We start from the raw sequence: 57,671 nt of genomic DNA on the forward strand, positions 1-57,671 counted from the left end.
AAGTGTTTTTTGTAACTAGTACCATAAGTGAAAATGGTTATCAATTACAACACCCAAATCATACTATGAGGATATTTTAAGTGTCAATATATTTTTAAAATTTTGACGAAAAATAACGAACTATACGGATTTTTATATATTATAGTCGCTATTTATGAAGAATAAGCCTCTTTACTAAAAATATTGGCGAATGTGGAAAGTTTAAATGGGAAAGTGGCTGTGTACGATAGTGTAATGTGTATTGTTAATAGTCTGTGGAGATAAGGCGAAAGTACAAGCAAAAGGAGAATGAATCGCATGTAATAATTACTAGAATGTATGGAGGAAATCTGTGTTTTATCCCCAACTAGGCAAAGTATTTCTTTGTTATTTAGATAGGTGTTTTTTAAGTCGGTGATTGCGCTAAAAAGATCGAATGTAAAGGAAGTGATCAACATGTCTTCATGGAGCAATAACGTAAATGGATATTGTGGGTGTAATAATCAAAATGGTGTACATGTTGATTCATGCTGTTTTAGTTGCGATGGGACAGTTCCTAAGGTTGGTCCAACCGGTCCGACGGGGGCAACAGGAGCAACAGGTGGCACAGGCCCAACGGGAGCAACAGGAGCAACAGGTGGCACAGGCCCAATGGGGGCGACAGGAGTAACAGGCGACACAGGTCCAACGGGAGCGACAGGAATAACAGGAGCAACAGGCCCAACGGGAGCGACAGGAATAACAGGGGCAACGGGTCCAACAGGAGCGACAGGAATAACAGGGGCAACAGGCCCAACGGGGGCGACAGGAATAACAGGGGCAACGGGTCCAACAGGCCCAACAGGAGCGACAGGTTCAACCGGGGCAACAGGAGCGACAGGTTCAACCGGGGCAACGGGAGCGACGGGTTCAACAGGTCCAACGGGAGCGACAGGAATAACAGGAGCAACGGGTCCAACGGGAGCAACAGGTTCAACCGGGGCAACGGGAGCGACAGGTTCAACGGGTCCAACGGGAGCGACAGGAATAACAGGAGCAACGGGTCCGACGGGAGCAACAGGTTCAACCGGGGCAACGGGAGCGACGGGTTCAACAGGAGTGACAGGCCCAACGGGAGCAACAGGCTCAACCGGTCCAACAGGTCCGACAGGAGCAACAGGAGCGACGGGCTCAACGGGTTCAACCGGGGCTACAGGTACAAGTATCACGGCGACATATGCATTTGCAAATAATACGTCGGGAACAGCGATATCGGTAGTTCTTGGTGGAACGAATGTCCCGCTTCCAAATAATCAAAACATCGGTCCAGGAATTACTGTTTCTGGTGGAAACACAGTATTTACGGTTGCAAATGCTGGTAATTATTATATTTCATATACAATTAATATAACGGCTTCATTATTAGTCAGTTCACGGATTACAATTAATGGAGGGGCACTTGCTGGGACGATAAATTCTCCTGCGGTAGCAACCACATCATTTAGTGCAACAATTATTACAACTCTTGCAGCAGGAGATGCTATTAGTTTACAATTATTTGGTTTGTTAGCTGTCGCAACATTATCAACAACTACCCCAGGAGCAGTGTTAACGATAATAAGATTAAGCTAAGCCATAACTCTCTTACTCTTTTAAGATTAAGAGAGTTTCTACATATAATAAGAAGTTAATGAAGTAAAGCATAGTTATATAAAAGTCAGAATATTATGATTGTAACGCTATGGTGACTATAATATAATGAAAATAACCATCATGAATGAACATTCATTTATTTTTTATGTATTTGAAGGGGGAATGAAGGTGGAAAAACCATGGTTGAAAAGTTATCCAGAGGAAATTCCGAGTACGGTTTCTTATGATATTCAGCCGCTTCATAGATATGTAGAACAGATGGCTTCTCGCTACCCAGAAAAGAAAGCGCTTCACTTTTTAGGGAAGGATATTACGTTTTCGGACTTCCATGATAAGGTGAAGCGGTTTGCAAATTATCTTCAAAAGCTCGGTGTGGAAAAGGGTGATCGAGTTGCTATTATGTTGCCGAATTGTCCGCAAGCTGTAATTGGTTATTACGGTACATTACTTGCGGGAGGTATCGTAGTACAAACCAATCCACTGTATACAGAAAGGGAATTAGAATATCAGCTTCATGACTCGGGAGCAAAAGTAATTCTTTGTCTCGATTTAGTGTTTCCAAGAGTAACGAATGTTCAATCTGCTACAAAAATTGAGCATATTATCGTAACTCGTATTGCAGACTTTTTACCATTCCCTAAAAATCTATTGTATCCATTTGTGCAGAAAAAGCAGTCGAATTTAGTTGTGAAAGTATCAGAGAGTGAAACGATTCATCTTTGGAATTCAGTAGAAAAAGAAGTGAATACGAATGTTGAGGTGCCTTGTGATCCTGAAAATGATCTAGCTCTTTTACAGTACACAGGAGGAACAACCGGATTTCCGAAAGGAGTTATGTTAACGCATAAAAACCTCGTCTCTAACACGTTAATGGGAGTTCAATGGTTATATAATTGCAAAGAAGGAGAAGAAGTCGTTCTTGGGGTTCTTCCATTTTTCCATGTTTATGGTATGACAGCTGTTATGAATTTAAGTATTATGCAAGGATACAAAATGGTCCTTATTCCAAAGTTTGATATGAAAATGGTTTTTGAAGCGATTAAGAAGCATAAAGTGACATTGTTTCCAGGGGCACCAACTATTTATATCGCTCTTTTAAATAGTCCGCTTTTAAAAGAATACGATATTTCTTCTATTCGTGCTTGTATTAGTGGATCAGCACCACTGCCAGTAGAAGTACAGGAAAAGTTCGAAAAAGTTACAGGTGGTAAACTAGTAGAGGGATATGGTTTAACAGAATCCTCTCCGGTTACACATAGTAATTTTTTATGGGAAAAGCGAGTGCCAGGTAGCATCGGAGTTCCGTGGCCAGATACAGAAGCAATCATTATGTCGCTTGAAACTGGTGAGGCATTACCGCCAGGAGAAATAGGTGAAATTGTAGTGAAAGGCCCTCAAATTATGAAAGGATATTGGAATAAGCCAGAGGAAACAGCGGCTGTATTGCAAGATGGCTGGCTCCATACAGGTGATGTTGGCTACATGGATGAAGATGGATTCTTCTATGTAAAAGATCGTAAGAAAGATATGATTGTCGCGAGTGGATTTAATGTGTATCCTCGTGAAGTTGAAGAAGTATTATATGAGCATGAAAAAGTGCAAGAAGTAGTGACAATTGGAGTTCCAGATCCATACCGAGGAGAGACGGTTAAAGCATTTGTTGTGTTAAAAGAAGGTACGGAGTGCTCTGAGGAAGAATTAAATCAGTTTGCACGTAAATATTTAGCGGCTTATAAAGTGCCGAAAGTATATGAGTTTAGAGATGAATTGCCAAAAACGACAGTAGGGAAAATTTTACGCCGTGTTCTAATAGATGAAGAGAAGAGAAAGAATGAGGATGAGCAAACGGGCTAAGGCCCTTTCTTTTTGAAAAAATAGGATTGACACTTTTCTAAATAGTCAGTATTATAAGAATATGAATGACTATTCATTCAGTCATCTTCTTGAAGGGGACAGTAAAGTGAAGAAAAATAGACCGAAATACAATCAAATTATTGATGCGGCAGTCATTGTGATTGCGGAGAATGGGTACCACCAAGCGCAAGTTTCTAAAATCGCAAAGCAAGCTGGGGTAGCTGATGGCACGATTTATTTATATTTTAAAAATAAAGAAGATATATTAATATCCTTATTCCAAGAGAAGATGGGAGAATTTGTCGAAACAATTCGTCAAAAAACAGCAGGAATTGAAAGCGCTGTATCGAAGTTATTCATGTTGGTAGAAACGCACTTCTTGCTGTTGTCGCAAAATGATCCTCTTGCTATCGTTACGCAATTAGAGCTAAGGCAGTCCAATCAAGACTTGCGCCTTAAAATAAATGAAGTATTAAAAGGCTACTTACAAGTTATGGATGAGATTTTAGAGACTGGTATAAAACAAGGTGAATTTCAAGCAGATTTAAATGTTCGCGTGGCAAGACAAATGATCTTTGGAACAGTAGATGAAGTTGTGACCAATTGGGTAATGAGCGATCATAAGTATGATCTGGTCGCACTTTCAAAAACGGTACACGGGCTACTTATTGCAGCTTGTGGTTATCGTCAATAATGGGAGGGATCATGTTGAAATTCCTATCTGTAAGAGTTGAAGATCATATCGCGGTGGCGACATTAAATCACGCACCAGCGAATGCGATGTCTTCACAAGTTATGCATGATGTTACTGAATTAATTGATCAAGTGGAAAAGGATGATAACATTCGTGTTGTTGTTATTCACGGTGAAGGACGTTTCTTCTCAGCGGGAGCAGATATTAAAGAATTTACATCTGTTACTGAAGCGAAGCAAGCAACAGAATTAGCACAGCTTGGACAAGTTACGTTTGAGCGTGTTGAAAAATGTTCAAAACCAGTTATTGCGGCAATTCATGGAGCGGCACTGGGCGGCGGCCTTGAGTTTGCTATGTCTTGCCACATGCGCTTTGCAACTGAAAGTGCAAAACTTGGTTTACCTGAATTAACACTTGGATTAATTCCTGGCTTTGCAGGTACACAGCGCTTACCACGTTATGTTGGGAAAGCGAAAGCTTGTGAAATGATGTTAACAAGTACACCAATTACTGGTGCAGAAGCATTAAAGTGGGGACTTGTTAACGGATTGTTCTCTGAAGAATCTCTTTTAGATGATACGCTTAAAGTTGCAAAACAAATTGCTGGAAAAAGTCCAGCAACAACTCGTGCTGTACTAGAGTTATTGCAAACGACAAAATCGTCTCATTACTATGAAGGTGTACAACGTGAATCACAAATTTTTGGTGAAGTATTTACGAGTGAAGATGGAAGAGAAGGTGTAGCCGCATTTTTAGAAAAGCGTAAACCTTCATTTAGTGGCAGGTAGTTCAATTATTTTTTTAATATAAATTAACAGAAAATTAAAATTGATAGAATCTTTCTGAAAAACAAGGGGGTAAATGGAATGAACATCTACGTACTCATGAAACGAACATTTGATACAGAAGAAAAAATCGTAATTAAAAACGGTGCAATTTACGATGGCGAAGCGGAATTCATCATCAACCCTTACGATGAATATGCAATTGAAGAAGCAATTCAAGTAAGAGACGCACAAGGTGGAGAAGTTACAGTTGTAACAGTCGGTGGCGAAGATAGTGAGAAAGAACTTCGTACTGCATTAGCAATGGGCTGTGATAAAGCGGTATTAATTAATATTGAAGATGATGTAGAAAATGGTGACCAGTTCACGACAGCAAAAGTGCTTGCTGAATATTTAAAAGATAAAGATGCAGATTTAATTTTAGGCGGAAACGTTGCAATTGATGGTGCATCTGGACAAGTAGGACCACGCGTAGCTGAAGCGTTAAATATTCCGTATGTAACGACAATTACAAAACTTGAAATTGACGGTACAAATGTGAAGATTGAGCGTGATGTTGAAGGTGATACAGAAGTGATTGCAACTTCATTACCAGTTTTAGTAACAGCACAGCAAGGTTTAAATGAACCGCGTTATCCATCGCTTCCAGGTATTATGAAAGCGAAGAAAAAGCCGCTAGAAGAATTAGAATTAGATGATTTAGATTTAGAAGAAGATGATGTGGAAGCAAAGACAAAAACAATTGAAATCTATTTGCCTCCTCAGAAAGATGCAGGAAAAGTGTTACAAGGCGAGCTGCAAGATCAAGTAAAAGAACTTGTATCGTTGCTCCATACAGAAGCGAAAGTAATCTAATAAAATACGAAATTATATATGCAGGAGGGAAAATCTATGGCTCGTAAAGTATTAGTAATGGGTGAAGTTCGTGATGGATCGCTACGTAACGTTTCTTTTGAAGCGGTAGCAGCAGCAAAAACAATTGCAGAAGGCGGTGAAGTAGTAGGTCTTCTAATTGGAGACAGCGTTGCCTCTTTTGCAAATGAATTGATTCATTACGGTGCAGATCGCGTTGTGACAGTTGAAAATGATAAATTAAAATCATATACATCTGATGGTTATGCACAAGCGTTTTTAGCTGTACATGCTGAAGAAAATCCAGAAGGTATCGTTTTTGGACATACAGCACTTGGTAAAGATTTATCACCAAAATTAGCAGCGAAGCTTGAAGCTGGTTTAGTTTCTGACGTAACTGCTTTAGAGGTTGAAGGTGGAAATGTTATCTTCACTCGTCCAATTTACTCTGGTAAAGCATTCGAGAAGAAGATTGTAACAGACGGCATCTTATTTGCGACAGTGCGTCCAAATAATATTGCAACTCTGGAAAAAGATGAGTCTCGCAGCGGTGACGTATCTTCTATTACAGTTGATGTGAAAGATTTACGTACAATCATTCAAGATGTTGTCCGTAAAACAGCAGAAGGTGTGGATCTTTCTGAAGCAAAAGTTATTATCGCTGGCGGACGTGGTGTGAAGAGTGAAGAAGGCTTTAAGCCATTAAAAGAGTTAGCAGACGTACTAGGCGGTGCTGTTGGGGCATCTCGTGGTGCTTGTGACGCTGAATACTGTGATTACTCATTACAAATTGGTCAAACTGGTAAAGTTGTTACGCCAGACTTATACATTGCATGTGGTATTTCTGGTGCGATTCAGCATTTAGCAGGTATGTCTAACTCAAAAATAATCGTTGCGATTAATAAAGATCCAGAAGCAAGTATCTTTAAAGTAGCTGACTATGGTATTGTCGGTGACTTATTCGAAGTTGTACCTCTTTTAACAGAAGAGTTTAAAAAGTTAAAAGTACATTCATGATTTAAGTACCCTTGAGTTCCAAGTGAAGTACCCCTATATATAGAAAAAGGTGAGAGATCCCCTGTCTCTCATCTTTTTAGTATTTAATCCGTATTTTTATATAGTATAAAGGAACATTTTTTTGTTACAATACATAACGATACATATTATTCGCCACGTATATAAGTTAATGATATACTCTTGGTAGAATATACTTGAAGGAGGAAATAAAATGGCAATTGTAAACGCAAATGACCAAAGCTTCGCAGCAGAAACTAGCGAAGGTGTTGTATTATTAGATTTCTGGGCACCTTGGTGTGGACCTTGTAAAATGATCGCTCCTGTATTAGAGGAAATTGATGCAGAACTAGGCGAAAAAGTAAAAGTAGTAAAAGTAGACGTTGATGAAAACCAAGAAACTGCTCGTCAATTCGAAGTAATGAGCATTCCAGCTCTTTTCGTATTAAAAGACGGTAAAGTAGTTGATCAAGCGTTAGGTTACAAACCGAAAGAAGCGTTAGTAGAATTAGTTTCTAAACACTTCTAAAATAAAAAAAGCTACCATTTGGTAGCTTTTTTTATTTTCTTTTTTACAGTCTTTCCGTTACAATAAAAGAACGTATGTTGGGTGTTTGGGCATAGTATGTTTTCAAGGGAAAATAAAAATGCTAAGTATGTAGAAATGGAGGGAGATGAGTGCACGAACATTTGAAAGAGAAGTTGGCTATTTTACCAGATCAACCTGGTTGTTATTTGATGAAAGATAAGCAAGGAACGGTTATATATGTCGGAAAGGCAAAAGTGCTTAAAAATCGTGTGCGCTCGTACTTTACTGGTTCACATGATGGGAAAACACTGCGGCTTGTAGGAGAAATTGTTGATTTTGAATATATTGTAACCTCTTCGAATTTAGAAGCACTTATTTTAGAGTTAAATCTAATTAAAAAATATGATCCGAAATATAATATTCAATTAAAAGATGATAAAACATATCCTTTTATTAAAATTACGGCGGAGAAGCAACCGCGCTTACTCATTACTCGAAACGTAAAAAAGGATAAAGGGAAATATTTTGGTCCTTATCCAAATGCACAATCTGCTCATGAAACGAAAAAACTGCTAGATCGTATGTATCCACTTCGGAAATGCACGAATATGCCAGATAAAGTTTGTTTGTATTATCATATGGGTCAATGTTTAGCGCCTTGTGTGAAAGAAGTGACGGAAGAACAAAATAAAGAAATTGTAGATGAAATTATTAAGTTTTTAAATGGTGGACATAAAGAAGTTCGTTCAGAACTAGAAATAAAAATGTATGAGGCCTCAGAGAAACTAGAGTTTGAACGTGCAAAAGAGTTGCGTGATCAAATTGCTCATATTGATGCGATTATGGAAAAACAAAAGATGATTATGAGTGACTTAGTAGATCGTGATGTGTTTGGATATGCAGTGGATAAAGGATGGATGTGTGTTCAAGTTTTCTTCGTTCGAAAAGGAAAGCTAATTGAACGTGATGTTTCTATGTTTCCAATTTACGATGAACCAGAAGAGGGTTTTTTAACGTTTATCGGCCAATTTTATGAAAACAGTAGTCATTTTAAGCCGAAGGAAATTGTCGTTCCAGGAAGTATAGACTCGGAATTAGTAGAGCGCTTTTTAGAAGTGGAAGCGACGCAGCCGAAACGTGGTAAGAAAAAAGACCTTGTAGAATTGGCAAATAAAAATGCGAAGATTGCTCTTGAAGAGAAGTTTTACTTAATTGAACGTGATGAAGAACGAACGATTAAAGCGGTAGATCATTTAGGGAAGCAGCTTGGGATTGAAACGCCGTATCGTATTGAAGCGTTTGATAACTCAAATATTCAAGGAACAAATCCCGTTTCTGCAATGATTGCTTTTATCGATGGGAAACCGGCGAAGAAAGAGTATCGAAAATATAAAATTAAAACGGTTCAAGGGCCAGATGATTATGAGTCTATGAGAGAAGTTGTGAGGCGCCGTTATACAAGGGCGCTTAAAGAAAATTCACCTTTACCTGATTTGATTATTATTGATGGAGGAAAAGGCCATCTAGCGGCTGCAAGTGATATTTTAGAGAATGAGCTCGGATTATATATTCCGATGGCAGGTCTTGTAAAAGATGATAAACATAAAACCTCCCATTTAATTATTGGGGATCCACCGGAACCTGTGATGCTTGAGAGAAATAGCCAAGAATTTTATTTATTGCAGCGTATTCAAGATGAGGTGCATCGATTTGCGATTACATTCCATCGTCAATTACATGGGAAATCTGTCATTCAATCAGCATTGGATGATATTCCAGGAATCGGTGATAAACGGAAAAAGGTATTGTTAAAACATTTTGGTTCATTAAAGAAGATGAAAGAAGCTTCTATAGAGGAATTTGTCGAAGCGGGTATGCCGAAAAATGTCGCGGAGACGATTTATACGTATTTAACAGATAAGAAGACGTTGTAGTTTACAACGTCTTCTGTTTTTTGGTATAATTTCTGAAGATTTAAAATAAACTCATCTGAATGAAAATACAAAAAAGTCAACTAAACTGATATGTCTAGTTGACTGTAGGTAATGCTTACACTTCAATGAGATCTTTTATATCCCATTTTACAAGAAATGTAATAGAGTCAGAACGTTTTTTCTTTTCTTCGTATGACTCTGCAACGACGTTCCGTTGCTTTTGGATTTGTTCAGCGATGAATCCGGCTTCTAGTTGATAAGAAGAATGTCGTTTTTGTTTTTGACGTTCTGCGATGAGTGTGCCTTTAAGTTGGAACTGCATTTCACGACGCTTATGTTCAACAATGCTTAAAGTGCCCCAGCCAGCCTTTTCAAAGAACTGAATGACTTCTTCAATTGTTTCTAGCGGATATTTTCTTGCAAGGTTTCTACCAGACCAGTATAAAATACCATCTAAATCGTTGCCGATTAAATCAGGTAGTAATTCTTCACGTAGCAATTCATAAGCGAAGGCGTTCAATGAAACATCTTCTAAAGATGTTGTATCGATTGTATTTTTACTCACAATATTCCCCTCTTTCTATAGGGATTATTATATAACATTTCACATTTATAAAAACAGATTTTTCTTTAGGAAAATCTGAATATATAAGAAGAAAAAAAGAATTGGCAAATTATATGCAAATTATGTATACGTTTTCTTGACGCTTCGACAAAAATAGGAGTAAAATGAACTTGGTATCAAATTATGCTGAAATATTTCGAATAATTTTTTCAGTTTTTCTTATGCCAATAGTGAAAAAACATTATTGTCATAAACTAATCTGAAAACAGCAGTCAAACATTCAAGGGGGGTAATGGGGACATGAAAGGCCGCGAGTATACGTTTCGTAAGTGGCACTCATTAATGGGGGTCATCCCGGTTGGTGTCTTTTTGACGCAACATTTAATTGTAAACAACTTTGCAACACGAGGAGCAGAGGCTTTTAACAAAGCTGCAGGCTTTATGGAGCTCCTTCCATTCCGGTATGCGCTAGAAATTTTCATCATCTTTTTACCGATACTGTACCATGCTATATATGGCTTATATATTGCATTTACAGCTAAGAACAATGCGGTTTCTTACGGTTATTTCCGTAACTGGATGTTCGTCTTCCAAAGAATTTCAGGTATCGTTACGCTGATCTTCATTTCTTGGCACGTCTGGGAAACTCGTATTCAAGCAATGTTAGGTAAAGAGGTAAACTATGATATGATGGCAGATATTTTAAACAATCCAGCTATGTTTGCATTCTACTTAGTTGGTGTTGTTTCAACAATTTTCCACTTTGCAAATGGACTATGGACATTCTGCATCAGCTGGGGAATTACAGTATCTCCACGTTCACAAAGAATCTCTACTTATGTAACATTAGCTATTTTCTTAGGTTTATCTTATGTAGGTGTGAGTGCATTATTAGCGTTCATCGATCCACAGCTAGCAAACCAGTAAGGAGTGGGAGAGCATGAAAGGGAAACTTATAGTAGTCGGCGGTGGCTTGGCTGGCTTAATGGCAACGATTAAAGCGGCAGAAGCAGGAGTAAATGTTGAACTGTTTTCTTTAGTACCAGTAAAACGTTCACATTCTGTATGTGCTCAGGGCGGAATTAACGGTGCCGTAAATACGAAAGGTGAAGGGGATTCTCCATGGATCCACTTTGACGATACAATTTATGGTGGGGACTTCTTAGCGAACCAACCACCAGTTAAAGCAATGTGTGAAGCAGCACCTGGTATCATTCATTTAATGGACCGTATGGGTGTTATGTTCAACCGTACGGAAGAAGGACTTCTTGATTTCCGTCGATTTGGTGGAACGCAACATCACCGTACAGCATTTGCTGGTGCAACAACTGGACAGCAATTACTTTACGCATTAGATGAGCAAGTACGTCGTCACGAAGTAGCAGGACTTGTAACGAAATATGAAGGTTGGGATTTCTTACGAGCTGTTGTTGATGATGAAGGTGTGTGCCGAGGAATCGTTGCACAAGACTTACAAACTATGGAGATTAGAAGTTTCGGAGCAGATGCCGTGATTATGGCAACAGGGGGTCCTGGTATCATTTTCGGAAAATCAACAAACTCCATTATCAATACAGGTACAGCAGCTTCTGCTGTATATCAACAAGGCGCATATTATGCAAACGGTGAGTTCATTCAAATTCACCCAACGGCAATTCCTGGAGACGATAAATTACGTCTTATGAGTGAATCTGCACGTGGTGAAGGTGGACGTGTTTGGACATATAAAGATGGTAAACCATGGTACTTCTTAGAAGAAAAATATCCGGCTTACGGAAACCTTGTACCTCGTGACATCGCAACGCGTGAAATCTTTGATGTTTGCGTAGAGCAAAAACTAGGTATTAACGGTGAAAACATGGTGTACTTAGATCTTTCTCATAAAGATCCAAAAGAACTAGATATTAAACTAGGTGGAATTATTGAAATCTATGAGAAATTTACAGGGGATGATCCTCGTAAACTACCGATGAAAATCTTCCCAGCTGTTCACTATTCAATGGGCGGACTATGGGTTGATTATAAACAGATGACAAACATTCCAGGTTTATTTGCAGCAGGTGAGTGTGATTATTCTATGCACGGTGGTAACCGTCTTGGTGCGAACTCACTATTATCAGCAATTTATGGTGGTATGGTAGCAGGACCAAACGCAATTGAGTATATGAAAGGTCTTTCTAAATCATCTGATGCTGTTTCATCTACTGTATATGAGCAAAATGAATTAATCGAAACAGAGAAATTTAACAATATTTTAACGATGGATGGTAACGAAAATGCGTATGTTCTTCATAAAGAGCTTGGAGAATGGATGACAGATAACGTTACAGTAGTTCGTGAAAATAAAAAATTATTAGAAACAGATGCGAAAATTGAAGAATTAATGGCTCGTTACAAACGTATTAACATTAACGATACAGCAAGATGGAGTAACCAAGGTGCTTCATTTACACGCCAACTTGCAAATATGTTTGAGTTAGCACGTGTTATTACAATTGGCGCATATAACCGTAATGAGAGCCGTGGGGCGCATTACAAACCTGAATTCCCAAATCGTGATGATGCAAACTTCTTAAAAACTACGATGGCAAAATTTGAGGGAGAAGGAAATGCACCAGCATTCCATTACGAGGACGTTGATATTTCGTTAATTAAACCGCGTAAACGTGATTATTCTTCAAAACACGATGTAGCTGCTAAGGGTGAAGAGAAGGGGGATAAACAACATGTCTGAGAAAACAATCCGCCTCATCATTACGAGACAAGACGGGCCAGATGCGCAAGCGTTTGACCAAGAGTTTGAAATTCCATATCGTCCGAATATGAATATTATCTCAGCACTTATGGAAATCCGTCGTAATCCTGTTGATTCAAAAGGGAACCAAACAACTCCGATTGCCTGGGATATGAACTGCTTAGAGGAAGTATGTGGTGCATGTTCGATGGTGATTAACGGAAAACCACGTCAATCATGTACGGCACTTATCGATCAATTAGAGCAACCAATTCGCTTAAAACCGATGAAGACATTCCCGGTTGTACGTGACTTACAAGTTGATCGTAGTCGCATGTTTAATGCTCTAAAACGCGTTAAAGCGTGGATTCCAATTGATGGTACGTATGACCTAGGTCCAGGACCAAGAATGCCTGAGAAAAAGCGTCAATGGGCTTATGAGCTTTCAAAATGTATGACATGTGGTGTTTGCTTAGAATCATGTCCAAACGTAAACAGTAAGTCTGACTTTATTGGACCAGCACCGTTATCACAAGCTCGCTTATTCAACTCACATCCAACGGGTGAAATGCATAAAGCAGATCGCTTACGTGCAATTATGGGAGATGGAGGACTAGCAAACTGTGGTAACTCTCAAAACTGTGTGCAATCATGTCCGAAGGGTATTCCTTTAACAACTTCAATTGCGGCATTAAACCGTGATACAACAATTCAATCGTTCAAAGATTTCTTTGGTAGCGATAATAACTATTAATAAATATTGCCTCTTCATATCGAAGAGGCAATATTTATAACTTTATTTTTCTGTTTATTCTGTTTATTTCAAGGTGAAAAGGAGAGATAACAATGAAGAGGATTTCTTATATTGAAGACTTTGAGCAATGGGAAAGTGGTTTTTCGTTTTACAACCCTGTAAAGGTTCGTTTTGGTGAAGTAGATATGTTTGGACATGTAAATAATGTCGTTGCTTTTACTTATTTTGAAGAAGCTCGTATTGCGTTGTTTAAAGAACTTGGATTTATGCAAGAGTGGACACATGCATCATCAGAAACGATGATCGTTGTTGCGGATTTACAATGTAATTTTATTAAGCAAATATATTTTGATGAACAGCTGAAGGTGTATGTAAAGGCAGGATCGGTCGGGAATTCTTCTTTAGATTTACATTATATGGTGAAGAATGCAGCAGGAGAGGTTTGTTTAGTAGGTCGCGGAATGATGGTTCAAGCTTCGAAAAAAACAGGAAGAGGCGAACCATGGCCTGAAGAATGGAAGAAGAAATTACTACAATAATAGAGTGAAAGAAAAATAAGAGAGCAATTTGCTCTCTTATTTTTTGTCTTCCATCGCTTCTTCTAATGTTAAGTGATGTTTATATAGGTATGTAGCGTATGGATTACCAACGTAGCGTAAGTGCCATGGTTCATAGGCATATTCTGTTGTATCTGTTTTATCTTCTAAGTAACGAATGACAAAGCCGAATTCATGAGCATGTTCCGCGACCCATTTTCCTTCTGCTGTCTCTCCGAAGATAGGCTCTAATTGAAATTTAGCTGATTTTGAACTAATATCCATTGCTAAACCCGTTTGGTGTTCACTTGTACCAGGAATTGCGCTTACCGAATTAGCTTCGGCTTTTCCTTGACGTCTAACGTATGTATCATGCAACGATTTTTGGCGTTTGTATGAACGATAACCAGATACAGCTGTAAGATCAAGCCCTTCTTTTTTCGCAGCTTTGAACATGTTTTCAAGTGCCTCGGCAGCATCTTTGCGCAGCAATGTTTTTTCTTTATCTTTTGGACTAATAAATGGTACATTTGGTCTCGTTAAGTCTTCAGGAATGTATCCATCTGGTAGTTTTCGATGTTTATTAATTAAGACAAGATTAGATTTTGGATTTGTTACAACTGAAAAGTCATTGTCTATTTTCTTTGCATTATGATCAGCTTTTGGAAAAGCAGGAATCTCTTCTTTTTTATGGTTATTATGCTTTTGACTTTCGACAGCTTTTGCTTCATTATGTAGTGGTGTTTTAGAACCAAAGTAAGCGAAAGATGTGATCCCGATTACAATAGTAGTGGCAGAAATAATTATTATCTTTTTCATGATGCCTTGTAATCACAGTCCCTTCTTCATAAAATGTGTATTGTTTTTTTTATTATAAATCTAGTTTGTTGGAAAAGGAATATAAGAGTCATAACGTAATAGAAATGCAAAGAAAATGTCAGAAAATGTGTGAATTTGTAGTATTTTTTTATATAATTCATTTCTTATCTTTCATGATTTGCATTTTTTATGTAATATATATACATAAGAAGATGTAGCGATTATCGAGAATAAAGAACTTCTTGTATAGACTAGGAGTGAATGGGAATGGATTTTGCAACAATTATTGGACTTATTTTAGGATTTGTAGCAGTGGTAGTAGGGATGGTCGTCAAGGGCGCTGACGTAACAGCCTTATTAAATCCTGCCGCAGCATTAATTATTTTTATCGGTACATTTGCTGCAGTATGTATTGCATTTCCGATGAATCAACTAAAAAGGGTTCCAAAACTATTTAAAGTTCTTTTTGGTTCAAATAAAAAGGATTTAAGTTATGAACAGTTGCTAGAATTATTTGTTCATTGGACATCTGAAAGTAGAAAATACGGTATTTTGTCTTTAGAGCAACAATTAGACAAAATTCAAGATGAATTTCTTTTGCGCGGTATGAAATTTGTGATTGATGGCGTATCCGCAGAAGATTTAGAGCAGATTTTGGAATCTGAATTAGAAGCAATTGAAGAAAGACATGCAAAGGGAGCTGCTATTTTTTCACAAGCTGGTACGTATGCACCGACATTAGGAGTTTTAGGTGCTGTTATCGGTCTTGTAGCTGCGCTTGGTAACTTAACTGATATTGAAAAGTTAGGTCATGCTATTTCGGGTGCGTTTATTGCAACGATTTTTGGTATTTTTTCAGGTTATGTATTATGGCATCCATTTGCAAATAAGTTAAAGCAAAAATCTTCAGCTGAAATTGAGAAAAAACGTTTAATCATTGATTGTTTATTAATGTTACAAGAAGGTACATATCCGTTTATTATGAAGAACCGCATTTTAGGTGCACTTTCTGCAACTGAGCGTAAAAAGCTAGAAAAAGGAGCAGAAAAAAATGCGGAGTAAGAAAAATAGAAGAGGCAAAAAGAAAAAACATGATGAGCATATCGATGAAACGTGGTTAATCCCATATTCTGATATGTTAACGTTGTTATTTGCATTGTTTATCGTTTTATTCGCAATGAGTAGTATAGATGCTGCGAAGTTTAAACAGATGGCAGTTGCTTTTCGAAGTGAATTAGCTGGGGGAACAGGTAACAAAGAATTTTTAAGTGATCAAAAGCCAAATGATGAAAAAGAATTATCAGCAAGTAGCCTTGAGGCAGAACAAGCAAAAAAACAAGAAGAAGCTAGAGCTAAAGAAAAAAAAGAGATGGATGAATTGAAAGCATTACAAAAAAAGATTGATCAATATATTAATGAAAAACAATTATCTTCTTCTTTTCAAACTAAATTAACTGAAAAGGGATTAATGGTGACAATATTAGAAAATATACTGTTTGATTCGGGGAAAGCAGATGTGAAATTAGAATCTTTAGGGATTGCAAAAGAGATGTCTAGCTTACTTGTTTCAGCGTCACCTCGTGAAATTACAGTATCGGGTCATACGGATAATGTCCCTATTGCCAATGCGCAGTTTGCGTCGAATTGGGAATTAAGTACGCAGCGGGCAGTTAATTTTATGCAAGTATTACTGCAAAATAAAGAATTACAACCAGAAAAATTTAGTGCGATTGGATACGGAGAATACCGTTCAATTGCTCCAAACGATACACAAGAAGGAAAGGCAAAGAATAGACGTGTGGAAGTATTTATCTTGCCTTTAACAGAGAAAGTAAAATAAAAGAGGATGGCGAATGCCATCCTCTTTTATTTTACATCAAATGATTTTAAGTTGTCGCGACGGATTTTATCTTTTTCTGCATCTGATTTTTTGAAATCATAATCATATAAAGCGCCTTCCCAATCGCCATACATTGGATTCGGGAAAATAATGAATTTCTCACCAAATTGTGCTTTTGAATCTGCTACTGTTTGGTTACGATCTTTTACAGATTTTCCATCAAAACCTGTGAAATCAGATAAGTTATCACCGAAGAATAAGACAATATCATGGGTTTGAGAAACGAGTTCACGGCGTTTTTCTTTTCCTTTTTCTTTCGGATCTTGTAGTAATATATGTTCTTTCGTTGCTTGAGGAGCACCTACACGCTCAAGATTTTTAATTGTTGCATCTAGTTGATTCGTTTTACGATTTGAGATGTAGTAAATATCTACACCTTTAGACTCTGTATATTTTAAGAAATCAATTGCGCCTGGAAGGGCTTCAGCCTCAGCTTTTTTAATCCAATCATCCCATTTGTAAGGATAGCCTTTGCCTGTTTTTACGCTCATTGCCTGATGAGGACTGTTATCTAAAACAGTTTCGTCTAAATCAAGCACGATAGCAGGTTTTTTCTCTGTCCCTTTTGCAAGAATTGCATCAAGCTTTAATTGACCAATGTTGTACCCTTGGTAGTAAAGTGCTTTCGTTTCACCGGCTGTTTGATACCATAAATCAGCCATTAATTGTTGTTCTGTTAATTTTACTTTCTCTTCTTTCGCCACTGTTTTCTCTGGTGTTCCTGAACATGCTACAAGTGATGTAGATAGAACCGCTACAGATAATAAAGTGGTAATGCCCCTCTTCATCTTCATATGTATCCTCCTTGATGTTAGAAAATCATTTTATATTATATATTAAAATATAATATTTTTATATGAACATTTGCATATTGTCTTTTGTATATATAGTAGTATGTCCTATATTAGAAAGATGAGCAAAATAATAATAGCTGTTTTGACAAGTTTTATTGTCGTAATGACAATTATAATTGACAAAAAGAACTTTGTTATTTACAATTTTAACTAAATAGAACAAATGATGGATTCATGACGATGTTTACATATAAGAGGATGAAGCGTGGTGCTATATTTTGTCTTGAATAAACATAGTCTTTGAAAGAGAGTACGAATGATACTAAAGGGGAGGCTTTATACTTGAGTTTACAAATTCAAAACTTAACGAAACAATTTGGGGAATCAAAAGCAGTTAACGGTTTGCAAATTTCGTTACCAAAAGGTGAAGTACTAGGGTTACTTGGACGAAATGGTGCAGGGAAAACAACAACAATCAAAATGCTTCTCGGATTATTAACGCCTAATGAAGGTTCGATTACATGGGATGGAAAAGCATTTGGAAATAGTGGTGTAACAATTGGGTATTTACCAGAAGAAAGAGGTTTATATACAAAAAGTAGAGTAATAGATCAGCTGCGATATTTTGGTAGATTAGAAGGAATGTCGAAGAAAGAAGTGGATCACGCTATTGATCACTGGTTAGAGCGTTTAGCGATACCAGAATATAAATTTAAAACGGCTGGAGAGCTTTCAAAAGGGAATCAGCAAAAAATCCAATTAATTGCTGCTCTTCTTCATAATCCGGAACTTCTCATTTTAGATGAACCATTCAGCGGCCTTGATCCAGTTAATGCTGGGATGTTAGCTAGTATTATTGAAGAACAAGTACAGAGCGGAAAGACGATTATTTTATCAAGTCATCGTATGGAACAAGTAGAGGCTTTTTGCCAACATGTATGTATTTTGAAAAAAGGTGAAGCAGTCGTAAAAGGACAGCTAAGTGATATTAAGAAAGAATACGGTTTCCGTAATTTAACGATTGAAGATACAGTAGAGAATGAAAAGGGATTAGAAGCTATACATGTATCGTATGAAAAACAACAAGGCCTTCTTTATGTGAAAGTACAAGACGATGCGGAAGCTCTCAAGATTTTGCAACAGTTGCAAGAGCAAGGTGTTAGCTTACGACAATTCAAAATGTTAGAGCCGACGTTAAACGAAATCTTTGTAGAGAGGGCGAAATAACGATGCGTAAATTTTCTCACGTATTTTCATTTTATTTTAGGGAAGCGTTTTTATCTAAGAAATCATTAATTACGAGTGCGATTTTATTTTTAGTTGTGTTTGGGATTTTTGCATTTAATCATTTTACTTCAGGCGATGATAAAAATAAGGATAAAGATAAAATTGCAGTTGTAGTAGAGAGTTCCACATATAAAGTACAAAAAGATGAGCTAAATAAGCTATTGCCATCAGCAAAAATAACAATTGGTTCAAAGGATGATTTTGATAAACTGCATAAGCAAGTAGAAGAAGGCGATTTAGATGGTCTATTCCATGTGACGGAAAAGGGTGGGGCTCCATCGATTACATATATGTATAATGGATTTCCAAGCCAAGCAACTTCTGCAATTATGGCAGGATATTTAAAGCAACAATATACGATGGTAACGATTGCCAAAAATAATGTTTCACCAGAAATTGCACAGCAATTACAAACAGAAATTCAAGTGAAGCAAGAAGCGATAAAAGATCGTACATCTTCTTTCGGAATTGCCTATTTCTTTACATTTGCTTTATATATGTTTATTGTAGCGTTCGGAAATACAATCGCAATGAATATTGCATCTGAAAAGGCGTCACGTGTAATGGAAGTAATGCTTCCGAAAGTGAAGCCTCTTACGATGATGTATGCGAAAATTTTAGCGGTTGTTTCAACGGCGTTATTGCAACTTGTCGTATTGGCGTGTGGTTATCTTATTCCATATTTGTTAGGTTGGGTCGATTTAGAAAGTGCCTCACTATTTGGTATTCCAATTGACTTTACAAAATTAGATGCAAAAGTTATCAGCATGTTTCTTGTTTATTTCATTACGGGATATTTACTTTATGCGATGATGTATGCTGCTGCTGGAGCTGTCGTATCTAAGACGGAGGATTTACAAGCTGTATCTTTCCCGGTAATGATTTTAATTATGGCTGCATTCTTTATTAGTATTAAATCATTAAGTGATCCGAATAGTACTATCGTTGTTGTAAGTTCTTACGTTCCATTTTTTACACCGATGGTTACCTTCTCACGTATTGTAGCTGGTGAAGCAGGTATGCTAGAAATTACGATAACATTAGCAGTCTTATTGGCGACAATTGCAGTATTAAATGCTGTTACAAGCCGCATTTACGTAAACGGCGTAATGAATTACTCAGATAAAGTGAAATTTAAAGATTTAGCGAAATTTATAAAGCGTCAATAATGAGAGAAAAGCATGATTTCCTATTGAAATCATGCTTTTTCTTTATGTATAAATTAAAAATAGTATATAATAATAAGAGTCGTCTTTTAATAGAATGAATAAAAAGGAGGGTGTGCAGATGGGGATTAGTAGTCGTTTTACAGTAGGTGTTCATATGCTGACATTACTTGCGATAGATCGAAACTCTCGCTGTACCTCTGAATGGATTGCCGGTAGTGTGAATACAAATCCAGTTGTGATTCGTCGCATTACAGGAATGTTGAAGAGAGCAGGACTTGTTGATGTACAAGCTGGTAAAGGTGGTACGACACTTGCTCGAGATTTAGAAGAAATTACATTACTTGATGTATATAAAGCAGTGGAAGTTGTAGAAGAAGGACAACTATTTTCCTTCCATGAAAATCCCAACATTGAATGTCCAGTAGGAGCTAATATTCAATCAGTATTAGAAATTATTTTAATGCAAGCGCAAGAAGCGATGGAAAACGTACTTGCAAATGTAACGGTAGATCAATTAGTTACAAATTTAAAGTCTAAAATGAAAGAATAAAAAAAGCGAGCTTCCTCATAATGAGGGCTCGCATTTTTTTATTCAGAAATATTGAAAATTCTATTTTTCAGTATTTAAAATGAATTTACCTACGATAGCTGCGAAGATACCACCAAGAATTGGTGCTACGATGAATACCCATAGTTGAGAAAGTGCTTCTCCACCAACAAATAAAGCTGGTGCGATACTACGAGCTGGGTTAACAGATGTTCCAGTTAACGGAATTCCTAATAAGTGAATTAAAACTAATGTGAAACCAATTACTAGTCCAGCTAAAGAAGAACTTCCTTTTTTACCTGTTACAGCAACGATAACTAAAATAAATACGAAAGTTAAAATGAACTCAACTAAAAATGCTCCAGATAAACCAAGAGTTCCGAAACCATTTTGTCCTAAATTATCTAAAGGTGTTTTAGCAGATTTTAAAATTGTTACTAACGTTGCAGTTCCTAATAAACCACCTAAAATTTGAGCTAATACATAATAACAAAGTTCCATAGCGTTCATTCGTTTGTTGATGAACATAGCTACTGATACTGCTGGGTTAATGTGACATCCAGAAATTGTTCCGATGCTATATGCCATAGCTACAATAGATAAGCCGAAAGCCATAGCGATTCCTAATGTTCCAATTCCTTCAATTCCGCCGCCAGTGACAGCTACTCCAGTTCCGAATAATACAAGTACAAATGTACCAATAAATTCAGCGATTGCTTTTTTTAACATAATTTACCTCCTATTAATGCGCATGAAACGTATTATAACATAAGTTTTAGTATAAACAGCCAATGAAATACTATTCTGATAAGGCGAAATAGGGGGACAATAAAAAAGAGTATGGTTCATCTCTATAGAACCATACCCTTTTTTTATGCCGATTTTTTCTGTTTAACGACTGGAACAGAACGGTTTAAAATACTATTTGCAACCATTCCTAACATGATAATAATCATTCCGATGAGAGAAAGTCCTCCAGGGAGTGAACCATTTAAGAAAATGATTTCTCCAAGTACGGTAAAGACCATCGTTCCAGCTTGTGTTGCTTCAACAGCTCCAAGTAGAGCGAGGTTATCTTTTGCTAAGTCAGTAGCAAAGAAAAATGTCATCGTTGCAATAACGCCGGAACATAATGCTAACAAAAATCCTTGAAGCATTTGGTTGGATGTTGGAATGCCAGTAGTGGAAAATCCGTATATACCAAGCAAGATTGTTATAGGAAGACTTCCAATTGCCATTCCTAATACACGTTGGAACGTATCAAGGCGTCCACCAACAAGCTCCATCATTTTTCGGTTACCGAACGGATATAAGAAAGCGGCTAATACGACAGGTAAAAAACCTAAAATGAACTGAGTCATTGTAATATGGCCTGCGGCAGTTGCTTGCATACAAATTACACCAAGTAAAATAAATAATGCAACATATAAGCTACGAAGTGGAATTTTTCCGCGTACAAGTTTCGTACCTGATTTTGTTTCTATTTTCACGAAAAATAGTGGTGATAGTAGTAAACCAGCTAAAATCGTAACTTGCCAAGTTCCAGCAACGAGCCAAGCTGGAGAAAAGACAGCTGAGAAACTTAATAAAGAATAAAAACCAATACCGGCAACAGAACCCCATCCGATCCATGCCAATGGATGTTTTTTTAACTCTTCCCATAATCCCCTAAAGTTTTTGCGAAATAAAACGATAAGGAATAAAATAGGAAGAGCAAATAAAAAACGGAAGGAAGCTGTCCAAGCCCAGCTCGTTCCAGATACATTCATTGCTCTATTAATAATAAAGGTTGCAGAAAAAAAGGCCGATGATAAAAGACCTAATAAAATTGCGCGCATGAAGTATAGCACTCCTTTCGAAAATAAATAATTATGTATAGTATGATATACTTTCGGTTGTTAAAAGTAAACTATTTTATACTTTGAGGTGGTTTTATATATGAAAGAAAATGAAGATATGCAAACGAAAGAAGTCATTCAACAAGTTGGACAGTTATTGAGACAAATTCGAAATGAACAGAAATTAAGTTTAGAAGAATTAGCCCATAAAACAGGAGTTAGTAAATTAACATTAGGAAAGATAGAAAGAGGGGAAACAAATCCGACACTAGCTGTCATTTGGAAAATAACGAAAGGGTTATCAATTCCTTTATCCAGATTAATGGTTGCTGGAGAACCTGTAGCTGTTGCGCGCTGTGGAGAAGGATTTGCAGTAGATGAAGGACAAGCGTGGCATTTAGAAACGATGTTCCGTTATACGAAAGAAACAGGGATGGAAATGCACCGTGCTTGTTTACGATCAAATAGTATATATGAGCCAGAAGCTCATCATGAAGGTGCGATTGAGCTTGTAACGGTAATGAAAGGGAAAGTGTCTATTCAAGTGGAGAATGATGTATACGAATTAAATGAGTTTGATTCCATTCAATTTGAAGCGAATAAGAAGCATATTTATAAAAATGAAGAAGAAGAAGTGGCGGTATTACATTTAACGATGAAATATTCTTCATGAAAAAATCACCTATAGGATTCTATAGGTGATTTGCTCTTCTTAAGTATGTGAAATGATGCCATTAGTACGAACGTGGCATAAGTAATAAACAAATGAAATAAACTAAAAATCCTGTCCCAAAACATAAAACAGCAATAACCCAAATGATACGAATAAGAGTAGAGCTAATATCAAAATATTCTCCTAAACCACCACATATACCAAATAGCATTTTATCAGTTTCGGATTTACATAACCTTTTTGACATATTCCAATCAACTCCTTTTTATATCAAACTGCATACTTTTATTCTATATGGAAATTTATGAGAAGACTATGAGGTTGTATTACATTTTTTTTGTGAGAAGCGATCGTATTAATTGTCTTAATTTTCAGTGGATATTAAACTTGTAGTTATGAGGTGATTTTTAATAAAGGGTGGGGAAATAGAGATGACAGTATATTGGTTGACTAACGTAATGCTTGAATCAGGATATACATATGAAGAAGAGAGAATTTCACAAACAGAAACAGAATTATGCAGTTTACTTATTGAAGATGGTCGAATTAAAAAAATTATAAAAGGGATTGTTCAAGAGGAAGATATAGTAACTTTTGATGCTAAGAACTTATTAATGTTGCCAGCTTTCAAAGAGATGCACATTCACATTGATAAAACATATTATAGTGGCCCATGGAAAGCTTGTATGCCAGCAGAAAGTATTTTTACACGTTTTAATGAAGAAGAAAAAATTTTACCAAAGCAATTAGCGACTGCTCAAAATAGAGCGGAAAATATGCTAGAGTTACTACTGCAAAATGGTGCAACGAATATTAGAACGCATTGTAATGTTGATCCAATTATTGGGCTTGGTAATTTGGAGGCGACGTTAGCGGCATTAGAAACATATAAAAATCGAGTATCTAGTAGAATTGTTGCGTTTCCGCAACATGGATTATTGCGCAGTAATTCTGTGCAACTCGTGAAAGATGCGATGCGTATGGGTGCCAATCTAGTCGGAGGAGTAGATCCAGCTACAGTGGATAATGACATTGAAAAGTCATTACATACAATTATGGATATCGCAGTCGAATTTAATGCGGATGTTGATATTCATTTGCACGATGCGAATAATCTTGGAACGTTTACGATGAAGAGATTGGCAAGTTTAACAGAAGAAGCAGGATGGCAAGGCCGTGTAACGATTAGTCATGCACTTGGACTTGGTGGTGTTACTGATAAAGAGGCTGAAGAAGTGGCAGAAAGACTCGCAAATGTAAATATTGATATTACTTCAACAGTGCCAATTGGTAAACAAGTAATCCCAATTCCGTTATTAGATAAAAAAGGTGTTAAGGTTTCATTAGGCAATGATAGCATTACAGATCATTGGTCACCGTTTGGAACAGGTGATATGCTTCAAAAGGCGAATCGATTAGCAGAGCGTTTTGGGTGGAGTGACGAAAGGTCTTTAGGAAAAGCACTCCGCTTTATTACAGGAGGAAAAGAAACGTTAAATAAGGAAGGGAAGCGAGTATGGCCGAATGTAGGGGATGAAGCGAGCTTTGTTTTGACGAATGCGACATGCGCTGCTGAAGCAGTAGCGCGTCAAACAGAAAAACGTTTAGTCGTGTATAAAGGAAATATTGTTGTTGGAAGTTTAAATGAGGTGGAATTAAATAATCTTGTGTAGAAGAATCGTTTAAATATTTTGAGGAGGGTTCTAATGGTGAGTATAGAACTCTTCTTTTTTATTCTTACAATATATTTTTATAGGAAAGCTAGAAGGGATGAAAAAATTGGACAATCAACATAACCAAAATCATATTATGGGAACTTTACAATGGTTTATATTTTTATTAGCAAATTCAATCGCACTACCAATTGTCGTTGGCGGATTATTTCATCTTACGACGGAAGAAATATTTTATTTAATGCAGCGTACGTTTTTTGTAGTTGGTATATCTTCTTTTTTACAAGGATGGCTTGGGCATAGACTACCAATTGCGGATGGGCCGGCTGGATCTTGGGTTGGTGTATTTACCGTACTTGCTTATGCAACGGCCGGACAAGATCAATTACATAGTACACTGCAAATTTTAGAATTAGGAATGATAATCTCCGGTATTATTTTAATAGGATTAGGAGTAACTGGTTTTATAGGACGTATTTTATTTTTATTTACGCCGCTTGTGACAGGGACGTTTTTACTTTTATTATGTTTACAATTAAGTGGTGTGTTTTTAAAAGGAATGTTAGGAATTACAGCTACTATTTCTCAAATCGACGGATTTACAGCAATGATCGCGTTTAGTATATTTCTGTTCGTTATTATACTATCTAATTTTGGAAAAGGCTTTGTCAAAAGTTATGCAGTTTTAATAGGATTAATTAGTGGGTGGATTATTTTTCTCATTGCAGGAAAAGTGACAATCCCATCTCAAGTAACTCATTTTGTGCAACTTCCACATATATTTGCTTGGGGGCTTCCAAAATGGAATACAGGTATGGCTGTATCAAGTTTTGTTATGGTATGTATTTTAGTTTCGAATACGGTGGCAGCTATTATAGCAATTAATCAAGCAACTATTCATAAAGCGACTATTGAACAAAAACAGTTGAAAGATGGAACATGGGTTGGGGGGATTTCGCATATCATCTCTTCTGTATTTTCAACTGTAGGTGTCGTTCCGTTACCAGCAACGGCAGGATTTATACGTTTAACAAAACAAAAATATATCCGATCGTTCTTAATGGCATGTGCGTTACTAGTCGTAATGTCTCTTTTTCCAAGTATTATTCGTTACTTAGCATCTTTACCATCAGCTGTCGCATCGGCTGTTTTAATGGCTTCGTTCGTACAGTTAATTGGAATTGGATTTAATAATATAAAACAAGTGCCGATGAGTGAAAGGAATGTAACGATTTTAGGCGTTGCAGTATTATTTGGCAGCGGCGTTATGTTTTTACCGTCTGGAGCACTCCAATCCTTGCCGTCTGTTATGCAATATATATTCGGTAATGGCTTATTTGTAGGTACGGTTGTAAGTATATTGCTAGAACAAATATGGCGCGTTGGAAAGTAAGTGGATAAAAAGAGTGTACGCACTGTATAAAAGTCTAAAATAACATAGGAAATAAAGCCCATTTTCATTCACCACCTGCACATTTCGTTCATACAATATCTTGACTAAATAAACACCCAACTTACACATACACAGCTCTGGCTTAAGCAAGGAGGGTTATACCAGTTGAAGGAAAAAGCGTATCAATCTAAACCTTTACTCACAAAGAGAGAGAGAGAAGTATTTGAATTGCTGGTTCAAGATAAAACAACGAAGGAAATTGCAGGTGAACTTTTTATAAGTGAAAAGACAGTTCGCAACCACATCTCAAACGCAATGCAAAAGCTAGGGGTTAAAGGACGTTCACAAGCAGTTGTGGAGCTTCTTCGTATGGGAGAGCTCGAATTATAAGAAAGCAGCCGACTTTTATATAAAAGTCGGCTATTTTTTTGTTTGCTTCACTTGCTATATGAATGATAAAAACGTTTCATACATAAATAGGTAATAAGGAGGGGATATGTTGAAAAGGATACTGTTAGTTTCAACAAGTGCTCATGATATGAATGGACACCCGACTGGTTTGTGGCTTGAAGAGCTCGCAGCTCCTTATCATGTATTAAAAAAGGCTAAGTTTGATGTTGATATTGTGTCAATAAAAGGCGGGAGAGTACCTATAGATAGAGTGTCTATTCCGAATGGTATACCTCGCGAATTCAAGCATGTAGCTTCTTTATTGCAAAATACGAAGCCGATTTCAAATGTTCATTTTTCGGATTATGATGCGGTTTTATTTGGTGGTGGGCACGGGGCGATTGTAGATTTTCCAGGTAATCCATATGTAGCAAATTTGATTGAGAATATGTATAACAATAACCGGATTGTAGCGGCTGTTTGTCACGGAGTAAGCTCTTTAGTCGGTGTGAAAAATAAGGATGGCTCGTTTTTTGTTGCGGGTAAGCGTATAACAGGTTATACAAACGATGAAGAAAGAGCTGTACATTTAGAAAAGCGCGTTCCGTTTTTGCTAGAAAGTAAGTTGAAAGAAGAAGGAGCTTTGTTTTATGTAGCCCCCAATTTTACGCCGCATGTAGTAGTAGATGGTCATTTAATTACAGGACAAAATCCACAGTCTAGCGTGGAAATAGGTAAGGCTATAAAAAGGGCTGTAAATAAATTATAGAAAAAGTACCCGCTACTAACAAAGGTAGTGGGTATTTTTATCCCTCTATTTGCCGGGCAGTAGGACCCCCGATTGGTGAGAGCTAATAATCAGTGGGGATGAACGCCCCCCACTGATTAAAGTTTCACTGTATTCTAAAATTCCCGCCTCGAAATTGGTTTGTAACCGTCCAGTTGGTAATAATTGATTATAGTTTTTTATGTATAGTATATGAAAATGTAATAAACTAAAAAGGCATAGTGAGTATAATAACTTCATTTATAATCATTCGTGAATTTGCTATACTATTTTGTATGGACAAAAGGGGAGGCTCTTTTAAATGAGAAAAGTCGCATGTGCAAATACTTATATTAATAAAATAAAGCCCATTATTAGAAAGACAAGTTTTAGCCAATTGAAAATAGATGAAATTGCGAAATATATGGATATTAGTAAAGCTACTTTATATAAACGTTTTTCTTCGAAAGATGAAATTATTGAGGTGGTAGTAGAGGATTTCATGAACTATCTACTCGAAGGTGATGCGGATAATCAAGATGAAAGTATGTCATTTACAGAACGTTTCCAAAAGACGTTTATCCATTCTTTAAAATGTGTGACATATATTTCGGATGTTTTTTTGCAAGATTTGAAAGAAGCATATCCACATTTGTCGGATCAATTAGTCGCTGCCCAACAAAATCGTAACCATAATTTGCAAATGTTTTTTGAAGCGGGTATGGAACAAGGTTATTTTAATAAAATGAATGCACAATTATTTATGGTACAAGATGATGTGATGTTAAGACGTATTATAGATCATTCTTTTTGTATTCAGTACGATATTACGTTAAAGAAAGCGATACTTGATTTTTATCAATTAAAGAAGTATCAACTTTTTAAACCAGAGTATATAGAAGCAATTGATGATTCTGAAATTGAAAAAGAAGTTATTGCTATTTTGCAAATGATTTCGTAAAAAAGCAGATCTCCCTTAATAGAGGAGAATCTGCTTTTTTAGTACATATTATTTTTGCAACTGTTTTAATACTAATTCGGCTACTAGACCACCTGAAGCTGGGTTTTGACCAGTGATAACACGATTATCTTCTAGAGCATAAGCTTCCCACGGTTGCGCGGCTTTTTCGTAAAGTCCTCCATTTTTAATGAGTTTATCTTCTGTTAAAAATGGAACGAATTGATCTAATTCAGCTAATTTTTCTTCTTCATTTGAAAAGCCTGTTACCTTCTTACCGCTAATTAAACGATCCCCATTGCTTAATGTAATATGAAATAAACCAGCAGCTCCATGACAAACCGAAGAAACAATTCCGCCGTTTTCATAAATATTGCGGCTAATATTTTGAAGTTCTTTATTTTCTGGGAAGTCCCAAATAACCCCGTGGCCACCTGCGTAATAAATAACAGCGTAGTCTTCTGGATTCACTTCACTTGGTTTCATTGTAGAACCGAGGCGATTCATAAACTCTTTCTTTTGATACCATTCCCAATCGATACTCTCCGCCATTGCTAAACTATGTGGATCAATTGGTGTATAACCGCCTTGTGGACTGACGTAATCAACTTCGTAACCCGCTTCTTCTACTTTTTTTACGAAATGTACAGCTTCACCAAGCCAAAGTCCGGTAGCCCTATTTAAATTTGGGTATTTTTCTACGCTTGTTAATACAACTAACATTTTTCTCTTCATCATAATCCTCCTATAATGTCTCTTCTATATAAAAGTTCTGTATGCGTTTCATTTTATTAAGTTAAAAAATGTAAATTTGAATAATCATGCCAGTCCTCCTTATATCGGCTTCGAAATTAGTGTATAATAACTTTCGAACAAAGTAAACTGAAAAGGCTTAATTAGTTTACTTTGTATATTTTTCGTTGACAAACTGTAATGCTGAAACTATGATAGTTCCATGAATATCGAACAACATACGTGTTTCGTTTCGAATTCAATTTACCCCGCATTAACGGGCAGTAAGACCTCCATCTCAAAATTCAGCGGAAGCAAAGAAGTTAGGTGGGGGTTGGGCTGCCCGTAAAAGCCCGATTGGTGAGGGCTAATAATCAGTGGGAGATGAACACAAACCTCACTGATTAAAGTTTCACTTTATCGCGCGATAAATTAGCAACTTTTACACATTTAATGAAGTTGTTTAGTGGTGATACAACATTTAAATAAGTTCATTTTTTTATCTATAGTTTGATAGTTTTAAAATTGCAATCAGGAGAGTGTTACACATGGGGAAAGATATAAGAAACCATTCGAAATGGTTTGTTTTTACATTATGTTTTATTGTTTTGTTAGGACCGATGAACGCTGTGTTATTTAATGTAGCGCTAGAGGATATTGCCAATGATTTATCAATTAGTCAATCGAAAGTAAGTTGGATTGTAGTAGGGTATTCCTTAGTTGTCGGTATTGGTTCGATAATATATGGAAAGCTGGCTGATCGTTACAGTGTAAAAAGACTATTAATTATTTCTATTATCATATTTGTAGCTGGTTCTATTGTTGGATTTATGAATCAATCTTATGAAATTATCATTTTCGCAAGGTTAGTGCAGGCGAGCGGCGGAGCAGCGTTTATTGCGCTTAGTATGATTGCGGTGGCGAAATTAGTTGCTCCAGCTAAAAAACCAGGTGCGTTAGCAATGATTAGTTCTTCTATTGCATTAGCGGTTGGTATTGGACCTTTAGTAGGTGGGGCAATTACAAATACGTTAGGGTGGCCGTATTTATTTTTATTTATGGTTATTTCAATGATTGGTATTTTCTTACTCGTAAAATTTATGCCAGAAGAGGCGCGACATACAGATGAAGTGTTTCGCTTTGATTTCATTGGAGCAATTTTATTATTTGTATTGATTACGACCATTTTATTAGGAGTTAATATTAATAGTTGGCTTTTTGTGTTATCTGTTGTTTTTCTATTTTTATTTAAGGCTCATATGAAGAGAACGGAGTCGCCGTTTATTGATATTGAGTTATTTACAAATAAACCATTACTTCGTTTAATAGCGGTCGGATTTATCATTAATGTGGCGTTATGTGCTAGTTTATTATTATTACCATTACTGTTAGGAAGAGGACATGGATTGTCTCCATTCGTTATTGGAATTGTATTGTTTATTGCATCTCTCTTTGGTATTGTATCTAGTTTTATTACCGGAAAGATTATTCCTTCGTTTGGGAATGTGAAGATGATGTATGTAGCTTCTGTAGTTATGATCATTGGCTTTTTAATTTTAGGGATTATTCCGGACGGGAACTTACTCTTTATTTTATTTGCGGTTATTTTAACATTTATGAGTTATTCGGCAATTCAAGTATCATTAAACACATTTATCCCGAAAACATTAAATCCAGCTAAAGTTGGAGTCGGTCTTGGTTTATATAATTTAATTAACTTTTTCGGTATGGCATTTGGACCAGCTGTAGCGAGCAAAATTATGGAATCTACAAATAGTTATCGATTGAATTTTATTTTGATCGTCATTTTAATTGCTGCTCATTTCTTCTTATTAATGGGAATGTCTTCTTTTCAAAAAAAGATGGAGCAATGAATATGCACTTTATATAGAAGAAACCGACTTTCTTATAGAAGGTCGGTTATTTTTCTATCTTGCAAATTACGAAAAAAAGGAGCAAAATAAAAAAGGTCCTAGTCTATACATGGGAAAATGAAAATTTTCATACAGAAGCATTTGAAGTGAGCGAACTTAAAGTGTGTAAAATATAATGATAAACATAAAAGATGATGAATGAGAAAACGGGTGATGAAGTTGAATAGAGCAATCGGTGTTATCGATTCAGGAGTTGGCGGTTTAACAGTAGCGAAGGAATTAATTCGTCAGTTGCCGAAAGAGCGTATCATATATTTAGGAGATACAGCACGTTGTCCTTATGGTCCACGTTCTCGAGAAGAAGTACGTCAATTTACGTGGGAAATGACAGAGCATTTACTAGACTTAAATATTAAAATGTTAGTTATTGCGTGTAATACAGCAACTGCAGTTGTATTAGAAGAGATGCAAAAACAATTACCAATTCCAGTAGTAGGAGTTATTCACCCAGGATCACGTACAGCTTTAAAAGTGACAAACACGTATCACGTTGGGATTATTGGAACGATTGGAACGGTGAAAAGTGGTGCATACGAAGAGGCGTTAAAGTCTATTAATAACCGTGTTATGGTAGAAAGTTTAGCTTGTCCACCTTTCGTTGAACTTGTAGAGAGTGGGAATTTCGAAAGTGAAATGGCGTATGAAGTTGTAAGAGAAACGTTGCAACCACTGAAAAGTACCGATATTGATACACTTATATTAGGGTGTACACATTATCCGATTTTAGGACCTGTTATTAAAAAAGTAATGGGAGATAAAGTGCAACTAATTAGTTCTGGTGATGAAACAGCACGTGAAGTAAGTACAATCTTATATCATAGTAAAATGTTGAATGAAGGAGAAGAACAAAGCGATCATCTCTTCTTAACAACAGGAAAAATAGGCTTGTTTAAAGAAATTGCATCAAAATGGTTCGGTCAACCGATTGAAAATGTGAAGCATATTCATTTAGAAAAAGAATAATAGTAGAATTTATATAAGTGAGCTCCTGAGAAATCAGGAGTTTTTGTTTTATCTTGCTATTTGCTGGGGAGTAAGACCCCTACTGATTAAAGTTTCAATTTATAAGAGGCGCAGCTTGTTCTAAAACGTGAAACAGCTCGTATACATAATAGTACAAACTTAGATTTTAGGGGGGAATGGCATGCCTAAATCCACTTTTAAATGGGTTGTTGGTGCTACTGTGAGCGCTGTTTTACTAACAGGGTGTGGCTTTATAAATCAAGAGAAAGCAACTGAACAAATTGATCCGCCAAAACAAGTTACGTATACAGAGGGTGGGAAGAAAGAAGTAGCTAAAAAAGATAAGCAAGGGCAAATGGTAAACAGAGAACTATACCTTGTTGATAAAAATGGTTATGTTGTACCACAAACGTTAGCTATACCTACTCCGAAAGCAAATGAGACTGTGAAGCAAACGTTAGAATACCTTGTGAAAGATGGACCGGTAACGAATTTATTACCGAATGGGTTTCGTGCAGTCATTCCGGCGAATACAACGATGACTTTAGATTTGAAAAAGGACGGAACGGCAGTTATTGATTTCTCTAAAGAAATGAAAAACTATGCGAAAGAAGAAGAGCGTCAAATCGTTGAATCTATAGCTTGGACGTTGACGCAATTTACAGAGATAAAACAAGTGCAGTTCCAAATAAATGGTGAGAAATTGGCAAAGATGCCGGTTGGTGGTACACCGCTTGGTGAAGGAGTGAGCCGTGCAAATGGTATTAACTTCGATGATGAACAAGTAGCAGATGTAACAAATACAAAACCAGTCACACTGTATTTTATGGCGCAAAATAATAATAAACAGCAATACTACGTACCAGTCACACGCCGCGTTGCGGAAGGTAAAGAAAATGACTATGCAGCAATTATAGATGAACTTGTAAAAGGTCCGATCCATCAATCGCTCCTGAATGATTTTAATCCAGGCGTTAAGCTTATTACGAATCCGAAATTACAAGACGGAAATCTTACATTAAACTTTAATGAAAATATATTTGTAAACCCAGATAAAAATATGATCTCAAATTACGTATTGAAGTCGTTAGTTTTATCTTTAACAGAAAAGAAAGGTGTGAAAAATATTTCTATTGAAGTGAATGGAAAAGCAAATCTTATAGATGAAAAGGGCGGAAAGTTAATAAAACCTGTAGATCGTCCAGAAAACGTGAATACAGGTAGTTTTTAATCTTGAATAATTTGATATACTTAAGTAAGAAAGGAGAATTGCTTTTTGGGTTCTCCTTCTTTTATTGTATACATATCATACATTTAAATTTGGCTATACTAACGAGTAGTAATTAAGAGGAGGTTATTTTTATGCGAGTAGATGGTAGAGAGAAAACAGAATTACGCCATATACATATTCATACGAATTATTTAAAACATCCAGAGGGATCTGTATTAATTGAAGTTGGGGATACAAAGGTGATTTGCTCAGCAACAATTGAAGAGCGTGTACCACCGTTTATGCGTGGAGAAGGAAAAGGATGGGTAACAGCTGAATACGCGATGATTCCGCGTGCAACAGAACAACGTACGATTAGGGAGTCAAGCAAAGGGAAAGTAACAGGGCGTACAATGGAAATCCAGCGCTTAATTGGACGAGCATTACGTGCTGTAGTTGATTTAGAAGCGCTTGGCGAGAGAACAGTTTGGATTGACTGTGATGTCATCCAAGCAGATGGTGGAACGAGAACAGCTTCTATTACAGGTGCATACGTAGCGATGGTATTAGCGTTTGAGAAGTTATTACAAGCAGAAAAAGTATCTAAAATTCCAGTAAAAGATTATTTAGCAGCAACGTCAGTAGGGATTGTTGAAGAGCAAGGTGTTGTTTTAGATTTAAACTATGCAGAAGATTCTAAAGCAGACGTTGATATGAATGTAATTATGACTGGAAAAGGTCAGTTTGTTGAAGTGCAAGGAACTGGAGAAGAAGCGACGTTTAGTAGAGCGCAGTTAAATGAATTACTTGATGCAGCAGAACAAGGCATTTTCCAACTGATTGATATGCAAAAAGAAGCGTTAGGTGACATCGTATCTCATATAGAGTAGAGGTGGAAAGTATGAAACAAGTTGTTGTAGCGACAAAAAATATGGGGAAAGTACGTGAATTTGCTGAGTTATTTGAGCGATTTGATTTAGAAGTGAAATCATTACACGATTTTCCTCATATTGAAGAAGTCGAAGAAACTGGTGAAACATTTGAAGAAAATGCGATCTTAAAAGCGGATAGTTTGAGTAGACAGTTGAATGCAATTGTAATTGCGGATGATTCAGGTCTTATTGTAGATGCGTTAAACGGGAAACCAGGCGTGTATTCAGCTCGTTTTGCTGGAGAGCCAAAAGATGATCAAGCGAATATTGATAAAGTTTTACAAGAATTAAATGAAATACCGTTTGATAAGCGTAAAGCTCGCTTCTACTGTGCATTAGCAGTAGCTTTCCCTGAAGGTGATAAAAAGCCTGTCATTGTAAACGGGACATGTGAAGGATTTATTTTAGAACAACGCCGCGGAGAAAATGGCTTTGGATACGATCCGATCTTTTATGTGGAAGAATACAAAAAAGCAATGGCGGAATTAAGTTCAGATGAAAAAAATGCTATTAGTCACCGCGGACGTGCTCTTCGTAAGCTAGAAGAAAAAATCCCTGAATGGTTTTTAGGAGAATAAGGGAGAGAGATTGATGAAAGCTTTAATCGTAAGCGATAGTCATAGCTCTGTGAAGGAATTACAGCAGTTAAAAGAGAAGTATGAAGGGAAAGTAGATATCATGATTCATTGCGGTGATTCAGAGCTAACGCCTGCTCATGAAGAGCTGCAAGGTTTCCATGTTGTAAAAGGAAATTGTGATTATGCTAACTTTCAAGATGAAATTGTAACTGATGTAGATGGAATTCGCTTCTTAGTTGTACATGGGCATCGACATAATGTAAAAATGACATTACAAACGCTAGCGTACCATGCTGAAGAAGTGGGAGCGCAAGTTGCATGCTTCGGACATTCTCACGTATTAGGTGTGGAATTAATCGAGGGCGTTTTATTTATTAATCCAGGCAGTATTTTATTACCACGTCAGCGTGTAGAAAAGACATTTGCTTTATTAGAAATGGATGAAAATCAAATGGAAGTTCGTTTTGAAACGTTAGACGGACAACTAGTTGAACAGGCAGTTTTTAAAAGAGGATAAGAAAATTTATCCTCTTTTAAAAAAGGTGTTGACTTTATGTGTGGTTATACATATAATAAATATTGTCGATAGGGCAACGGCGCTAACGAAGAAAAGAAAATAACATATGCGGGTGTAGTTTAGTGGTAAAACAAGAGCCTTCCAAGCTCTGGTCGAGAGTTCGATTCTCTTCACCCGCTCCATGTCCCAGTAGCTCAGCCGGATAGAGCATACGCCTTCTAAGCGTACGGTCGGGAGTTCGAATCTCTCCTGGGACGCTAAAAAAACCTTGTTATCAAAAGATAACAAGGTTTTTTGTTTGTCTAAAATTTGATGTTTGGGTTATAAGTGTAGTTCATGCTTAATATTTGCGACCTTTCCTTTGATATTAAGCAGTTGCATATGTACTTTTTTTCCTTAAATAAAAAGAGCGCCATTTATGCGCCCTATTCATCTTATTTAATTTAAAGAATTAATAGGTCTATGATGGAACTCAAATCCATATCCAGATTCTCTTAATTGTTTACTTGCAATATTATAAAATTCTTTACCATTCTAGTACGGTTGAGCAGCAGTTATCGGAACTTATTCCCGGCAGTGTGTTACAATTAATAGAAGCGGAAAATGAGAATCTCCAATTGACTGGACCTGTGATTGGTTAGATGGTTTAAGAAGGTCGTATAAAAAAGGGAGATGGCGCAAAGATGGCGAGATCAAATGAGAATGATTTAACGGAGAAATTGGCAGAAGGCCACCGAAAATATGGTGATGGCAATTTTACAGTACAGAACATCGGTGATGAAACTAACCCGAATTGGACTGTCGTAAAAAATGTGAGGAAGGGATCGGCAGGCATTCGCGAAGGAGAAGATATATTAAGACTGCGATCAAAATATATAAAATAGTACGGAAATGGGCGGAGCGGGAGCTCGAATCTCTCCTGGGACGCTAAGAAAACCTTGTTATCTCTTGATAACAAGGTTTTTTGTGTATTTTAAATTAGTTGTTAATAAACTTCTCAAATACAAAACCATAATCTTTCACATTATATTGTTTCTTCGTATCAACAAGCCAGTTAAAGGCAATCTCGTTCATTTCTTTAAATTGCTCTGCTAAATTTACTTGTGCGTTTGAAATGCGGCTAAAGGCATTAGATGCCATATCTAAACTTTTATGTGCATATTGTAATGTAATATCGTTGTCGTATGAAATTTCTTCGATTTTAAGTAAAGCCTTATATAAATCTTTTAATTCTTCAATATGTTTTTTATGAACATCAATTGAGTAATGTTCATCGCCCATTTGAAACTTAATTTCTACATCTAAATCAATCGTTCCTGCAGTTTCGAGTGCTACGTTTTTAATTTGATATTTACTATAACGAAAGCGGCGTAGTGTACGTTTTTTACTTGTTGCGCTTGTACCGTCTAAGTGAATTAACCCTTTGTTTGTGAAGCAATATTCATCTGATTTCGATTTAATTAGAAAGTAAATTTTCTCTCCATCTTCATGCATTACATAATCATCGGCATCGACCTTATCATAGTCTTTAGGTGTAATAACAGAACCTACATCGCTTAGTCCTAATACATCTGCGGCCATTTTTTTAAACATATATAATCCCCCTTGTAAATTAAATTCTTAATTGTATAAAAATATATTAACATGATTTTCATCCTTTGTTTTCTTGTAATACGAAAATATCTGAAGGTAAGTTAAGAAAAGTAATGAATAATTATTTTGATCCTAAATTATTTAGTAAATCTATTAGTTTAAGATTGGATTCTCCGAAAAATAACCAAGAGAAAAAAGTTAATTTTGCAAGTGATTATAGAGAAATTCCGTGAAAGCACCTCAAGCTATGTGAGGTGTTTTTCTATCCTCTTTTGAAATCTTACAATTCTGTAAGGTAACTGTAAGGTAGTTCGATGGTAACAAATTGCTAATCTTTTATAATGAAGATAACAACGATAAAACGAGGAGGCAGAAATGATGAAAGGATTAGTTGTAACGGGCTTAACGGTTGCTTTTGGATTTGTAGCATATGAGAAATTAACGTATGTAGTTGATGTTGTGAAACATTTGATTGCTTAGAGAAAACAGCCATGAGAGGGAAAGGGAATGAGTGAATGAATGGAATGGTTATTTGGAATTATAGGTACTTGTAGTGTAGTGTTATTGTTCTTTGTCCCAAGTGGTATACTTAGTTCGACAACAAGTTTGTTCTTCTTAAGTTTGTTTGCTTGTACGATGCTTATTATTATGTTTTTAATGAAGCGAAGTAAACCAATCTTCTATTTTAGCATGATTGTTATGGCAATTATTGTTCTCCAAATTATTACCCTTGTAATATACCCCACAATTATAAAAGCTTTCCATTAATGATGAATCCTCTGCGCTTGTTGCTGGGGATTTTTATTTGTACAATTTTAATTTTTAGTAGAGATTTATTCGTATTGGAATGTAAAAATTAAATATTTTTATATTTCAAACAAATAGTTTTGGGATGTTGTGTTCTCATTACGCATTTGATATATTTACTTTGAACATAATTAAAATCAAGAAAAAGAGGCGGACGTATGGATAAAAAAGAAAATACGGTCGTATTGTTTCCACAACTATCAGAGCGCTATATTGATGAAGGTTTTTTAGCGCTGAAAGAGCGGAAGTTCGAAGATGCATTGCGCTGCTTTGAAATATTACGTCAGTATAATGCGGAAACGGAACAAACGGAATTAGCTTCAGTTATTTGTTTACTCGAATTAAAACGTATGGAAGAAGCGAAAGACAAATGTGAACAGTTGCTTAAAACAGGAGTTGTCTTATTTGGTGATATTCTTGAAACGTACGTGACTATTTTAGTTCAAACAAATGATTATGAAGGTGTTATTGAAACTGTTGAAAAGGTTTTACAAACGAAAGATATAATGCCTGATCAAAAGGAAAAATTAGCGCAACTTGCTTTATTTGCAGAAGGTATGCTCAATGAGGGAGACGCATCGCTAGTGGATTCAAATTTTGAGTTGGATGAGTTTACTAATGAAATTTTTGGAGAAAACTTTGGACAGAAGCTAAGAGCGATTCAGCGACTTTCGTTAAAAGACTTAGATCTTGCATTACCTGTTTTAAAGAAATTTTTAATAGAAGAAGAGCAACACCCCTATTTGAAAACTTCTATTTTGTATAAAATGATAGAAAGTCAGGTAGAAGAGGAAATAGAGGTAGAAAAGTTTGGGAATACGATTAAGGTAATTCCAGCATTTACAGGTCATAATGAGGAGCAATCCAATAACATTATACATAAATTATCAAGTCGATTAGAGCAAAATTATCCCGATATATTTGAAGCAATGGTTACATATTGGAAAGAATTGCAAATTAGTGTTTTCCCATTTGCTCTATTAATGGATAAAGAAGAGATTTGGTCAGCTGTTTTAGAGAGAATTGGAAGAAAGCGTTTCGGATTGGCTATTGATGAAGAAGAGCTTATGGCAGCATACAATATCGAATTGGAAGAGTTTCATATTGCCTATCAATGGTTATTACGTGTTGAAAGAGAAGGATATTTGCCCGTATAATTATGAAAAAGAATCGTTCAGTTCTTGAAACGAGCATATTCTATGTTATAATGTAAGGGTTGCAAAAGGCAGAAAACTGCCTGTTTGTAAGAGAAGAGAAGTGTAATTCTCTTACTTAATATGTTTCATATTATTCTCGAACAAAATATACCGTAGTTGTCTTCTGGGCAATTAGTAGATTGGAACATTATATCTGAAAGCTTTTGCTAGAGGATTATTTGTGTATTTGTTATTTCAAAAAAGAGATAATGAAGATCTTAATCTATAGAGGTATGTGCATACATTATTATAGTTGGAGGGAAAGAATAAATGTCTACAAAATGGGAAAAATTAGAAGGTAACGTTGGCGTTTTAACAATCGAAGTTGATGCTAAAGAAGTAAACAACTCTATCGACGCTGCGTTCAAAAAAGTAGTAAAAACAATTAACGTACCAGGTTTCCGTAAAGGAAAAATGCCTCGTCCATTATTCGAACAACGCTTTGGTATTGAATCTTTATACCAAGATGCTTTAGATATCATTTTACCAAAAGCATACGGTGAAGCGATTGAAGAAGCTGGTATCTTCCCAGTTGATCATCCTGAAATCGACATCGAGAAGTTCGAAAAAAATGCTAACCTTATCTTCACTGCAAAAGTTACAGTGAAACCTGAAGTTAAATTAGGTGAGTACAAAGGTTTAACAGTAGAAAAAGTTGAAACAACTGTAACTGACGAAGATGTAGAGAACGAATTAAAATCTTTACAAGAACGTCAAGCTGAACTAGTTGTTAAAGAAGAAGGAACTGTTGAAAACGGTGATACAGCTGTAATCGACTTCGAAGGTTTCGTTGATGGCGAAGCATTTGAAGGCGGAAAAGGCGAAAACTACTCTCTAGCAATCGGTTCTGGTACATTCATCCCAGGTTTCGAAGAGCAAGTAATCGGTCTTAAATCTGGTGAGTCTAAAGACGTTGAAGTATCATTCCCAGAAGAGTACCATGCTGCTGAATTAGCTGGCAAACCAGCAACATTCAAAGTAACAATTCACGAAATCAAAACAAAAGAACTTCCTGAGTTAAACGACGAGTTCGCTAAAGAAGCAGACGAAGCGGTTGCAACTCTTGATGAATTAAAAGCAAAACTTCGCACAAACTTAGAAGAAGGCAAAAAGCACGAAGCTGAGCACAAAGTACGTGACGAAGTAGTAGAATTAGCTGCTGCTAACGCTGAAATCGAAATTCCAGAAGCTATGATCAACACTGAGTTAGATCGTATGGTTCGTGAATTCGAGCAACGTTTAAGCCAACAAGGTATGAACCTTGAGCTTTACTACCAATTCACAGGTACTGATGCTGACAAATTAAAAGAGCAAATGAAAGAAGATGCACAAAAACGTGTAAGAATCAATCTTGTTCTTGAAGCTATCATTGAAGCTGAAAACATCGAAGTTACTGAAGAAGAAGTAACTGCAGAAGTTGAAAAAATGGCTGAAATGTACGGTATGCCAGTAGACGCTATCAAGCAAGCTCTTGGAAGCGTAGACGCTTTAGCTGAAGATCTTAAAGTGCGTAAAGCTGTAGACTTCTTAGTAGAAAACGCTGCATAATAAAATAACAAGGCACGATTAAAATCGTGCCTTGTTTTATAAATATAGAAATATATTTATAAAACTTTTCGATGGAGAAGGAAAAGTTCCTTTACAAGTCGAATATACATATTTCAAAAGTTTTAAAAATTTTTTATTTGTACATAACTAGTCATATTATTTGTATTTCTCGCCACGTAGTGACATAATATGTATTTACATACGATACATTTATCGTGTACATACGAAGGCAAGAGGTTAGCACTTTGTAAGGGGTGTGAAAATATGTTTAAATTTAATGATGAAAAAGGGCAATTAAAATGTTCTTTCTGTGGTAAAACACAAACGCAAGTTCGAAAGTTAGTGGCAGGTCCAGGTGTTTACATTTGTGACGAGTGTATCGAACTTTGTACTGAAATTGTACAAGAGGAGCTTGCGAAGGACGAAGAAGTAGAATTCAAAGATGTACCGAAACCGGTAGAAATTCGTGAAATCTTAGATGAGTATGTCATCGGGCAAGATAGCGCGAAAAAAGCACTAGCGGTAGCGGTATATAACCATTACAAACGCATTAATTCTAACAGCAAAATTGATGATGTAGAATTAGCGAAGAGTAATATCGCACTTATCGGGCCAACAGGTAGTGGTAAAACATTACTGGCACAAACTTTAGCGCGTATTTTAAATGTTCCATTTGCAATCGCGGACGCAACATCTTTAACAGAAGCTGGATATGTTGGGGAAGATGTAGAAAATATCTTACTAAAATTAATTCAAGCAGCTGATTATGATGTAGAGAAAGCGGAAAAAGGAATTATTTATATTGATGAGATTGATAAAGTGGCACGTAAGTCCGAAAATCCATCAATTACACGTGATGTATCTGGTGAAGGTGTGCAGCAGGCACTTCTGAAAATTTTAGAAGGTACTGTAGCAAGCGTTCCACCTCAAGGTGGTCGTAAGCATCCGCACCAAGAGTTTATTCAAATTGATACAACGAACATCTTATTCATTTGTGGTGGAGCGTTTGATGGCATTGAGCCGATTATTAAACGTCGCCTTGGTGAAAAAGTAATTGGATTTGGTTCTGAGAAGAAAAATGCTGATGTGAATGAGAAGCATGTTTTATCTCACGTATTACCAGAGGATCTTTTAAGATTTGGTTTAATTCCAGAGTTTATCGGTCGTCTTCCAGTTATTGCGAACCTAGAGCCACTTGATGAAGATGCTCTTGTTGATATTTTAACGAAACCGAAAAATGCACTTGTTAAGCAATTCCAAAAATTATTGGAGCTTGACGATGTTGAGTTAGAGTTTGAAGAAGGTGCACTAATCGAAATTGCGAAAAAAGCAATTGAACGTAAAACGGGTGCTCGTGGACTTCGTTCTATTATTGAAGGCTTAATGCTTGATGTAATGTTCGAACTTCCATCTCGTAAAGATATCGAGAAGTGTATTCTTACAAAAGAAACAGTAGCTGATAATGAGCCGCCAAAATTGGTGTTACAAGACGGTACTGTACTTGATACAAAAACATCTGCATAATGCGAAAGGGAAACAGCAATTTTTATAATTGCTGTTTTTCTTTATGTTTAGCTACGTTCCTCCGCGGAAATACTAAGAGATAAAATATTGCGGGAGGAAATAAATAATGAGCTGGACAAATATATTTTTAGTTGTTCAACTTGTTTTTGGTGTAATTGTCGGATTGTATTTCTGGCATTTACTTCGAAATCAACGAACACAAAAAGTTTCAATTGATCGAGAATCGAAAAAAGAATTAGAACAGCTTCGTAAAATGCGTGAGATTTCTTTAACAGAGCCGCTAGCAGAAAAGGTGCGTCCTACAACCTTTTTAGATATTGTAGGGCAAGAGGACGGAATTAAGTCGTTAAAAGCGGCTCTTTGTGGTCCGAATCCGCAACATGTAATCATATATGGCCCGCCAGGTGTTGGGAAAACAGCGGCAGCACGTCTTGTATTAGAAGAAGCGAAACGAAATCCTAAATCTCCATTTCGTACGAATGCAACATTTATTGAACTTGATGCGACAACAGCTCGGTTTGATGAACGTGGTATCGCAGACCCTTTAATAGGTTCGGTGCATGATCCGATTTATCAAGGTGCTGGGGCGATGGGGCAAGCAGGTATTCCGCAACCGAAAAAAGGTGCTGTAACAGATGCACATGGTGGTATTTTGTTTATTGATGAGATTGGCGAGCTCCATCCGATTCAAATGAACAAAATGTTAAAGGTGTTAGAAGATCGAAAAGTATTTTTAGAAAGTGCGTACTATAGTGAAGAAAATACGATGATCCCAACATATATACATGATATTTTCCAAAAAGGCTTACCGGCAGATTTTCGCTTAGTTGGAGCAACGACACGTTCGCCAGAGGAAATTCCTCCTGCTATTCGGTCACGTTGCTTAGAAGTATTTTTCCGTGAATTAGATACGGAAGAAATTCAAAAAGTAGCGAAAAATGCCGCGGAAAAAGTGGAAATGCAAATAGGTGAAAATGGTATTGAAATGATCGGGATGTATGCAAGGAATGGACGAGAAGCGATTAATCTCGTGCAAATCTCTGCTGGTATGGCGATAAATGAAGAACGTTCTTTCATTAAGGATGAAGATATAGAGTGGGTTGTTCACTCAAGTCAGCTTACACCGAAATATGAAAAGCGCATTTATCCGATTCCAAGGATTGGTCTTGTAAATGGTCTTGCTGTATACGGACCAAATACAGGTGCGTTATTAGAAATTGAAGTAACAGCAATCAAGGCGAAAGATAAAGGATCGGTAAATGTTACCGGAATTGTGGAAGAAGAAAGTATTGGTAGTCAAACGAAATCGATTCGTCGTAAAAGTATGGCGAAAGGCTCTGTTGATAATGTATTAACAGTACTTCGTTCTTTAGATGTGTTGCCAGAAGGATATGATATACATATTAATTTTCCAGGTGGTATCCCGATTGATGGCCCTTCTGCAGGAATCGCTATGGCAACAGGTGTATATTCTGCGGTGCACCGCACGTATGTAAATAATGAAGTAGCGATGACAGGGGAAATAAGTATACACGGAGAAGTAAAACCTATTGGTGGCGTGTACGCAAAAATAAAAGCTGCGAAAAAAGCGGGAGTTAAGAAAGTCATTATTCCTGCTGAAAATATGCAACCATTTTTGTATACGATCAAGGGAATTGAAATTATTCCTGTCCGTAAGTTAAAAGAAGTATTTGAGTTAACGTTTATGCAAGAAAATATGCATAGAGAGCTAGATGTACATACTAAGGTAGACGAAACTGATGCACAATCTATGTGAAAATAAACAATAATAAAATTTGCCAGACTTCGTTTAAGTTTGTATGCTTAATCGGAGTCTTTTTTCTTTTCGTGAGGTAGAAAAACAAGCTATTTACAATTGCGCGGAATCTCAGCAATTGCATCTAGGTGTATTGTAATATAAAATAGTTGAACAGGAGTTTAATTTATTATGGAGGTGCTATGTCTAGTATGAATACGAACGAAAGAATCGTGCCCCTCCTACCATTAAGAGGCGTTCTCGTATATCCAACGATGGTTTTGCATCTTGATGTAGGACGTGATAAATCGATACAAGCACTAGAGCAGGCGGCAATGGATGAAAATATCATCTTTTTAGCAATGCAAAAAGAAATGAATATCGATGATCCGAAAGAAGATGACATATATAGTGTAGGTACGGTGGCGAAAGTGAAGCAAATGTTAAAATTGCCGAACGGTACGCTTCGTGTCCTTGTGGAAGGTTTACATAGAGCAGAAGTAATAGAGTTTATCGAAGAAGAAAATGTAGTACAAGTGTCGATTAAAACGGTAACTGAAGAAGTAGAAGATGATTTAGAAGAGAAAGCTCTTATGCGTACGTTACTGGAGCATTTCGAACAATATATTAAAGTTTCGAAAAAAGTTTCAAATGAAACATTTGCAACGGTAGCTGATGTGGAAGAACCAGGGAGATTAGCTGATCTAATTGCTTCTCACTTGCCGATTAAAACGAAGCAGAAACAAGAGATTCTAGAGATTGTATCTGTAAAAGAACGATTACAAACACTTATTTCAATTATTCAAGATGAACAAGAGTTACTTAGCCTAGAAAAGAAAATTGGGCAAAAAGTGAAACGTTCCATGGAGCGCACGCAAAAAGAATATTTCTTACGTGAGCAAATGAAGGCGATTCAAACTGAACTTGGCGACAAAGAAGGCAAGGGCGGAGAAGTAGAAGAACTTCGTGAGAAAATTGAACAGTCAGGAATGCCGGAAGAAACAATGAAGGCTGCGCTGAAAGAATTAGATCGTTATGAAAAGTTACCAGCAAGTTCTGCGGAGAGTGGTGTTATTCGCAATTATATTGATTGGTTATTAGCGCTTCCGTGGACAGAGGCAACAGAAGATATAATTGATCTTGCTCATTCGGAAGAGATTTTAAATAACGATCATTACGGTCTTGAAAAAGTGAAAGAGCGTGTACTTGAATATTTAGCTGTACAGAAGTTAACGAATTCATTAAAAGGACCTATCCTTTGTTTAGTAGGCCCTCCTGGGGTCGGCAAAACTTCGTTAGCGCGTTCAATTGCAACATCATTGAATCGTAACTTCGTCCGTGTATCTCTTGGTGGTGTGCGTGATGAATCTGAAATTCGTGGTCACCGCCGTACATATGTTGGAGCAATGCCAGGACGCATTATTCAAGGTATGAAAAAGGCGAAAACAGTTAATCCAGTCTTCTTATTAGATGAGATTGATAAAATGTCTAACGATTTCCGTGGAGATCCATCAGCGGCATTACTTGAAGTATTAGATCCAGAACAAAACCATAACTTCAGTGATCATTACATTGAAGAACCATATGATCTATCAAAAGTTATGTTTGTAGCAACTGCTAATACACTTTCAAGTATTCCAGGTCCATTACTTGACCGTATGGAAATCATTTCGATTGCTGGCTATACAGAACTTGAAAAAGTACACATTGCTCGTGAGCATTTATTGCCGAAACAATTAAAAGAACATGGCTTACGAAAAGGTAATTTACAAGTGCGTGATGAAGCGCTGCTTGAGATTATTCGTTATTATACACGTGAGGCTGGTGTTCGTACGCTAGAGCGCCAAATTGCAAAAGTTTGCCGTAAAGTAGCGAAGATTATCGTTACAGCAGAACGTAAACGTATCGTTGTGACAGAGAAAAAGATTGTTGATTTACTTGGTAAACACATATTCCGTTATGGGCAAGCTGAAAAAACAGACCAAGTTGGTATGGCAACAGGTCTAGCTTACACAGCAGCAGGCGGCGATACACTTGCCATTGAAGTTTCTGTAGCGCCAGGAAAAGGGAAACTAATTTTAACAGGGAAACTTGGGGATGTTATGAAAGAATCAGCACAAGCTGCGTTTAGTTATATACGTTCTCGTGCAGAAGAGCTTCAGATCGATCCGAATTTCCATGAGAAAAATGATATTCATATTCACGTTCCAGAAGGAGCAGTTCCAAAAGACGGACCGTCAGCAGGTATTACGATGGCAACGGCACTTATTTCTGCGCTAACAGGTATTCCTGTAAGTAAAGAAGTCGGTATGACAGGTGAAATTACACTTCGTGGTCGTGTATTACCAATTGGTGGTTTAAAAGAAAAAACATTAAGTGCTCACCGCGCAGGCTTAACAAAAATTATTTTGCCAGCAGAAAACGAGAAAGATTTAGATGATATTCCAGAGAGCGTAAAAGAAAACCTTACGTTTGTGCTTGCATCTCATTTAGATGAAGTATTGGAGCACGCATTAGTAGGAGTGAAACAATGAAAGTAACAAAAGCAGATATTGTAATTAGTGCTGTTAAACCAGAACAATATCCAGACAGTGATTTACCAGAAATTGCATTAGCAGGTCGTTCAAATGTGGGGAAGTCTTCCTTTATTAATAAAATTTTAAATCGTAAAAAGTTAGTACGTATTTCTTCTAAACCAGGAAAAACGCAAACGCTGAACTTTTTCTTAATCAATGAGATGATGCACTTTGTTGACGTTCCAGGTTATGGATATGCGAAAGTATCTAAATCGGAGCGCGCTGCATGGGGGAAAATGATTGAAACGTACTTTACAACGCGTGAACAATTAGACGCAGCTGTATTAGTAGTTGATTTACGTCACCAACCAACAAGTGATGACGTGATGATGTATGATTTCTTAAAGCATTATGAAATCCCAACAATTATTATTGCGACGAAAGCCGATAAAATTCCGAAAGGGAAATGGCAAAAGCATTTAAAAGTTGTAAAAGAAACGCTTGCTGTTGAAATTGGCGATGAAATTGTTCTATTCTCTTCTGAAACAGGACTTGGAAAAGAAGAAGCGTGGAAAGCAATTCATAAATTTACAAAAACAAAAAACGCGTGACGAATGTCGCGCGTTTTTGTTTTGCTAAATTTTTTAGTGTACGTTTAATGTAACTTCAATATTTCCTCGTGTTGCTTTCGAGTAAGGACATACACCGTGAGCCGCTTCTACAAGTTCTTGTGCTTCGCTATGTGAAACGCCAGCCACATGTACATCAAGTACAGCAGATAGGCCGAAACCACCATCTGTATCTTTTCCGATAGAAACGTGAGCAGTTACTTCTGTACTTTCTACTTTCACACGTTTTGTACGAATGACAAGTTGTAATGCACTATCGAAACAAGCTGCATAACCAGCTGCAAATAGTTGTTCTGGATTTGTTGCTTCTCCGCCTGCACCACCTAGTGCTTTCGGCATTTTTACATCAAGATTTAATATGCCATCATCTGAAACTACTTTCCCATTTCTTCCACCTGTTGCTGTTACTGAAGCAGTATATAATTTATCCATATTTATTCCCCTTTTCCATCATTAATTGTTTTCATTGTGTCAATCAGTTTATTTAGTTGAATTAATAAAGAGCGATATTCTTGCTCTGTAATTCCTAAGTTTGTAGCCATCGTTGTCGGTAATGAACAAGCCTTTTCCTTTAAATCTTTGCCCTGTTCTGTTAATTCAATACAAACTTTTCGCTCGTCTTCTTTGGAACGAACACGTTTTACAAGTTTTAATGATTCCATACGTTTTAACATAGGTGTTAACGTACCAGAATCTAAAAATAGACGTTCTCCAATTTCTTTTACTGTTAGTCCATCTTGCTCCCATAGTACGAGTAAAGTAATGTACTGGGGATACGTAATACCCATTTCTTCTAAATAAGGTCGATAAAAACGAGTAACCTCTCTAGAGCAGGCGTAAATAGAAAAACAAAGTTGGTTATCTAGATGCAAAGAGTCTTCTGTCATAAATAACTCCCTTCTAATTAAGTTGTGCAAAATTTAATTTTGTAAAACTAATATAACGAAAAAGAAATGCAATGTCAAATACATTGTATTGAGAAAGTCTTTGTTACATTTTGGAACAATCATACATATTTTCCTTCATGATGAAAGAAGATAGGGAAGATGATGTTATAATTTATATGGAATAGTTTCCATCACTTGATTATGAGGGCTTTTTTTGGTAACGTACAAATAGAGTTATTAATTTATAATCATTATAAAGTAGAAATTTTTTTATTAGTGTTACTGAATCTCCTTTATTACATACGGAGAATAATTAAAAAATAATCGGTTGTTCACACGATTGTCAGATTCATAAGAGGAAAGTTGTATTATGATAGTAGATAAAGTGATAAAACGGGTGAAGGGGGACATGCTGCGTGCATATTCTTGTTGTTAGTGTAAATTATCGAACAGCCCCTGTAGAATTTCGTGAGAAACTCACATTTCAGGCAGCAGAACTAGAGCGAGCGATGACTACATTACAAAATCAAAAGAGCGTGTTAGAGAATGTCATTGTGTCAACTTGTAATCGCACTGAGATTTATGCTGTTGTCGATCAATTACACACGGGACGGTATTATATTAAGAAGTTTTTAGCTGATTGGTTTCAGCTTGAAATAGAAGAAGTCGCGCCATATTTAACTATTTTTGAACAAGATGGCGCAATAGATCATTTATTCCGCGTAACGTGCGGTTTAGATTCAATGGTAGTCGGAGAAACGCAGATTTTAGGTCAAATAAAAGATAGCTTTTTAGAAGCGCAACAAGTTAAAGCAACAGGCACAATTTTTAATGAATTGTTTAAGCAAGTCATTACATTAGCAAAACGTGCCCACTCAGAAACAACAATCGGGGAAAGTGCAATGTCTGTTAGTTATGCTGCTGTTGAGCTTGGAAAGAAAATATTTGGCGAGTTAACAGATTGTCATGTGCTTATTCTTGGTGCTGGTAAAATGGGCGAACTTGCACTACAAAACTTATATGGAAGTGGTGCTCGTAAAGTAACAGTTATGAATAGGACGCTTTCGAAAGCAGAAGTAATGGCTGAGAAATATATGGGACATGCAAAATCGTTAAGCGAATTACAATGTGCATTATTAGAAGCAGATATTTTAATTAGTTCAACTGGTGCATCTGAGTATGTCATTACGAAAGAGATGATGACAAAGGTGGAGAAAATGCGCTCTGGTCGTCCATTATTTATGGTTGACATTGCAGTGCCGCGTGATATTGATCCAGCGATTGATGAGCTAGAAGGTTCTTTCTTGTATGATATTGATGATTTACAAGGAGTAGTGGAGGCAAACCGTGCTGAGCGTTTGAAAGAGGCAGAGAAAATTCAATTTATGATTGAAGAGGAAATTGTTCTGTTTAAAACGTGGTTAAGTACACTTGGTGTTGTTCCATTAATATCAGCTCTTCGTGATAAGGCACTTGCAATCCAAAGTGAAACGATGGTAAGCCTAGAGCGAAAAATACCAAACCTTAGTGATCGTGAGAAAAAAGTTATTAGTAAGCATACGAAAAGTATTATTAATCAATTATTAAAAGACCCAATTTTAGTAGCGAAAGAAATAGCTGCTGAAGAGGGAGCGAGCGAAAAATTAGCGTTATTTGCAAAGATTTTTGATTTAGAAACGGAAGAAGTAGAGAGTCGTGCGGAAGAAGTAGAACATAAAAGAGTGTGGACACCATCCGTTCCATCTTTATAATTTGGAAGGATGATCGGATGAGTTTTTTAAATAACAGTATTATTTATCATATTGCAATTATTTTATATGCTTGTAGCATTAGTTTATATTTTATAGATTATTTCCAAAGTAACCGAAAGGCGAACCGATTTGCTTTTTGGTTACTTGCGATTGTATGGGTCCTGCAGTCTATTTTTATGTTGCTTAGAGCTACAGATTCAGAAACGAATCCTATTTTAACTTTATTATCAGGGATTTATTTTTATGTTTGGTTATTGATTACGATGTCGTTAGTTATTAATCGATTTATGAGAATTGACTTTTTAGTCTTTTTTACAAATGTTGTAGCATTTGGCGTAAGCGCTTTTTCTATTTTTACACCGCTCGGAAAGATGTCGCCAGTACTTGCGGAACAATTAGTTTCAGAACTTGTATACGTGCATGTCGGTATGGCAATTATTTCTTACGCAACGTTTACTGTATCGTTCATTTTTTCTATTATGTATTTATTGCAATATCGCCTATTAAAAAAGAAAAAATGGAATGCGAGATTAAGAAGGTTAGGGAATTTACCGAAGCTAGAATCTATGTCTTACGGATTAAATTTATTTTCTGTTCCATTTTTCTTACTAGCAATTTTATTAGGATGTATATGGGGATATACAAAATTGGATAATTTCCATTGGTATGATACGAAAGTAATCGGATCTTTTGTCGTTCTATTTGTGTATTGCACAGGTTTATATTTACGAGCGGCAGATGTGTTGCAAGGTAAGAAAATTGTACAGTGGAATATCGGATCGTTTCTCGTAATGCTAGTAAACATTTTTCTATTAAGCAGTTTGTCCAATTTCCACTTTTGGTATTTATAATGAGGAGAGAGAATTATGCGCAAAATTATTGTAGGATCACGAAAGAGTAAACTAGCATTAACGCAAACAAACTGGTTTATTGATCAGTTAAAAGCCTTAGGTCTACCATATGAATTTGAAGTGAAAGAAATTGTCACAAAAGGTGATGTTATTTTAGATGTTACTCTTTCAAAAGTAGGCGGAAAAGGCTTGTTTGTGAAAGAGATTGAACATGCGCTACTTACGAAAGAAATTGATATGGCTGTACATAGTATGAAAGATATGCCGGCCGTACTTCCAGAAGGATTAATGATCGGTTGTACACCAAAGCGTGTTGACCCTCGTGATGCTTTTATCTCAAAAAGCGGAGCGTCGTTTAAAGAGTTAGCAGAAGGCGCTATTTTAGGTACGAGTAGTTTAAGACGTAGTGCACAGCTACTCGCTGCGAGACCAGACTTACAAGTGAAGTGGATTCGCGGAAATATCGATACACGTTTACGTAAATTAAAAGAAGAAGATTACGATGCAATTATTTTAGCGACAGCAGGATTACAAAGAATGGGCTGGGATAATGAAGTTATTACAGAACATTTAGATGAGACGTTATGTGTACCTGCTGTAGGACAAGGTGCATTAGCGATTGAGTGTCGTGAGGATGATAAGGATTTATTGCAGTTGTTAGCGCATATTAATGATACGATAACAGAAAGAACAGTGGCAGCGGAGCGAGTATTTCTTCATAAACTTGAAGGTGGATGCCAAGTTCCAATTGCTGGATATGCAACCCTTACAGAAAACGATGCAATCGAATTAACAGCTCTTGTCGGCTCTATGGATGGCTCTGTTTTATTAAAAGAGACAGTAGTGGGTACTAATCCTGAGGAAGTAGGGTTAGAGGCCGCGGACCGTTTAATTAAACAAGGCGCCAAAGAACTCATTCTTGCTGCAAATAAGGAGCAACAATAAATATGAACGCTCTCGCTGGAAAAACGGTATTGATTACACGTGCCCAGCATCAAGCGAAACAAATGAGTGTAGCAGTGAAAGAAAAGAGCGGAATTCCATTGGAAATTCCGCTTTTGCGTATGGAAGGTATGTCTCATAGGCAAATTCAACATATTGAAGAACAGCTACATTCATACGACTGGGTTATTTTTACGAGCAGAAATGGTGTAGCTTTTTTTCTAGATAGTTTAAAAAAGAAACTACCGCTAACCATTAGAATCGCTGCGGTAGGTGTGAAAACAAAATTAGAGTTAGAAAAAAGGGGCTATCAAGTTCATTTTGTTCCGACTTCATTTGTTGCAGAAGCATTTGCAGAAGAGTTTCTAAAAGAATTAAGTGGAAACGAACGTATTTTATTTCCGAAAGGGAATTTAGCAAGAGAGGTAATTCCGGTTGCACTTCGGGAAATTGGTGTTTCTCTAGATGAGCTAATCGTATACGGTACGAAAGTGAATATAGAAAAAAAGCAAGAACTTATAGCAGCATTGAAGTTAGGGAAAGTAGACATTATTACATTTACGAGCCCTTCAACTGTTACTAGTTTTGTTCGTTTACTTGAGGGTACAAACTGGAGAGAATGGACAAAAAAATGTACAATTGCTTGTATAGGACCTATTACGGAAAAAGAGGCAAGTCTTTATTTTCCGTCTGTTATTGTGCCGAAAGAGTACACTGTAGAAGCATTACTACAATATGTTTGTGAATCTATAAAATGAAAGAATGGGGATAGAAATCTATGAACTCTTTACAATTTAATCGTCATCGTCGTTTAAGACAAAGCGGGGGCATGCGTGCACTTGTGCGTGAAACGTTTTTACATACGGAAGATTTTATTTACCCTATTTTTGTATTAGAAGGTGAAAATGTTCGTAATGAAGTTCCTTCTATGCCGGGCGTATATCAAATGTCTTTAGATTTATTGCAAACTGAAATGCAAGAAGTTGTTGATTTAGGTATTCGTTCTGTTATTGTATTTGGTTTACCTGCTGAAAAGGATGAAGTTGGATCATCAGCATATTGTGATCATGGAATTGTACAACGTGCTATTCAGCAAATTAAAGGTGATTTCCCTGAGCTAGTAGTAGTTGCAGATACATGTTTATGTCAATTTACAAGCCATGGTCATTGCGGTGTAATTGAAGATGGGATTATTTTAAATGACGAGTCTCTTGCAGTTCTTGCGAAAACAGCTGTAAGTCAAGCGAAAGCAGGAGCGGATATTATTGCGCCATCAAACATGATGGACGGCTTCGTAACAGCAATTCGTCATGCATTAGACGAAAATGGTTTTGGACACGTGCCAGTTATGTCGTACGCTGTGAAATATTCATCAGCATTTTATGGACCATTCCGTGATGCTGCGCACGGTGCACCGCAATTTGGTGACCGTAAAACATATCAAATGGATCCGGCAAACCGTATGGAAGCATTCCGTGAAGCAGAATCAGATGTAATGGAAGGTGCAGATTTCTTAATCGTAAAACCAGCTCTTTCTTACTTAGATATCGTTCGTGATGTGAAAAATAACTTTAATTTACCAGTTGTCGCTTATAATGTAAGTGGTGAATATTCGATGATTAAAGCGGCAGCGCAAAATGGTTGGATTAATGAAAAAGAAGTTGTTCTTGAAAAATTAATTAGTATGAAACGTGCAGGGGCAGATTTAATTATTACGTATCATGCAAAAGATGCAGCAAGATGGTTACAAGAAGGAGGCGCTAAATAATGAAAAAGTTTGATAAGTCAATTGCAGCGTTTGAAGAGGCGCAAGACTTAATGCCTGGTGGCGTAAATAGCCCGGTTCGTGCCTTTAAGTCTGTTGGGATGAATCCGTTGTTTATGGAGCGTGGAAAAGGCTCTAAAGTATATGATATCGATGGGAATGAATACATCGACTACGTATTATCATGGGGTCCTTTAATTCATGGTCATGCAAATGATCGTGTTGTAGAAGCGTTAAAATCTGTTGCTGAAAGAGGTACAAGCTTCGGTGCACCAACAGAAATTGAAAATAAATTAGCAAAACTTGTTATTGAGCGCGTGCCATCAATTGAGATTGTGCGTATGGTTAACTCTGGAACGGAAGCAACAATGAGTGCACTACGTTTAGCTCGTGGTTATACAGGTCGTAATAAAATCTTGAAATTTATTGGTTGTTACCACGGTCATGGTGATTCGTTATTAATTAAAGCTGGTTCTGGTGTGGCGACTTTAGGTTTACCAGATAGTCCTGGTGTACCAGAAGGGGTAGCGAAAAATACGATTACAGTAGCTTATAACGATTTAGAAAGCGTAAAATACGCGTTTGAACAATTCGGTGATGATATTGCTTGTGTAATTGTAGAACCAGTAGCAGGAAATATGGGGGTTGTTCCTCCGCAGCCTGGATTTTTAGAAGGTCTTCGTGAAGTAACAGAACAAAACGGTGCATTGCTTATTTTTGATGAAGTAATGACAGGGTTCCGAGTAGCTTATAATTGTGGCCAAGGTTATTATGGCGTAACGCCTGATTTAACATGCCTAGGTAAAGTAATCGGTGGTGGTTTACCGGTAGGAGCATACGGTGGTAAAGCAGAAATTATGCGCCAAGTTGCGCCAAGCGGACCGATTTACCAAGCTGGTACTTTATCAGGTAATCCACTTGCAATGGCGGCAGGTTATGAAACGTTAGTACAGTTAACGCCAGAATCATATGTAGAATTTGAGCGTAAAGCTGAAATGTTAGAAGCTGGATTACGTAAAGCAGCTGAAAAACATGGCATTCCGCATCATATTAACCGTGCAGGCTCTATGATTGGTATTTTCTTTACAGATGAACCCGTTATTAATTACGATGCAGCAAAATCTTCAAACTTAGAATTCTTTGCGGCTTACTATCGTGAAATGGTAGAACAAGGTGTATTCTTACCACCATCTCAATTCGAAGGTTTATTCTTATCGACAGCACATAGTGATGCAGATATTGAAGCGACGATTGCAGCAGCTGAAATTGCAATGTCAAAATTAAAAGCGTAGTGTATTAGAGAAAATCGCTCTCCATAAGGGGAGCGATTTTTTTTATTCATAAAGTAAGCTTCCCACACATAAATCTGTAATGACATATAGTTTGGGAGGGGGAAAAGAAGTGGCTACAGATCATTCATTACGATTTTCATTAAAAGAATCTGTGTGGTTCCAAAAAGGACAGGAAGTCGAAGAACTTTTGTCAATTTCGTTAGATCCAGACGTTGAGATAGAAGAGCTTGATCATGAAGTAATCGTGAGAGGACAATTAGATTTAACGGGAGAGTATGTTGCACGAAAAGATGATTCCGCGTATTCATTAAGAGAACTATCGCCAGCAAAGTCAATTGATTATGTAGAAACAAGAGAAGATGGGGTTAATGAACTTGTTCATTCCTTTCCACTTGAAATATCAATTCCGAGAAATCGAGTGAAAGTAATTGAAGAGCTATATGTATCAATCGAGGAATTTGATTGTGAATTAAAGGAAAATGGTTGCTTACAATTATTAGCGGATATATCTATTACCGGTTTGTGTGATGAAGAGAGAAGCGAGGATGAAGTTGAAGAGGAAGAAACGGTGTATGCTGAGTTAGAAGAAGATTCAGCGCAAGAGGATGAAAATAGACCGGCGCCGCATGTAGAAGAACCAGCATATAAGGAATCAGATGAGTGGGAAGATTACGCATTTGAACCGTTCCAATTAGAGGAAAGAAAAGAGCAGGAATTAGAAGAAGAGAAAATAGAAGAACATGAATTTGTGGAACGTGAAGAGGAGCAAGAAACAACGCCGCAATTTGAACTGTTCGGACGAAAAGATTTCAAGAAAGAAAAAGCGAAAAAGCAGGAAGAACAAGAAGAAGAGTACTCACAGCGAGATGAAAATGCGCTTTATTTAACAAAACTATTTACGAAAGAACCGGAAGAAGAATTTACAAAGTTAAGAATGTATTTCGTGCAAGAAGGGGATACAATTGAATCTATTGCAGACCGTTATGAAACGTCTGTACAAAATTTATACCGTGTCAATCAAACAGAAGATATATTTTTAAATACGGGGCAAATTATTTATATTCCCGTTTCAAGGGTAAAGGCGAAATAAGGAAGTGAGTGTTTTCACTCACTTCCTTTCTTAGAGGCTATGTTTTGAATAGAAAGGGTTATTCGTATGGATATTGAGTTGCGAAATCACTATGAACCTATCGTGAGGCAATATAGATTGGATACGCAGCATATGGAAGAGCACGGAAATGTAATGAAAATTTATACGAATCAAGGTCCATATGCACTCAAGAAAATAGAAGGCAGAAAGTTAGAGCGGAATAACTTTCTGCATCATATTCAATATTTGAAGGAGAAAGGTTTTTCAAATTATGTACCTATATATCATGCGACGGATGGAAGTTATATTTTAAGTGACGGGACGTATAATTATTATTTAATGCCTTGGTTAGAACGTGCAGAAGGAAACGGTGAGGACAATGATCAATACCATAAAATGTTTCAGACACTTGGAACGTTGCATCAAAAAACTGTGAAGGAAGAAACGTATACGGAAGAAGATTTAGAAAAACATTATACAAGTATATCCGATCGTTGGGAAAATGATGGTGAGATGTTAGAAGAGTTTCTCGTAGAATCTGAATCAAAATGGTATATGTCCCCGTTTGAATTGCAATATTGTACGTACTATCATCATGTAATGAGAGCGCGTGAATTTGCAACGAAGCAATTAAATGAGTGGAACGATGCGATGAAAGAAAAGGAGAAAACGCGTATTACTTTTGTGCATGGTAATGTGTCACTGAATCATTTTTTATTTGACTATGAACGGAATGGCTATTTTATTAGTTTAGAAAAATCGAAGTTTGCAACGCCTGTGCAAGATATAGTAGGTTTTTATTCACGGTCTTTAAACACATATCCAATCGCAAGAAGTGATCGGTTTGAATGGTTTCAAATTTATCAAAAAAATTTCCCTTTTACGAAAGAAGAGCAACTACTTATGTTTGCGTATATGACGTATCCATCGCAATTTATTCGGCAAATCCAGTCTTATAAGAAAAGAAGAGATAATCGTAACGAGGAAAATGAACTGCGCGGAGTAAAGAGTTTGCAACAATCGCATTGGCTCGTTAGCAATATAGAATATTTCCTGTCACAATTACAAGCTGCCCAGCAAGGGAACGGATAAAGTAAACATTCCCCGCTGATGATTAGCCTTCACTAATTGGGCGTTTACGGGCACCAGGGCTCCCATCTAACTTCTTTGCTTCAGCTGAGTTTTGAGGTGGAGGTCTTACTGCCCACAAATAGCGGGGTAAAGAAGATAAGTAGAGGATTCTACTTATCTTCTTTTTGGCACCAAAAGCTGTAGTTTTAAATTTATCTTGACGAATAAGGTTTCGTTTTTTACACTATTGTATATAATAATTAACAATCATATAAATGCCTTGAAGGGGAAGAGTATAACATGAAACGTCTTCAGAGAGGAGAATCATTAGCTGGGAGATTCTCTAGATAGTTATGTTAGAAGGTAGCCCTGGAGCATCTTTTCTGAACGGAATAGTTCTTATTAGGAAAAGACGGATTTGTCCGTTATCAAATTAAGAGTATAAGCAAATTATGAATTTGTTTGTAAATAAAGGTGGTACCGCGATGTCCCTCGTCCTTTTTGGATGAGGGACATTTTTTATTTTAAGGAGGGAAAATAATGTCAAACACGGAAAAGAATTTACCAACTAAATATGATCATATGTCCGTTGAAGAAGGCCTTTATCAATGGTGGCTTGAAGGCAAATATTTTGAAGCAACAGGAGACGAGAAGAAACAACCGTATACAATTGTAATTCCACCTCCAAACGTAACTGGTAAGTTACACTTAGGTCATGCTTGGGATACAACTCTTCAAGATATTTTAACTCGTACGAAGCGTATGCAAGGATACGATGTACTATGGCTTCCAGGAATGGACCATGCTGGTATCGCAACACAAGCGAAAGTAGAAGGAAAACTTCGTGAAGAAGGTATTTCACGTTACGATCTTGGCCGTGAAAAATTCCTTGAAAAAGCTTGGGAGTGGAAAGAAGAGTACGCTTCTCACATTCGTCAACAATGGGGGAAAGTTGGTTTAGGACTAGACTATTCTCGTGAACGCTTCACATTAGACAAAGGTTTATCAGATGCGGTTAATAAAGTATTCGTTCAATTATACGAAAAAGGCTTAATTTACCGTGGTGAATATATCATCAACTGGGATCCAGCAACACGTACAGCTCTTTCTGATATTGAAGTAATTCATAAAGAAGTTCAAGGTGCATTCTACCATATGAACTATCCGTTAACAGATGGTTCTGGTCACATTCGTCTTGCTACTACTCGTCCAGAAACGATGCTTGGTGATACAGCAGTAGCAGTTCATCCAGAAGACGATCGTTACAAACATTTAATCGGAAAAACAGTTACACTTCCAATCGTAGGCCGTGAGATTCCGATTATTGCTGATGAGTACGTAGAAAAAGATTTCGGAACGGGCGTTGTAAAAATTACGCCAGCTCATGACCCGAATGACTTTGAAGTAGGTAACCGTCATGACTTACCACGCATCTTAGTAATGAACGAAGATGGATCGATGAACGAAAAAGCTGGTAAGTATAACGGTATGGATCGTTTCGAATGCCGTAAAGAATTA

The 57,671-nt window shown here is 36.8% G+C and carries 56 protein-coding genes, 2 tRNA genes and 1 other annotated feature (1 of these 59 only partly in view); of the genes, 48 read left to right on the top strand and 10 right to left on the bottom strand.

Going from position 1 to position 57,671, the window contains the following annotated elements; all coding sequences use genetic code 11:
- Positions 1-435: 435 nt before the first annotated feature.
- The 8 genes from ACTFR3_RS19220 (at position 436) to uvrC (ending at position 9,273) form a co-directional block, all read left to right on the top strand.
- Entirely contained in the window at positions 436-1,590 is a 1,155-nt protein-coding gene (locus ACTFR3_RS19220) for a BclA C-terminal domain-containing protein (protein ID WP_440044692.1), read from the top strand.
- Positions 1,591-1,779: 189 nt separating this feature from the next.
- Entirely contained in the window at positions 1,780-3,465 is a 1,686-nt protein-coding gene (locus ACTFR3_RS19225) for a long-chain-fatty-acid--CoA ligase (RefSeq protein ID WP_000414746.1), read from the top strand.
- Positions 3,466-3,571: 106 nt separating this feature from the next.
- The gene (locus tag ACTFR3_RS19230) at positions 3,572-4,159 is read left to right on the top strand and encodes a TetR/AcrR family transcriptional regulator (RefSeq protein ID WP_000742223.1); all 588 of its coding nucleotides are present in this window, start codon (positions 3,572-3,574) and stop codon (positions 4,157-4,159) included.
- 11 nt (positions 4,160-4,170) lie between these two features.
- Positions 4,171-4,947 (top strand): enoyl-CoA hydratase, encoded by a 777-nt coding sequence (locus ACTFR3_RS19235; protein ID WP_000911292.1) that lies wholly within the window; start codon positions 4,171-4,173, stop codon positions 4,945-4,947.
- A 78-nt stretch (positions 4,948-5,025) separates the two neighbouring features.
- Positions 5,026-5,799, top strand: a complete 774-nt coding sequence (etfB, locus tag ACTFR3_RS19240) for an electron transfer flavoprotein subunit beta (RefSeq protein WP_001029029.1) — start codon at positions 5,026-5,028, stop codon at positions 5,797-5,799.
- Positions 5,800-5,835: 36 nt separating this feature from the next.
- Positions 5,836-6,813 carry an electron transfer flavoprotein subunit alpha gene (gene etfA, locus ACTFR3_RS19245; RefSeq protein ID WP_000101945.1) on the top strand — a complete coding sequence of 326 codons (978 nt, stop codon included), beginning with the start codon at positions 5,836-5,838 and terminating at the stop codon, positions 6,811-6,813.
- A gap of 211 nt (positions 6,814-7,024) precedes the next feature.
- On the top strand, positions 7,025-7,339 hold the full coding sequence (gene trxA / locus ACTFR3_RS19250; protein WP_001018943.1) for a thioredoxin: 315 nt from the start codon (positions 7,025-7,027) through the stop codon (positions 7,337-7,339).
- 149 nt (positions 7,340-7,488) lie between these two features.
- Complete coding sequence (gene uvrC, locus ACTFR3_RS19255) at positions 7,489-9,273, top strand: excinuclease ABC subunit C (RefSeq protein ID WP_000544296.1); 1,785 nt, start codon at positions 7,489-7,491, stop codon at positions 9,271-9,273.
- Positions 9,274-9,388: 115 nt separating this feature from the next.
- Here uvrC and ACTFR3_RS19260 read toward each other — a convergent pair whose 3' ends face one another.
- Positions 9,389-9,838 (bottom strand): YslB family protein, encoded by a 450-nt coding sequence (locus tag ACTFR3_RS19260; RefSeq protein WP_000042226.1) that lies wholly within the window; start codon positions 9,836-9,838, stop codon positions 9,389-9,391.
- Between the two features lie 300 nt (positions 9,839-10,138).
- Between ACTFR3_RS19260 and sdhC the strand changes: the two genes are divergently transcribed.
- The 4 genes from sdhC to ACTFR3_RS19280 all read left to right on the top strand — a co-directional run bounded on the left by sdhC (position 10,139) and on the right by ACTFR3_RS19280 (position 13,865).
- Entirely contained in the window at positions 10,139-10,765 is a 627-nt protein-coding gene (gene sdhC, locus ACTFR3_RS19265) for a succinate dehydrogenase cytochrome B558 (RefSeq protein ID WP_000678354.1), read from the top strand.
- 13 nt (positions 10,766-10,778) lie between these two features.
- On the top strand, positions 10,779-12,572 hold the full coding sequence (gene sdhA, locus ACTFR3_RS19270; protein WP_000676750.1) for a succinate dehydrogenase flavoprotein subunit: 1,794 nt from the start codon (positions 10,779-10,781) through the stop codon (positions 12,570-12,572).
- Entirely contained in the window at positions 12,565-13,326 is a 762-nt protein-coding gene (gene sdhB / locus ACTFR3_RS19275; RefSeq protein WP_001291827.1) for a succinate dehydrogenase iron-sulfur subunit, read from the top strand. The genes sdhA and sdhB overlap by 8 nt, the downstream gene beginning before the upstream one ends.
- A 92-nt stretch (positions 13,327-13,418) precedes the next feature.
- A complete protein-coding gene (locus tag ACTFR3_RS19280; RefSeq protein WP_000822734.1) occupies positions 13,419-13,865 on the top strand; it encodes an acyl-CoA thioesterase in 447 nt (148 codons plus the stop codon).
- A gap of 36 nt (positions 13,866-13,901) precedes the next feature.
- Here the strand turns inward: ACTFR3_RS19280 and ACTFR3_RS19285 are convergent, their stop codons facing one another.
- Complete coding sequence (locus ACTFR3_RS19285) at positions 13,902-14,681, bottom strand: M15 family metallopeptidase (RefSeq protein ID WP_000720201.1); 780 nt, start codon at positions 14,679-14,681, stop codon at positions 13,902-13,904.
- 267 nt (positions 14,682-14,948) lie between these two features.
- On the opposite strand from ACTFR3_RS19285, the gene motA reads away from it, so the two are divergent.
- Both motA and motB read left to right on the top strand, forming a co-directional pair.
- Positions 14,949-15,743: a flagellar motor stator protein MotA gene (motA, locus tag ACTFR3_RS19290; protein ID WP_000344859.1), complete on the top strand. Its 795-nt coding sequence runs from the start codon at positions 14,949-14,951 to the stop codon at positions 15,741-15,743.
- Complete coding sequence (motB, locus tag ACTFR3_RS19295) at positions 15,733-16,521, top strand: flagellar motor protein MotB (RefSeq protein ID WP_001256734.1); 789 nt, start codon at positions 15,733-15,735, stop codon at positions 16,519-16,521. Before motA ends, motB begins: the two co-directional genes overlap by 11 nt.
- A gap of 26 nt (positions 16,522-16,547) precedes the next feature.
- On the opposite strand, the gene ACTFR3_RS19300 is transcribed toward motB, so the two are convergent.
- Positions 16,548-17,375: a 5'-nucleotidase, lipoprotein e(P4) family gene (locus tag ACTFR3_RS19300; protein ID WP_000782764.1), complete on the bottom strand. Its 828-nt coding sequence runs from the start codon at positions 17,373-17,375 to the stop codon at positions 16,548-16,550.
- A 342-nt stretch (positions 17,376-17,717) separates the two neighbouring features.
- Between ACTFR3_RS19300 and ACTFR3_RS19305 the strand changes: the two genes are divergently transcribed.
- The 3 genes from ACTFR3_RS19305 (at position 17,718) to ACTFR3_RS19315 (ending at position 20,381) form a co-directional block, all read left to right on the top strand.
- A complete protein-coding gene (locus tag ACTFR3_RS19305; protein WP_000058117.1) occupies positions 17,718-18,602 on the top strand; it encodes an ABC transporter ATP-binding protein in 885 nt (294 codons plus the stop codon).
- Between the two features lie 2 nt (positions 18,603-18,604).
- On the top strand, positions 18,605-19,831 hold the full coding sequence (locus ACTFR3_RS19310) for an ABC transporter permease (protein WP_001224982.1): 1,227 nt from the start codon (positions 18,605-18,607) through the stop codon (positions 19,829-19,831).
- Between the two features lie 118 nt (positions 19,832-19,949).
- Complete coding sequence (locus ACTFR3_RS19315; protein ID WP_000512998.1) at positions 19,950-20,381, top strand: Rrf2 family transcriptional regulator; 432 nt, start codon at positions 19,950-19,952, stop codon at positions 20,379-20,381.
- 60 nt (positions 20,382-20,441) lie between these two features.
- Here the strand turns inward: ACTFR3_RS19315 and ACTFR3_RS19320 are convergent, their stop codons facing one another.
- Together ACTFR3_RS19320 and ACTFR3_RS19325 are read right to left on the bottom strand one after the other, a co-directional pair.
- Positions 20,442-21,107, bottom strand: a complete 666-nt coding sequence (locus tag ACTFR3_RS19320; RefSeq protein ID WP_000913213.1) for an aquaporin — start codon at positions 21,105-21,107, stop codon at positions 20,442-20,444.
- Positions 21,108-21,250: 143 nt separating this feature from the next.
- Positions 21,251-22,216: a DMT family transporter gene (locus tag ACTFR3_RS19325; protein WP_001201634.1), complete on the bottom strand. Its 966-nt coding sequence runs from the start codon at positions 22,214-22,216 to the stop codon at positions 21,251-21,253.
- Between the two features lie 100 nt (positions 22,217-22,316).
- On the opposite strand from ACTFR3_RS19325, the gene ACTFR3_RS19330 reads away from it, so the two are divergent.
- Positions 22,317-22,889, top strand: a complete 573-nt coding sequence (locus ACTFR3_RS19330; RefSeq protein WP_000661920.1) for a helix-turn-helix domain-containing protein — start codon at positions 22,317-22,319, stop codon at positions 22,887-22,889.
- Between the two features lie 61 nt (positions 22,890-22,950).
- Here ACTFR3_RS19330 and ACTFR3_RS19335 read toward each other — a convergent pair whose 3' ends face one another.
- Positions 22,951-23,136, bottom strand: a complete 186-nt coding sequence (locus ACTFR3_RS19335; RefSeq protein ID WP_000044334.1) for a PspC domain-containing protein — start codon at positions 23,134-23,136, stop codon at positions 22,951-22,953.
- 184 nt (positions 23,137-23,320) lie between these two features.
- Here ACTFR3_RS19335 and ACTFR3_RS19340 point away from each other — a divergent pair, with 184 nt between their 5' ends.
- The 5 genes from ACTFR3_RS19340 to ACTFR3_RS19360 all read left to right on the top strand — a co-directional run bounded on the left by ACTFR3_RS19340 (position 23,321) and on the right by ACTFR3_RS19360 (position 28,072).
- Positions 23,321-24,562, top strand: coding sequence for an amidohydrolase family protein (locus ACTFR3_RS19340; protein WP_000219567.1), 1,242 nt, complete (start codon positions 23,321-23,323; stop codon positions 24,560-24,562).
- Positions 24,563-24,659: 97 nt separating this feature from the next.
- On the top strand, positions 24,660-25,955 hold the full coding sequence (locus tag ACTFR3_RS19345) for a purine/pyrimidine permease (RefSeq protein WP_000732140.1): 1,296 nt from the start codon (positions 24,660-24,662) through the stop codon (positions 25,953-25,955).
- A 165-nt stretch (positions 25,956-26,120) separates the two neighbouring features.
- Entirely contained in the window at positions 26,121-26,345 is a 225-nt protein-coding gene (gerE, locus tag ACTFR3_RS19350) for a spore germination transcription factor GerE (protein WP_000659484.1), read from the top strand.
- A 106-nt stretch (positions 26,346-26,451) separates the two neighbouring features.
- The gene (locus tag ACTFR3_RS19355; protein ID WP_000919607.1) at positions 26,452-27,114 is read left to right on the top strand and encodes a type 1 glutamine amidotransferase domain-containing protein; all 663 of its coding nucleotides are present in this window, start codon (positions 26,452-26,454) and stop codon (positions 27,112-27,114) included.
- Between the two features lie 319 nt (positions 27,115-27,433).
- The gene (locus ACTFR3_RS19360; protein WP_001233008.1) at positions 27,434-28,072 is read left to right on the top strand and encodes a TetR/AcrR family transcriptional regulator; all 639 of its coding nucleotides are present in this window, start codon (positions 27,434-27,436) and stop codon (positions 28,070-28,072) included.
- 48 nt (positions 28,073-28,120) lie between these two features.
- Here ACTFR3_RS19360 and ACTFR3_RS19365 read toward each other — a convergent pair whose 3' ends face one another.
- Positions 28,121-28,804: a type 1 glutamine amidotransferase domain-containing protein gene (locus ACTFR3_RS19365; protein ID WP_000823849.1), complete on the bottom strand. Its 684-nt coding sequence runs from the start codon at positions 28,802-28,804 to the stop codon at positions 28,121-28,123.
- A gap of 545 nt (positions 28,805-29,349) precedes the next feature.
- Between ACTFR3_RS19365 and ACTFR3_RS19370 the strand changes: the two genes are divergently transcribed.
- From ACTFR3_RS19370 to ACTFR3_RS19410, 9 genes are all read left to right on the top strand, one after another.
- Positions 29,350-30,675 carry an MFS transporter gene (locus ACTFR3_RS19370; protein WP_000513852.1) on the top strand — a complete coding sequence of 442 codons (1,326 nt, stop codon included), beginning with the start codon at positions 29,350-29,352 and terminating at the stop codon, positions 30,673-30,675.
- Positions 30,676-30,888: 213 nt separating this feature from the next.
- Positions 30,889-31,698, top strand: coding sequence for a glutamate racemase (racE, locus tag ACTFR3_RS19375; protein ID WP_000774005.1), 810 nt, complete (start codon positions 30,889-30,891; stop codon positions 31,696-31,698).
- A gap of 181 nt (positions 31,699-31,879) precedes the next feature.
- Entirely contained in the window at positions 31,880-32,929 is a 1,050-nt protein-coding gene (gene gerM, locus ACTFR3_RS19380) for a spore germination protein GerM (protein ID WP_001126746.1), read from the top strand.
- Between the two features lie 131 nt (positions 32,930-33,060).
- Complete coding sequence (gene rph / locus ACTFR3_RS19385; RefSeq protein WP_001261765.1) at positions 33,061-33,798, top strand: ribonuclease PH; 738 nt, start codon at positions 33,061-33,063, stop codon at positions 33,796-33,798.
- 11 nt (positions 33,799-33,809) lie between these two features.
- Positions 33,810-34,418, top strand: a complete 609-nt coding sequence (locus tag ACTFR3_RS19390; RefSeq protein WP_000815939.1) for an XTP/dITP diphosphatase — start codon at positions 33,810-33,812, stop codon at positions 34,416-34,418.
- Between the two features lie 13 nt (positions 34,419-34,431).
- Positions 34,432-34,935: a metallophosphoesterase gene (locus tag ACTFR3_RS19395; RefSeq protein ID WP_017656949.1), complete on the top strand. Its 504-nt coding sequence runs from the start codon at positions 34,432-34,434 to the stop codon at positions 34,933-34,935.
- A 108-nt stretch (positions 34,936-35,043) separates the two neighbouring features.
- Positions 35,044-35,117, top strand: a tRNA-Gly gene (locus ACTFR3_RS19400).
- Between the two features lies 1 nt (position 35,118).
- A tRNA-Arg gene (locus ACTFR3_RS19405) sits at positions 35,119-35,192 on the top strand.
- 426 nt (positions 35,193-35,618) lie between these two features.
- Positions 35,619-35,819, top strand: coding sequence for a hypothetical protein (locus ACTFR3_RS19410; RefSeq protein WP_000124460.1), 201 nt, complete (start codon positions 35,619-35,621; stop codon positions 35,817-35,819).
- Positions 35,820-35,913: 94 nt separating this feature from the next.
- Here the strand turns inward: ACTFR3_RS19410 and ACTFR3_RS19415 are convergent, their stop codons facing one another.
- On the bottom strand, positions 35,914-36,528 hold the full coding sequence (locus tag ACTFR3_RS19415; RefSeq protein WP_000473863.1) for a PH domain-containing protein: 615 nt from the start codon (positions 36,526-36,528) through the stop codon (positions 35,914-35,916).
- Between the two features lie 519 nt (positions 36,529-37,047).
- Between ACTFR3_RS19415 and ACTFR3_RS19420 the strand changes: the two genes are divergently transcribed.
- The 7 genes from ACTFR3_RS19420 (at position 37,048) to ysxC (ending at position 46,486) form a co-directional block, all read left to right on the top strand.
- On the top strand, positions 37,048-37,296 hold the full coding sequence (locus ACTFR3_RS19420) for a hypothetical protein (protein WP_001983650.1): 249 nt from the start codon (positions 37,048-37,050) through the stop codon (positions 37,294-37,296).
- 197 nt (positions 37,297-37,493) lie between these two features.
- Positions 37,494-38,492 carry a hypothetical protein gene (locus ACTFR3_RS19425; RefSeq protein ID WP_000358277.1) on the top strand — a complete coding sequence of 333 codons (999 nt, stop codon included), beginning with the start codon at positions 37,494-37,496 and terminating at the stop codon, positions 38,490-38,492.
- A gap of 309 nt (positions 38,493-38,801) precedes the next feature.
- A complete protein-coding gene (gene tig, locus ACTFR3_RS19430; RefSeq protein ID WP_033695596.1) occupies positions 38,802-40,079 on the top strand; it encodes a trigger factor in 1,278 nt (425 codons plus the stop codon).
- 264 nt (positions 40,080-40,343) lie between these two features.
- Positions 40,344-41,603, top strand: coding sequence for an ATP-dependent protease ATP-binding subunit ClpX (gene clpX, locus ACTFR3_RS19435; protein WP_000472289.1), 1,260 nt, complete (start codon positions 40,344-40,346; stop codon positions 41,601-41,603).
- 106 nt (positions 41,604-41,709) lie between these two features.
- A complete protein-coding gene (lonB, locus tag ACTFR3_RS19440) occupies positions 41,710-43,380 on the top strand; it encodes an ATP-dependent protease LonB (RefSeq protein WP_440044694.1) in 1,671 nt (556 codons plus the stop codon).
- Between the two features lie 182 nt (positions 43,381-43,562).
- The gene (gene lon, locus ACTFR3_RS19445; protein ID WP_000097289.1) at positions 43,563-45,893 is read left to right on the top strand and encodes an endopeptidase La; all 2,331 of its coding nucleotides are present in this window, start codon (positions 43,563-43,565) and stop codon (positions 45,891-45,893) included.
- On the top strand, positions 45,890-46,486 hold the full coding sequence (ysxC, locus tag ACTFR3_RS19450; protein ID WP_000869116.1) for a ribosome biogenesis GTP-binding protein YsxC: 597 nt from the start codon (positions 45,890-45,892) through the stop codon (positions 46,484-46,486). Before lon ends, ysxC begins: the two co-directional genes overlap by 4 nt.
- Before the next feature lie 33 nt (positions 46,487-46,519).
- Here ysxC and ACTFR3_RS19455 read toward each other — a convergent pair whose 3' ends face one another.
- Positions 46,520-46,936: an organic hydroperoxide resistance protein gene (locus tag ACTFR3_RS19455; protein WP_000359780.1), complete on the bottom strand. Its 417-nt coding sequence runs from the start codon at positions 46,934-46,936 to the stop codon at positions 46,520-46,522.
- Between the two features lie 2 nt (positions 46,937-46,938).
- On the bottom strand, positions 46,939-47,391 hold the full coding sequence (locus tag ACTFR3_RS19460) for a MarR family winged helix-turn-helix transcriptional regulator (RefSeq protein ID WP_000133916.1): 453 nt from the start codon (positions 47,389-47,391) through the stop codon (positions 46,939-46,941).
- A 416-nt stretch (positions 47,392-47,807) separates the two neighbouring features.
- Between ACTFR3_RS19460 and hemA the strand changes: the two genes are divergently transcribed.
- The 9 genes from hemA to ACTFR3_RS19505 form a co-directional block, all read left to right on the top strand.
- The gene (hemA, locus tag ACTFR3_RS19465; RefSeq protein ID WP_000547868.1) at positions 47,808-49,142 is read left to right on the top strand and encodes a glutamyl-tRNA reductase; all 1,335 of its coding nucleotides are present in this window, start codon (positions 47,808-47,810) and stop codon (positions 49,140-49,142) included.
- A 17-nt stretch (positions 49,143-49,159) separates the two neighbouring features.
- Positions 49,160-49,993, top strand: coding sequence for a cytochrome c biogenesis protein (locus tag ACTFR3_RS19470; protein ID WP_000008991.1), 834 nt, complete (start codon positions 49,160-49,162; stop codon positions 49,991-49,993).
- 15 nt (positions 49,994-50,008) lie between these two features.
- Positions 50,009-50,938, top strand: coding sequence for a hydroxymethylbilane synthase (gene hemC, locus ACTFR3_RS19475; RefSeq protein ID WP_001226421.1), 930 nt, complete (start codon positions 50,009-50,011; stop codon positions 50,936-50,938).
- A 2-nt stretch (positions 50,939-50,940) separates the two neighbouring features.
- Positions 50,941-51,693: a uroporphyrinogen-III synthase gene (hemD, locus tag ACTFR3_RS19480; protein ID WP_000992353.1), complete on the top strand. Its 753-nt coding sequence runs from the start codon at positions 50,941-50,943 to the stop codon at positions 51,691-51,693.
- Positions 51,694-51,713: 20 nt separating this feature from the next.
- Positions 51,714-52,703 (top strand): porphobilinogen synthase, encoded by a 990-nt coding sequence (gene hemB, locus ACTFR3_RS19485; RefSeq protein WP_001087073.1) that lies wholly within the window; start codon positions 51,714-51,716, stop codon positions 52,701-52,703.
- The gene (hemL, locus tag ACTFR3_RS19490; RefSeq protein WP_000712943.1) at positions 52,703-53,992 is read left to right on the top strand and encodes a glutamate-1-semialdehyde 2,1-aminomutase; all 1,290 of its coding nucleotides are present in this window, start codon (positions 52,703-52,705) and stop codon (positions 53,990-53,992) included. Before hemB ends, hemL begins: the two co-directional genes overlap by 1 nt.
- Before the next feature lie 79 nt (positions 53,993-54,071).
- Positions 54,072-55,082 (top strand): stage VI sporulation protein D, encoded by a 1,011-nt coding sequence (gene spoVID, locus ACTFR3_RS19495; RefSeq protein WP_440044695.1) that lies wholly within the window; start codon positions 54,072-54,074, stop codon positions 55,080-55,082.
- Between the two features lie 66 nt (positions 55,083-55,148).
- Positions 55,149-56,174: a spore coat protein YsxE gene (gene ysxE, locus ACTFR3_RS19500; protein WP_000350656.1), complete on the top strand. Its 1,026-nt coding sequence runs from the start codon at positions 55,149-55,151 to the stop codon at positions 56,172-56,174.
- A gap of 250 nt (positions 56,175-56,424) precedes the next feature.
- Positions 56,425-56,656: a binding site (T-box leader), on the top strand.
- 37 nt (positions 56,657-56,693) lie between these two features.
- A protein-coding gene (locus ACTFR3_RS19505) for a valine--tRNA ligase (RefSeq protein ID WP_000072244.1) crosses the window boundary here: on the top strand, positions 56,694-57,671 show its 5' portion. It continues 1,668 nt past the right edge of the window; the window shows 978 of its 2,646 coding nt (coding positions 1-978); its start codon is at positions 56,694-56,696; the stop codon falls past the right edge of the window.

Origin of the sequence: Bacillus cereus group sp. MYBK14-1, assembly GCF_051916885.1 — a bacterium.
Classification (GTDB): Bacteria; Bacillota; Bacilli; order Bacillales; family Bacillaceae_G; genus Bacillus_A; species Bacillus_A cereus.

Coding starts and splice junctions, on each gene's coding strand:
- ACTFR3_RS19220 (WP_440044692.1), top strand. CDS start 436: ATGTCTTCATGGAGCAATAACGTAAATGGATATTGTGGGTGTAATAAT.
- ACTFR3_RS19235 (WP_000911292.1), top strand. CDS start 4,171: ATGTTGAAATTCCTATCTGTAAGAGTTGAAGATCATATCGCGGTGGCG.
- etfB (WP_001029029.1), top strand. CDS start 5,026: ATGAACATCTACGTACTCATGAAACGAACATTTGATACAGAAGAAAAA.
- etfA (WP_000101945.1), top strand. CDS start 5,836: ATGGCTCGTAAAGTATTAGTAATGGGTGAAGTTCGTGATGGATCGCTA.
- trxA (WP_001018943.1), top strand. CDS start 7,025: ATGGCAATTGTAAACGCAAATGACCAAAGCTTCGCAGCAGAAACTAGC.
- sdhC (WP_000678354.1), top strand. CDS start 10,139: ATGAAAGGCCGCGAGTATACGTTTCGTAAGTGGCACTCATTAATGGGG.
- sdhA (WP_000676750.1), top strand. CDS start 10,779: ATGAAAGGGAAACTTATAGTAGTCGGCGGTGGCTTGGCTGGCTTAATG.
- sdhB (WP_001291827.1), top strand. CDS start 12,565: ATGTCTGAGAAAACAATCCGCCTCATCATTACGAGACAAGACGGGCCA.
- ACTFR3_RS19280 (WP_000822734.1), top strand. CDS start 13,419: ATGAAGAGGATTTCTTATATTGAAGACTTTGAGCAATGGGAAAGTGGT.
- ACTFR3_RS19285 (WP_000720201.1), bottom strand. CDS start 14,681: ATGAAAAAGATAATAATTATTTCTGCCACTACTATTGTAATCGGGATC.
- motA (WP_000344859.1), top strand. CDS start 14,949: ATGGATTTTGCAACAATTATTGGACTTATTTTAGGATTTGTAGCAGTG.
- motB (WP_001256734.1), top strand. CDS start 15,733: ATGCGGAGTAAGAAAAATAGAAGAGGCAAAAAGAAAAAACATGATGAG.
- ACTFR3_RS19300 (WP_000782764.1), bottom strand. CDS start 17,375: ATGAAGATGAAGAGGGGCATTACCACTTTATTATCTGTAGCGGTTCTA.
- ACTFR3_RS19310 (WP_001224982.1), top strand. CDS start 18,605: ATGCGTAAATTTTCTCACGTATTTTCATTTTATTTTAGGGAAGCGTTT.
- ACTFR3_RS19315 (WP_000512998.1), top strand. CDS start 19,950: ATGGGGATTAGTAGTCGTTTTACAGTAGGTGTTCATATGCTGACATTA.
- ACTFR3_RS19320 (WP_000913213.1), bottom strand. CDS start 21,107: ATGTTAAAAAAAGCAATCGCTGAATTTATTGGTACATTTGTACTTGTA.
- ACTFR3_RS19325 (WP_001201634.1), bottom strand. CDS start 22,216: ATGCGCGCAATTTTATTAGGTCTTTTATCATCGGCCTTTTTTTCTGCA.
- ACTFR3_RS19330 (WP_000661920.1), top strand. CDS start 22,317: ATGAAAGAAAATGAAGATATGCAAACGAAAGAAGTCATTCAACAAGTT.
- ACTFR3_RS19335 (WP_000044334.1), bottom strand. CDS start 23,136: ATGTCAAAAAGGTTATGTAAATCCGAAACTGATAAAATGCTATTTGGT.
- ACTFR3_RS19340 (WP_000219567.1), top strand. CDS start 23,321: ATGACAGTATATTGGTTGACTAACGTAATGCTTGAATCAGGATATACA.
- ACTFR3_RS19345 (WP_000732140.1), top strand. CDS start 24,660: ATGAAAAAATTGGACAATCAACATAACCAAAATCATATTATGGGAACT.
- ACTFR3_RS19355 (WP_000919607.1), top strand. CDS start 26,452: ATGTTGAAAAGGATACTGTTAGTTTCAACAAGTGCTCATGATATGAAT.
- ACTFR3_RS19360 (WP_001233008.1), top strand. CDS start 27,434: ATGAGAAAAGTCGCATGTGCAAATACTTATATTAATAAAATAAAGCCC.
- ACTFR3_RS19365 (WP_000823849.1), bottom strand. CDS start 28,804: ATGAAGAGAAAAATGTTAGTTGTATTAACAAGCGTAGAAAAATACCCA.
- ACTFR3_RS19370 (WP_000513852.1), top strand. CDS start 29,350: ATGGGGAAAGATATAAGAAACCATTCGAAATGGTTTGTTTTTACATTA.
- racE (WP_000774005.1), top strand. CDS start 30,889: ATGAAGTTGAATAGAGCAATCGGTGTTATCGATTCAGGAGTTGGCGGT.
- gerM (WP_001126746.1), top strand. CDS start 31,880: ATGCCTAAATCCACTTTTAAATGGGTTGTTGGTGCTACTGTGAGCGCT.
- rph (WP_001261765.1), top strand. CDS start 33,061: ATGCGAGTAGATGGTAGAGAGAAAACAGAATTACGCCATATACATATT.
- ACTFR3_RS19390 (WP_000815939.1), top strand. CDS start 33,810: ATGAAACAAGTTGTTGTAGCGACAAAAAATATGGGGAAAGTACGTGAA.
- ACTFR3_RS19395 (WP_017656949.1), top strand. CDS start 34,432: ATGAAAGCTTTAATCGTAAGCGATAGTCATAGCTCTGTGAAGGAATTA.
- ACTFR3_RS19410 (WP_000124460.1), top strand. CDS start 35,619: ATGGCGAGATCAAATGAGAATGATTTAACGGAGAAATTGGCAGAAGGC.
- ACTFR3_RS19415 (WP_000473863.1), bottom strand. CDS start 36,528: ATGTTTAAAAAAATGGCCGCAGATGTATTAGGACTAAGCGATGTAGGT.
- ACTFR3_RS19420 (WP_001983650.1), top strand. CDS start 37,048: ATGGAATGGTTATTTGGAATTATAGGTACTTGTAGTGTAGTGTTATTG.
- ACTFR3_RS19425 (WP_000358277.1), top strand. CDS start 37,494: ATGGATAAAAAAGAAAATACGGTCGTATTGTTTCCACAACTATCAGAG.
- tig (WP_033695596.1), top strand. CDS start 38,802: ATGTCTACAAAATGGGAAAAATTAGAAGGTAACGTTGGCGTTTTAACA.
- clpX (WP_000472289.1), top strand. CDS start 40,344: ATGTTTAAATTTAATGATGAAAAAGGGCAATTAAAATGTTCTTTCTGT.
- lonB (WP_440044694.1), top strand. CDS start 41,710: ATGAGCTGGACAAATATATTTTTAGTTGTTCAACTTGTTTTTGGTGTA.
- lon (WP_000097289.1), top strand. CDS start 43,563: ATGTCTAGTATGAATACGAACGAAAGAATCGTGCCCCTCCTACCATTA.
- ysxC (WP_000869116.1), top strand. CDS start 45,890: ATGAAAGTAACAAAAGCAGATATTGTAATTAGTGCTGTTAAACCAGAA.
- ACTFR3_RS19455 (WP_000359780.1), bottom strand. CDS start 46,936: ATGGATAAATTATATACTGCTTCAGTAACAGCAACAGGTGGAAGAAAT.
- ACTFR3_RS19460 (WP_000133916.1), bottom strand. CDS start 47,391: ATGACAGAAGACTCTTTGCATCTAGATAACCAACTTTGTTTTTCTATT.
- ACTFR3_RS19470 (WP_000008991.1), top strand. CDS start 49,160: ATGAGTTTTTTAAATAACAGTATTATTTATCATATTGCAATTATTTTA.
- hemC (WP_001226421.1), top strand. CDS start 50,009: ATGCGCAAAATTATTGTAGGATCACGAAAGAGTAAACTAGCATTAACG.
- hemD (WP_000992353.1), top strand. CDS start 50,941: ATGAACGCTCTCGCTGGAAAAACGGTATTGATTACACGTGCCCAGCAT.
- hemB (WP_001087073.1), top strand. CDS start 51,714: ATGAACTCTTTACAATTTAATCGTCATCGTCGTTTAAGACAAAGCGGG.
- hemL (WP_000712943.1), top strand. CDS start 52,703: ATGAAAAAGTTTGATAAGTCAATTGCAGCGTTTGAAGAGGCGCAAGAC.
- spoVID (WP_440044695.1), top strand. CDS start 54,072: ATGACATATAGTTTGGGAGGGGGAAAAGAAGTGGCTACAGATCATTCA.
- ysxE (WP_000350656.1), top strand. CDS start 55,149: ATGGATATTGAGTTGCGAAATCACTATGAACCTATCGTGAGGCAATAT.